Consider the following 56,300-nt stretch of genomic DNA (forward strand, 5'->3'; position numbering starts at 1 on the left):
GGGCGTACTTTGATCACCGATGTTGCACTTGTAGTCTGGACTGCATAGAAAGCACGGTGGGCGTACTTTGACCACCGATGTTGTACTTATAGTCTGGACTGCTACCATCCGCCTGCAGTGGAGAGCAACAACAATTTGCCCAATTAGGAAGATGTTAAGTTCATTCTATATAGATCTTAAAATTTAATAATCCTACAAACCGATCTTGTCTTTCACATCTCTTAAAATGGGATCTGTAATGGCTCGTGCTTTTTGGGCTCCTTCTTCCAAAATCTTCTCAATCGTCTTCGGTGACGCCATGAATTGTTGGTATTTTTCCCTTGGTTCGGTCAACGCTGTATTCATTACGGTGAACAATTCATTCTTCACTTGTCCCCAAGAAATGCCTCGGATAAACTGCTCTCGCAACTCGTTAATTTGCTCAGGGGTTCCAAATTCTTTATAGAGAGTAAAAAGCACGGAAGCGTTTGGATCCTTAGGTGCATCTGGTGGGGATGAGTCGGTTTTGATCTTGTTAATGAGCGTTTGCAGTACTTTAGGTTCTGCAAACAGCGGAATCGTATTATGATAACTCTTGCTCATTTTCCGTCCATCTAATCCTGCAAGGTCGCTGTATCTTCATCAATTTTATAGTTTGGAAGCTTGAACGTATCCCCATAGGTTGAATTAAAGCTTTGGGCAATGTCACGAGCAATTTCAATGTGCTGAATTTGGTCTTTGCCTACAGGCACAATATCTGATTGGAAGGATAGTACATCTGCCGCCATGAGTATTGGATAATTGAATAGACCATGTTTACATTCAAGTCTTGCTCACTTCCATTCAAGCGGTTTTTGTCGGTAATCGCTTTGTAAGCATGAGCGCGATTCATGAACTTTGTGGGTCACGCAGCTTAAAATCCAACTGAGTTCATAAATTTCCGGGACATCTGATTGCTTATAGAAGATGACTTTCTCGGGCTCTAAGCCAAGAGCTAACCAAGTAGCCGCCACCCCATACGATAACGTTTTAGAATCAGCGTGTGTGCGTGGGGTAGTGAGAGCATGATAATCCGCAATAAAGTAGACAGGTTGATAGGCTTGTTCTTGAGCTAGAAGCAATGAGGGTTTAATTGATCCAATGTAATTGCCTACATGTACGTCTCCAGTCGGTTTAATGCCTGTAAGCACCGTTTTCTTCATAGTAGCCTCCCTTTCTTATTTGAAATATAAAAAAGTTCCCCGTCCAAAAAAGGACGAGGAACTCCCGTGGTACCACCTTCATTCGTTTATTTTACAATAAACGCACTTATCCATACAAAGACCGCAGGTGGTCTCGATATTTTGTCTCATGTAACGGTAAGACATACCGCTAAGCCTACTCCGCAGTTCAGCTTAGGAGCTCAGAAGCCCATTCAACATTCACCCTGTACTGATTCGCACCAACCATCAGCTCTCTGCAACATTCGGAATGTTTACTCTTCTTCATCTTTGCTCGTATGATATTATCGCTCATTATAGAAGACGGGTGACAATTAATCAAGGCGGATTGTTGTGTCAGCAGTTAACCAGCACCCTCATTGGGCGCTTTATACGATTACACTTCGAGGGTCATAGCGAAATAACTTCCCCCCCCCACCCATGACACTTGTCATACACGTGCTGTGACAGATGTGTCTTACGCTGCCTTCATTGATTGGATACACTAACGGTAACGTATCCGTTTGGGGTGAATTGATATGAGTAGGGAAAAACAACGGGCTTTGAAGAAAAGTGTTGCACCTTATGCAACGTCTAATACGAAAGCTGGAATTGTGCAGTTGATCAATACGATCGTTCCATTTTTAGTTACATGGTTTTTGGCGTATCAAAGTTTACAAATTTCTATTTTGCTGAGTTTGTTATTTTCAATTGTTGCGGCAGGATTTGTCGTTCGAATCTTTATTATTTTTCATGATTGTACGCATGCGAGTTTCTTTACGAGTCGGAAGTGGAATCGGATTATCGGGAATGTGTGCGGAGTGCTGACGCATTTTCCATTTGAAAAATGGAAGCATAGCCATGCCATTCATCATGCGACGAGCGGGAATCTTGATAAACGAGGCACCGGTGACATTTGGGTCATGACAGTGGAAGAATACGAATCGGCGTCGAAGTTTGAGCGGCTAAAGTACCGGCTGTATCGAAACCCGATCGTTTTGTTTGGACTTGGACCTCTCTATTTGTTTCTCGTAGAAAATCGCTTCAATAAAAAAGGAGTTAAACAGAAAGAGCGACTGAATACAGTGCTTACGAATGTGTGCCTCGTCGCTATTTATGTAGGAATGATGGCGCTCATCGGCTGGGAAGCGTTTTTAATCGTTCACCTTCCAATTATGTACGTATCAGGGGCTGCAGGAATTTGGCTTTTTTATGTACAACATCAATTTGAGGATTCTTACTTTGAGAACGATGATGAGTGGGATTTTGTAAAAGCCGCCGTGGATGGTAGCTCTTATTATAAATTGCCGAAAGTCATTCAATGGATGACTGGCAATATTGGGTATCATCATGTGCACCATTTGAGCCCTAAGGTCCCGAATTATCATCTAGAGAAAACCCATAACAATACCCCGCCGTTGCAAACGGCAACGACCATCACATTGAAAAAGAGTCTTGAATCCATTCGGTTTCGACTATATGATGAAAACAATCAAACTTTTGTGAGTTTCAAAGCGTTAAAGCGGGCTCGGCGTCAACGTACCTTGCCACGTGTGCAAACGAACAGTAAGCAAGCAGAACACAGATCGTAAAAAGAAAAGCTCTCCTATTGAGAGCTTTTTCTGTGTTGCCTACGGTGAAGGGGGTTATTTTCGGTGTATCATTGGTTTCATATTTTCCCAAAGAATACAGGTCTGAGCTTGTTTGCGTGGATTGCCTTTTGTCTGCTGCCTTTTTACTTTATTATTCGTTCAGCGACCGTTTATGAAATTATTCTTGGTGTTGCCATGATCGTTTTTTTCTTTACCATTTATCGCTTGTCCTTTGTGAAAAAAGGGTGGACGGTTTATGTCGCGTTAAGCATTGAAATGCTTATTAGTATTGGCATGACGATCTACTTCGGTTACGTGTATTTCGCCTTGTTTATTGCCTTTTTTATTGGTAACTTAAAAAGTAAAGCAGGTTTTATTAGCCTATACGTCGTTCATCTATCAACAACGGTTATTGCGTTTCTTATCGGATTTCTGCTTGAGTATGAGGAGTTTATGGCCCAATTGCCGTTCAACGTTTTAAGTATTTTAGGGGTAATTTTGTTGCCGTTTACGATCTATCACCGGAACCGTCGAGAGGAATTGGAAAGTCAACTTAAAGATGCCAATGATCGGATTTCCCAGCTTATGATTATTGAGGAAAGGCAACGGATTGCCAGGGATCTTCACGATACACTCGGACAGAAACTATCATTAATCGGGTTGAAAAGTGACCTCGCTATGAAACTATTACCGACTAAACCAGACTTGGTCCATCAAGAAATTGAAGATATTCATCAGACGTCAAGAACGGCATTGAGTGAAGTGAGAGAAATTGTCTCCGACATGAGAACGGCCCGTCTTGAAGATGAGATCGTTCGCGTCCAACAACTGTTGCACTCCAGTCATATCACGTGTGAAATTCATGGAGAGCAATCGTTTAAACATTTACCACTGCTCATTGAAGATGTGTTTTGCATGTGTTTAAAAGAATCGGTAACGAATGTTGTTAAACATAGCCAGTCAAAAACATGTGAAATTCGCTTAGAGTTACTCGCAAACGAATGGCGAATGGAAGTGCAAGATCACGGTGTAGGGATACAATCTGACGAGTCGTCAGAGCAAGGAAGTGGAATGATCGGCATGAAAGAACGTTTGGATTTTGTGAATGGTGAGTTGGACGTTCACTCAACTAAAGCGGGAACGAGGTTAGTCATTCGAATTCCTCGAATTATTCATCAGGAGGCGGGAGGTTTATTATGATGCGGATTGTGATCGCAGAAGATCAGGGAATGCTGCTCGGGGCACTCGCATCACTACTCGAGTTAGAAGGTGACATGACCGTTGTAGGTAAGGCAAAGACAGGGGTTGAAGCGGTTGACCTCGTCAAGGAATTGAAGCCAGACGTTTGCATAATGGATATCGAGATGCCAATGATGACTGGAATAGAAGCGGCCGAGGCGCTCAAAGATGAACAATGCAAGATTATTATCTTGACGACCTTTGCGAGAACTGGGTACTTCAACTATGCCCGAGCGGCAGGTGTGAGTGGGTATTTGTTAAAAGATAGCCCTAGTGACGAACTGGCGAGAGCAATCAGAACGATTATGAGTGGTCGGAAAGTGTATGCACCAGAACTTATGGATATGATCAATCAAAATGATAACCCGCTTACGGACCGAGAAGGGCAAGTCATTCAACTGATTGCTGAAGGTAAAAGTACGAAAGAAGTCGCCGATCACCTGAAAATCAAAACCGGCACCGTCCGAAATTACGTTTCTGTCATTTACGAAAAGCTAAATGTAAGCAATCGTATAGAAGCCATTTCTCTGTTTAAAGATAGAGGTTGGTTTAAATAAAAGCTTAATAGAAGTGGGGATTTCACAGTCCTTCTCATTTTCATTTACAAAATTAAAGGAAGTGTGACGTTTGCAAGCAGAATTAACACGTGACTGTTTTCAATGCTTTGGCCTATGCTGTGTAGCATTACCTTACCGTAAATCTGCAGATTTTCCCGACGATAAAGAAAGTGGCGAGCCTTGTCGGCATTTGCGAAAGGATTTCTTGTGCAAAGTTCACGATCAATTACGAGAAAGAGGGTTTCACGGGTGCGTTTCTTATGAATGTTTCGGTGCTGGCCAAAAGGTTTCACAACTCATTTATGCAGGCAACGATTGGCGCACTCATCCGAGTACATCTGAAGAAATGTTCCGTGTCTTTCCAGTCGTCCAACAATTGCAAGAGATGATGGTCTATGTAAATCAATGTATGCAACTTGAGGAGACGGCACCGTTTCACAAACAGCTAGGAGAGCTTTACGACACAATACGCACGCAAACGCTTCAATCCCCAGAGGAAATTATGAGCACGGATATCGCACACTATCGTACAGAAGTGAGTGGATGGCTAAATCGTTCAAGTGACGCGTATCGTACACAAAAAAAGAAAAGAAACGTACTTCTTCATAAAAAAGGAACCGATTGTATTGAAGTTAACTTCTCCAATCAGGATCTTTCTCATGAAAGTTTTCGTGGAAGACTGATGATTGCGGCAAATTTCACGTACAGTGATTTACGCCGGTGCGACTTTCTCGGTGCGGATGTGCGAGGGGCAAAATTTCATGGAGCGAACTTGAGTGGCGCGCTTTTTCTGACGCTAGCACAGTTGAATTCAGCAAAAGGCGATGCGAACACAATAATTCCAGAACACTTGCAAGTGCCAGACCATTGGTTGACGCACAAAGAGCGGTGGTGATTGAAGTGAACATTCATTATGAAACATATCGAAGTGGAAACCGTCTCCCTCTACTCGTCTTTCTTCATGGCGGGGGAGTGAGTGGTTGGATGTGGCAAGAGCAAGTCGAGTATTTCAGAGATTATGAATGCATCGTCCCAGACCTTCTCGGCCATGGACGGAGCAGTAAGAGCCACTTTTCAATACACGATTGTGCAGATGAGCTTTTGGCATTGATTGAACAATATAAAGACGAACGCCAAGTCACCGTTATCGGTTTTTCATTAGGGGCGCAAGTGCTCGTATCAATGCTAAGTAAGCACCCGTCACTCATCGATCGTGCCCTCATCATAAGCGCGTCCACGAGACCAATAAAGTTTCATAGAGTGATCGCAACGATGGCAACTTGGAGCTTGCCACTCGCGAGAAACAAGGCCTTTGCGCGCTTGCAGGCAAAACAATTGTACATAAGTGACCAGTATTTCCAAGACTATTATAAAGAAACGGTTGCTATGCCAAAAACAATCTTCCATCAAGTGATGACCGAAAATTTATCATTTTCAATACCCGAAGGCTTTGAAGACACAAACTGTAAAATGCTCGTCATTATCGGTGAAAAAGAAAAATCAATGATGAAAAAATCGATGACCGAGCTAATAGACTGTAATGACCAGTGCAAAGGGTATGTCATGCCGGGTGTAGGTCACGGTGTTCCATTGCATAGCCCAACGATATTTCATCAGTTAGTGGAGGAGTGGATGGAAGAAGAGTAAGTGATATACACTTGAAAACACACGTTGCAGAGGCAACGTGTGTTTTCGTGATAAGTATTCAATTTAGCCGTCTTATGATATGCTAAAAACATACTCGTTAGTATGTTTTTAGCACACTGAGGAAGGAAGCCTTATGAAAACAAACGATAAAGTGGAAACAGCAATTGTGGCGTTACTGCATCATTCCTCAGTTGATCAATTAACGTTTGCAAAAGTTGCTCGTGAAGCCGGGGTACACTGGACGACTGTCAAACGTTACTTTGGGTCAAAAGAAGCGATGCACGAGCGAGTTCGTGCAGCTGAAGGTAGTCAACATCTTGGGACAAAGGGAAGGTTACTCGCAGCGGCAAAGCAAGTATTTAAGCAGCGTGGGTATGATAAAGCCACATTGGATGACATCAGTTCCGAAGCGAAGCTAACAAAGGGGGCGATCTATTGGTATTTTGATAGTAAAGATGATGTGTTCCTAGCGTTAATGGATCTCGTCTTAACTGATTTACTTCGTGGAATTCCAGAATGGTTGAACAAGTTTTTGAGCAGCCAGATCCTGAAAAAGCGCTTAAAGCGATGGTGAAGCATGAGTTTCAACGGTGTGTAGACGATCCTCCAACATTATTGTATGAATTCGTATCTAGACGGCGTGACGGGCGTGTCAAGCAACAACTAGATGGTTCATTCGCAATGCTCTTTACAGGGACCGAAGAAGTTATGCGAGCGTTGCAAAAAAGGGGAAAGGTTTCTGAGCAAGTAGATGCGAGGCAAGCGGCCATTACTTTACATGCCTTGATGAACGGCACGATACTCATGTGGGCCGTTGCGCCTGAATCCGTTTCTTTGTTTGATCTAGCGGATACGGTAGCAACAACGATGGTTAACACGATGATCAAACAATAAGGGGGATAAGATGACTGGAATCATCATCGTACTACTAATTTTTGTCAGTGTTCTAGCACTTGTTCTATTGAATCAATACCAATTCAAAAAAAGTGAAAAACGAAATCCCCCAAAAGGAAGGTTTGTAGAAGTTGATGGGGTGAAGTTACACTATTTACGTCAAGGAAAGGGGCAACCCGTTGTGTTGTTGCACGGCGGTGTCACTTCTTGTGAAGACTTTACTGAAGTGCTTTACTATCTTTCTAATAAAGAATATGATTGTATATCATTTGACCGACCTGGCTATGGGCATAGTGACCGACCTAAAAAAGCAATGTCAGCAGACAAGCAAGCGGAACTGATCCATAAAGCATTGTATGAAATTGGAATCGTTGAACCTGTAATTATCGTTGGCCATTCTTGGAGCGGCACTTTAACGCTCTCTTATGCTCGTCAGTTCCCTATGGATGTGGAGAGCATCGTCACGTTAGGGGCTGCCATGTACAAAGAAGGTTATCCTGCAGAACGGGGCGACTTGTTATCAAAGCTCATTATGACCCCACTTTTAGGCACGCTCTTAATGAATACGCTGTTAGCCACACCAGTGGCCAAAAGAATGGGGAAACAAACCGTTAGGGAGACGTTCAAACCAGAAGTTGCGCCGAGTGGGTATGAACAACTGCTCTTGGACTTATGGGGGCGTCCCAAACAGTTTCGGGCGAATCGCGAGGATGTGCTTCTTTTTCCTGAATGTGCATACGCCAATAGCCATCATTATTGCAAAATTACGATTCCAATCACGATAATTGTTGGTGATAGTGACCCTTTTAACACTGTACAAATGGCTAACCGTCTCTTTAAAGAAACAGAGTATTCTAATCTGTTCATACTCGAAAATGTAGGTCATATGATTCCACAAAAACATCCTCAACAGGTAGCGGATCTGATTGATCGAACGTATTGGCGAAGAGAGGTGAAAGACAAAAGCCTGTCATCCTCCCCTGAAAAAGTCTTCATTACACACCAAAATGATGTATATTAAAGGTGCAGCGTATACGTATAGAAGTCAGTTTCGCGTATGTAGTTTAATTTTTCGTACAAATGTTGGGCGCGGGTATTGTTAATGGCAGTGCTCAATTCAATGGCGTTAGCACCAGTCTCTTTACCTAATTGTTGTGCTCGTTTCATGAGAGCTTCTCCTACGCCATGTTTACGAGCTCCTTCTAATACGTAAAGGTCATTAAGTATCCAGCTGTTTTGCATGGCAATGGAAGAATATGTTGGGTACAGTTGAACGAAGCCAACGTCTTCACCGTCGATTTCAGCGAGGAAAATGGTTGAATCGCCATTCTCTAGACGAGCTTGTATGTAATCCGTTGCGCCTGGAAGGTCGCTCGTTTGATGATAAAAACCTCTGTACAAATTAAATAATGGAACTACTCGGTTCAGGTCTTCGATCGTTGCTTGTGTAATATGCATCGTGTTGTTTTCCCCCTTTTGGTTCATTATAATTTGTCATGGTAGTATGTCAATCCTAATTGAAACGAACAAGAATAAAAGGTTGCCCAGACACTTTTCCAAGCTTGTGTTTGGCATTTGAATTGTGGGGAATGTTCAGTGGAAGAATTAGAAGAGCATATTAAACAGTTAGAAAAAAGCCACTTATCCTATGAGATCCGCTCTTCTCCTGAACAACTTAGCGGATTGTTATCGAAGGATTTTTTTGAATTTGGAAGTTCCGGAAAGGTTTTCTATACAGAAGATTTCATTCAACCAGGTGTTTTTGAGGAGGTTGATTTGACGATGCATGACTTTTCCATACACCGATTGTCAACGCAATCCGTACTCACAACATATCGAGTGTTTAACAGCCAGACAAAAAGAGAGTCATTAAGAAGCTCGGTGTGGACATTCGAAGAGGGCCGCTGGCAATTGTACTTCCACCAAGGACGAACATTCCTAAAGCATAGGAATAAGCATATTGACAATGAACACTCTCCAGCGGGCAGAGTGTTTTTATATTCATCATGTGACACGTGTCACATGGAAGTGATGACAGTCGTGAATAGGTTTCATCATGAGTCTTCGCTACAATAAAATTAGCCGAATCAGAGGAGATCGTGGGGATGGATGTTTCTTTTTATCCGAATTATGCGAAGCGTTTTTTACTATTTGAGCTCGTGAGTATTGTGTTTTTCTTTTTTAACGTTTTGACGTATGACAATGATTTCTCTTTTGTGTGGAGAATCTTGATTGTTCTCGTTATTTTAGCTCTATATTTAGGTACGCTCTGGTACTTTGATATGCGTTATGTGTTGTTTAGTGCGCTTGCGTTTCTATTGTTTATTCTTCTAGCATTCGTGCTTCATTATTATTTACTCATCTTTATGATCTTTTTTACAGATTTTTATCGAAAAGTCCCTATTGTTCCTATGCTACTATGCCAACAAGCGCTGCTCGTTGTGACACACTGGGTTGTTTATGTAGGGGCTGTGCCACCGGCTGATGGTGCGTATGTTTCAACCGTCCTTTTTCCAATCTTAATTATTCAGCTTCTTATTCCATACGTTTCTCGGTCCGTCATTCGAGCAAAAGAGTTACAAAGAGAGCTAGAAGATACCCAGTCGCAATTGGATGTGTACATTCAAGAAGAAGAACGCAATCGGATTGCCCGTGAATTGCACGACACCCTTGGTCACACGCTAACGATGATGAAAGTGAAAAGTGAACTGGCTCTCAGATTTATCGATCATGATCCTGAACGTGCGAAAGCAGAAATGAATGACGTTCTACAAACAACGCGATTTGCTTCAAAACAAGTGCGTGAAGTTGTGACGACGCTTCGCTATACATCCATTAAAGAAGAAGTTATGCACGCTGAGCAGTTGTTTCAGACGAATAAGACGACGTTCAAAAGCGATGGTATCGCAAATGTCCCTGAATTGAGCGATGTGATCGAAACGATGATTGCTCAATCCCTTCGAGAAGCTCTACTGAATGTATATAAACATAGTGAGGCCAGTGAAGTGAGTGTATCTTTTTATACCGAGCAGCAATCGTTTACCTCACGTGTGGTTGATAACGGCAACGGTTTTGAGCAACAGCTCATTCAGGCTGGAAACGGAATGAATTCGATTCGTGAGCGAATGAAATTAGCAAAAGGGAACGCGGTGATCGATTCAACACCCAAAGGCACGGTCGTCACGTTAGTGATCCCAATAGGAAATGAGGAAAACAAATGATTCGACTTCTCTTAGCAGAAGATCAAGTGTTACTTCGTGATGCGATTCAGTCGTTATTGCAACTGTCCAATCATATTGACATCGTGGCATCGACGGGCAATGGCAGCGAAGCGTTACATCTACGACTACGGAGCACGTTGACGTCGCACTACTGGATATCGAGATGCCGGGCCTCACGGGCATTCAAGTGGCAGAACAGCTGAAGAAAGGTGAGGAGTATGACGGCAAAGTCGCATTATTAACGACATTCTCACGTCCTGGATACATTGAGAAAGCGATGATTGCCAAAGTCGACGGTTATTTGTTAAAAGATGAACCAATCGAAACGTTAATTGAGTCGATTGTACGCATACATGAAGGAGAACGAGTCATATCGACTGATTTGCAACCGCTGCTATTTTCATTGGAAACGAATCCGTTGAATGAACGAGAAGTGATGTTGCTACACGCTGTGAAAGAAGGGCTTTCAACCGAACAAATCGCAAAAGCGAAGCATTTATCAGAAGGAACGGTACGCAATTACTTATCGTCGGCTCTTCAGAAACTGCACGTCACTCATCGCCACGAAGCCGTCCGTATTGCCAAAGAGAAAGGTGGATGTGACGTGAAGCGACGACAACAATTACTGTGGGTCGGTGTGGTGGCGTGGGTGGCTTCATTACTTCCGATTCTCTACGAACCATTTGCTATCGCCGCCTCACCTGTGCCTTACGATTTTAGGATGCAACCAATGAGTGATCTTGGGGTGACGGTATGCGAAGAAAATGCTTACCCTATGGCAAGCTATATGATCTGTTCTCCTCATTACTTAATCGTAAATACGCTATTTGTTATTTCTGGAATGGCTTATTTCGTCGGGGGATTTATTATTCACCAGTTCTCACGTGTGCCGGCGGCATTTCGGTTATGGGTCGTATTTTCAGTTGGGGCGGTCCTCTCTGGACTCATTCCTGCGGATATTCATTTTACTGCGCACACACTTCCGGCGTTGGCGATGTTTCTAGTGCCGATCATACTAGCGATGTATGCGAGACGTGAACGCGCGGGCAAGACGCTAAATTGGGTTTTCTTTAGTTTGCTCATTCTCTGTTTTATTGGTATGGCATTAACCGTGTTCTTTCCGTTAATCGGTGGGTTGCTCCAACGAAGTTTTTACGTGTTCGTTTCCATTTGGGGAGCACTGTTTACCTTACAACTCGTTAGAAACGAGAAGCAACAGCTGTGAGTTCTATACTCGTCAGTTATCAGTGGGAATGGTTTATTATTGCCGAAATCTCGAGTTGGTTATCGCTTCTTTTGTTTGGGGCGCTTCGTTATTTGTGGCAAAGAAAAAATGCGAGCATACTCTTCCTTATCACATTTATCGGAATGACATTGTTTCAAGCGGTGCTCGCACTTGTCGTTTACCGTGAGACAGGAGAAGTGTCTCCATTCACAATCATCATCACCATCTTCGTGCTGTATGCGTGTACGTTTGGCATTAGTGACTTCCGTCGCCTCGATCGTTGGATGCGTAAGAAGATTGGCCAGCTTCGTGGCCAAGACTTATTAACACCACGAGACCGGGAACATATGAGGAAACAGCGAGATCCTCGTCAGATCAGACGAAAAGATTTTCTCGTTACGTCAGTGCACGTCCTTATTTTTCTTAGTGTGCAAGTATTCTTTTGGTCGCAAGGTCCTGTGCCGGTCTCAAGTTGGGGTGAATCGCTCAGAGACATCGGTGAATGGTTTTCGGCAGGGGACTATGAACAGTCTCCGTATGCGTCAGAAACTGCCTACGCCATCTCCGCCACTTGGCTAATCATCGTCGTCATTGACGTAATCTACTCAGCTAGCCATCTCTTCTCGCTCGGGTCTAAACACTGATGTGCGTCTCTTCGTGGCGTTGTCACCGATAGGGCAACCTCACGAGTGACCGCCTGCCCAAGCTTTGTGAATCTTGCTCACTCCGGTAATGATGTCATCATGGTGAAGTCCTCCGAACCCGAACTGTAACGTAGACACGGGTGCTGCCCGAATGTAAGCATTGGACGTCGGGTAGACGAGAACGCCAACGTGTTTGGCTTCTTCGATTAGTTGCTTTTCTTCTTTTTGTAGATGAACATCAAGCAAGATGCGCGGGCTGCGTGATCTCCATGGATTGTGATTTGTGAACCAAATAAACGATCAAGTTCTGACGTCATCGTTATCCGCTTCTTTGTGTAAACGTTTCGCATTCGATTTAAGTGTTTCGCCCATTCGCCCGTTGATATGAAGTCGGCGAGGGCAAGTTGTTGGCTCAATGCGACCGTCTGTTTATAGGAGGATTTCAACCGTTGGAAGCGCTCAATCCAACGTTCTGGCAAGACCATGTAGCTAATGTGAAGTGACGGCAAAAACGTTCGTGACAATGTACCAAAATAAATAACATTGTCATGATGATCCAACGCGTGTAACGCAGGAACAGGTTGACTATTTGAACGGAATTCACCGTCAAAATCATCTTCTATAATAAGGGCATCGTGCCGTTGCGCATATTGAAGCACTTGCATCCGCCGATTGATGGGCATCATGTGTCCAAGAGGATATTGATGAGATGCAGTCACGTAAACAATTTCGGGTGTGTGTGTATACAAATCTCTTACCTCCAACCCTTCGCTCGTTACATGAAGAGGAATCACCCGTTTCCCTAACAAATCGAATATTTCTCTTGCTCTTGGGTAGCCTGGGTCTTCAAATCCTACCGTCGTTTGTTCACGTAACATATGGCACACTAACGTAAGTAAATAAGAAGTGGTCGCTCCGACGACAATCTTGTTCGCGGATGTTTTTATTCCTCTGGACTGAAAGAGATAGTCGACGATCTGTTCACGTAGTTCCACGGCACCGAAAAAATCATCGACATCACATAATCGTTGTAGATGAAGGTCGAAAGTTTTGGTTACACTTTTCTTCCATGCGTTCAGTGGAAAAGAGTGGGCGTCGGTATGGCCATAATGAAAATCAATCATCGAAGGCGAGGCGACAGTGGAGGGTGTCGGTTCGGCGCACTTGAAAGAACTTCCTTGATACTGCAAGGAAATGGTTGCGTCATACTCGATAAATACCCCACTACGTGCTCGACTGATGATATATCCTTCCGCATGCAACTGGTCATAACACCGTTCAACCGTTGTTTGACTCACCCCAAGTTTAATCGTTAGCTGTCGCTTTGACGGAAGTTTTTCACCTTTTTTCAATTGTCCAGAATGCATAAGCTCCTTAAAATGACCAATTAATTGTTGATATAAAGCGTCTTCGCTGATCGATCTAAAAACGGTGTAACGTCCATAACCATTCCCTCCTTCAACTGACCTCTAAAAAAACTTCTAAATTGGCATTTTTAGTATTGTCAGTATCAGTATACACTGGATGAATACATCTGGAGCACATTGCTTGAGGAGTGGATGCCAATTGCAATCATCAAGTAAAGGTTGGGTTTACGGATTTTTAGGCATTTTAATTTTTAGCGGCTCACTTCCAGCTACACGGGTCGCTGTGTTCGAATTGGACCCTTTCTTTTTGACTGCTTTTCGAGCAGTGATTGCCAGTATACTTGCGTTGAGTGCGTTATTAATCTTTCGATCCAGTTGGCCGAAGAAAAATGATATTGGGTCATTACTTGTTGTTGCATTGGGTGTTGTCGTTGGGTTTCCATTGCTAACCGCACTTGCACTTGAACATAATACATCGGCGCAATCGATTGTGTTTCTTGGATTGTTGCCACTATGTACAGCGATTTTTGGTGTAATTCGGGGAGGTGAGCGGCCAGGGAAATTATTTTGGACATTTTCTATCATTGGAAGTGCAATTGTGTCTGGTTATGCGCTCATCTCAAGTGGAACGTCGTCAACGATTGGGAACTTCTATATGGTATTATCCATCATTGTTTGTGGGTTAGGTTATGCAGAGGGGGCGGTACTGGCAAGGAGACTTGGAAATTGGCAAGTGATCTCTTGGGCGCTTCTCCTCAGTTTTCCGGTCATGTTGGTGTTGACGATGGTTACGTTTCCGACTGCAATTACAGGGTATGAAGTAGGCACATATGTGAGTGTAGCGTATGTATCGTTTTTTAGTATGTATATCGGGTTTGTGTTTTGGTACAGGGGACTTTCTATAGGTGGAATTGCCACTGTTGGTCAAATTCAACTGTTGCAACCTTTCTTTGGGCTTGTCATTGCCGCGCTATTGTTGCAAGAACATGTGGGATGGCTGTTGGTCGTTGTAAACATCGGTGTTGTCTTATGTGTGTTACTTGCAAAGCGTTACGCGAAATGAAGAGTGAAAGGGGGATGCCCCCTTTCACAAATTAATCGTATCCGCCAACAGCGTCAGGCAGTTCTTGATATTCTTCCCGCGGCTCAACGACCTCCAAGTGAATCGTATGGACGACCATGCCCAATCGCTCATTCGTTACACCTCTTACCAAGCTCTCTCGGAGTGTTTCAATGATCTTGCCTTGCCCCTCCCTAATACTGATACGTCTCCAACCGTTCGATTTGCTCCCCTTTATCATCAAAGTTAGCGGGGGAGAGCCAACGGTGGAAGGCTTGTTTTCGGTCTGGCCATTCTTCCAATAGCATAGAGAACCAGCTTGTGTCTCTTGAGCGGTTTTTGTAGATGACGGCGTTTCTAAATGTTCCTTCGTATGTAAACCCCAGGCGTTTTGCGCTATGGATCGACGGCGCATTCAAGGAGTCGCACTTCCATTCGTAGCGGCGGTATCCGAGCTCTTCAAATATGTATTCGGCGAGTAGCGCGTGGGCTTCGGTCGCCATCGTTGTCTTCTTGAGGGAGTCTGAAAAATGGATGTTACCGACTTCGATAACGCCGTTACGCGGATCGATTCTAAGCAAGCTAAAAATACCGACAGGTTTCTCGGTTAATTTGTTGATGACCACATAATAAATGTGGGTGTTGCTTGCGATTTTCTTTTCCATCAAACGTTCAAAATCACTAAAATGATTCGGACGCTCCTCGGAAAGGTACGTCCAATGGCTCGGATGAGACTGGGAAAAAGCGTCGTATAGTTCGTTTGTGTAGGCAGGGCTCAATCTCGTAACGATCGTGTAGCGACCGATGTACTTCATTTCAGTAGGGGAAGCGCTCTCTTTCCAATTCGGGAGGGGTTTTCCTACGGGTTGATTAAATTCATTCATATTTTCGTCCATCGAATCACCCTTTTTCTTATGAGTATATCGGAATTAATGACGTAAAAAAACACAATCCAACGATTGTTGGATTGTGTGAGTGTTTTAGATGGATACGTTCATGGATAAGAACTCCGCCATTTTTTGTTGGTGCTTGTCGAGCATCATTTGTTCAGCTTGAATGCCTTCGTTACGAAGCACGTCGATGTTGTGAACGAGAAATTCATCGCTACCAACGATGTAGAAAAGACCGTTTTTGTCTGCGGCGAGTTTGCGGACTTCTTCATAATAGTCCCCTCGGTTATCGACAAACTGGACGGTGAACTTTTTCTCAGGTGCGGATGCAAACATCGTTGTGAATAGGTACTCTTTTGACGAGTCAATGTTTAAAGAATGAATTTGGTTTACATTGTCTGCACGCTCTAAATAATCAAGGACGAGCGGTCGGAAAGTGGCTAGACCGACACCAGAGGATAGCAAGTAAATATTCTTATCTTCTCTTTTCAATGGGACGTTGGAATGGGTCTTGAATAAGGCCACTTCATCGCCAATGTCTAGGTTTCGTAAAATGGTTTTAAATTCAGAGCATTGTTCCTTTATGCGTGTCGTAATGCCGATGGAGTTCTCATGTGGCAATGTGCTAATCGACATGTGGCGGATGAGGCTGCGGTTTGGTTTCTCCCCAGCGTTGAACCCTTCAAATGCCAGGTGAGTGTGCGCGCCTTCTTCCCATGTGAATCCTTCTGGGCAGTCGAGCATGTACGTTTTCACCTCAGGTGACTCGTCAATAATTTTATTAATCTTCGTCCAATAGATTTGCATATCGGTTCCTCCCAATCAAGCAAAAGTGTAAGTACCTTCACTATATACTAATTGAGAATAATTCTCAAGGGAGAGAGTCGAATCTACATGACGGCGCCCGTATCTTCTAGAGACACATCGACGTTTACATGAATGTCGGCTTCTTGGAAATGGTCGGTTTCCCACTGTTGAATATCGAGCCCACGAATATGATAACTCGCAATTTCTCCAATGCCGATTGCATCAATATTTTCATCTTGAAGAAAGCTGACGATGCTGTTCATCTCCGTTTCTGCCAATTCTTCGGTCAGGCGTTCGATCTGTTGGACGTTTTCGTATTCATTGGCATCCACGTTTGTTGTTTCACGTAAGGACGCATAAATCACAACATTAATGGTGACGTGGAAATCGTGGTCTCCGACCGGCTCAATTTTCCAATCAGGCTTCGTTTCAAGATCAATCAGTGTCACTTTACGATCATTGTCGAACTGAACACTTAGGTTGCCGCCTGCTGTTTTTTCGAACAGTTGCCGAAAATATTTCGTTTGATCCATCGAAAGCGTTAGCTTATGTTCATCTTCTTTAAACAGTGCAAGACCTACGACTTCTACACGGTCATCTTGCTTTTCAATGAACGGCAAAAACGGCTCAGCCCCATCTGCATAGTAACGGTATAAGAATTCATGCAAGTTGCTCTTTGGAAGTTGAATCTCTTCATTTCGTTCGATAAGGTCTACGAGGTATTTTTCAGGTGTCGTATGAAAAGGGTAATTAAACTCAAGAATGTCACGTGTTGAGCCTTCCGTTACAGCGAGGTGCATATCTTGCTCAATCATTGGATTTCTCTGTGTGTTATCTACAATTTGAAAAACGCCTGCCTGCGCAACTTCATCGTTAAACAATTGCAAACTCGTCCGGCTCGTGTCCACAATTCGGGAAGACTCCGATTGAAACCCAGAATAGAGGTTTTCAAGATGCTCGTACTCGGTAACAAGGCTCTCGCTTTCGGGTATGACTTCATCCATCGGCATGATAACCGTCGTAATTCCTGTCGTTTCGAGTTTACCGTCATACAAGTCATGACCTAACGCTTGTAAGTATTGAATGTCTTCAATTTTTGTTTGGTCAGGACTACAACTGATGAGTAAGACGGTGGCGAGCAGTAGTAACCATTTTTTCATCCAACCGATCCCCACTTTCGCTTTGCGGTTGTCCAAATGAACAGCAAAGGAATATACAAATAGAGCGTATATAAACCAACGGTGCTTAACACGCGACTGAGCTGTAGAATGTCGACTTCCCTCTGAAAAAAAGAGGCAGTCACAATGCAAATGACTGTAAGAATACGCAAGGCCGGCCGTTGACGAATGGAGAATGATCGCTTGGTGATATAGCTACTGGACCATAAATATAGGCTCATCGTCGGTAACAATATGATCAACCAAAGGGAAATGCCTAAGTATTCCATTCGCCATACAGAAAGGGTAGGCCACACAATTTCAACCAAATGGTGTTCATGAAATATGAGGTAAGTGATCGTATAGATGAACACGTAAAGCACAATGTTAAATGCGAGACCCCACTGGGCAAAGCGATGGGAAGCTTGTCCATCTTTTAAAAATGGATAGCGACGAGAAGCACTTCAATGCCTAACAGTTGAAACGTCATTTTTTTGCGCCTTGCATGATTTCGAGAACGGAATGGTTGAATACTGGGAAAAGGCTCCCCGTTTGCAGCATCCCAGAAGGGTAATGTGAAAACAACAACAAAGGAACAATCAAGAAAAAGGCGATCACGCAAACGCCAACAATCGTTCTCAGCCCGGAATTGGTAAATAAATATACGAGGCCAATGATGATGATAATGAGTACCCAGTGATCAAGGCCTGGGAATAACCAGACGCGCACGATCTCTACATACGTTGTCGTGAGGGCGATGACGAGCGCCGTGAAATAGAGAATAAAAAACAAATCAACAACTTTCCCGAATTTGTGAAAGGCTTGTTCATGGATGGATGTGAGTGTATTCTCATGGCGAAGCATTCGGTACATCAACCATAAAATAAGGTGGGTGGCTATGCCTGCGAGTAGGATGGAAATCCAGCCATCATTTCCTGAAATCGCAGCAATCTCTCTTGCATACGTAAATATGCCGACTCCGATCTGGACGACAGCGATGATAAAAAATGCAAAAAATGGGGAGAGTTGTTTGGAAATCATCATGTCACCTTATTCTTCAATGTCCTCGGATTGATGGTTTAACGGCCTGGGTGAAAATCGCTTTGTTTTTTGCGGTCTTAAAAAACTCGGCCGCATGTTTTGCATACGGACTGGTAAGACCGCTAAGCTGTTACGTAAATCACGCCACCTGAACGGATAGATTGGGGCCATATATGGATTTCCTAATGATTTGAGATTCAAGAGATGCACGAGGAACAATAATGAACAAATTGAAATTCCTAGAAACCCTAACCATTGTGAGAAAAGAATAAAGGAAATCGAATAAGACGGATCGTATTTCCCATCTGATATGTAGGCGTTGTAAACGATGCGAGTGCGGTTAACGATACGATAATGAGGAGAACACTGCTCGCAAGAGAAGCTTCAACAACAGCTGTTCCGATGACAATCCCCCCGACAATACCGATCGTTTGCCCAATCCGATTCGGTAACCGTGCACCGCCTTCGCGAAGCAATTCAATCGTAATCTCCAGAAATAACACTTCCACTATAGGTGGGTAGGGGACTTCGATTCTTGATGAAATCATCGTCGTTAACAAATCATTAGGAATGAGTTCATGATGATAAGTCGTTATGGCAATGTATAAAGAAGTCGAAATTACAGAGAACAAGACACCGAAGATTCTCATCATCCGAATAAAAGAACCTACAGGCCATAACACGTAATTATCGTCAGGTGAAGAAAAGAACTCATACAAGTTTGTCGGACCAATAAGTGCCATTGGAGAGCCATCAAGCATAGTGACGACTTTTCCTTCATTCAGTGCAGCTAAAACGCGATCAGGTCGCTCTGTTCCGAGTAGCTGAGCAAAAGGGGAGTTCGGATTGTCAGAGAGAGGTGCCCGAGTTGTGAAACATCAATCGGCTCATCAAAGCTCAAATCTTCGAGGCGTTGAATCATCGTGTTTACGTTCTGTTTAGAAGCAATCGTTTCGACGTATATGATGGCGGCCGTATTTTTTCCTTCACTTCCAACCGTCTGTTCGCGAATGATGAGATGGGTGTTATGAAACTGCTTGCGGATGAGGTTGATGTTCACATCCAACGCTTCAATAAAAGCTTCCTTCGGCCCCAATACCGTAAATTCGTTTTCCGTAATCTCCACGGAACGCTGTTCAGTTTTTCTTAGTGGAATGGATAAGATCGTTTGTGGATCGTTCTTTTCCACAACAATAAGGTTGCCGCGTAACAATTCATCTTGAACAGAATCTTGGAACCTGAGCTTTTTAATCCCCTCCACGGGCAACAATTCCTGCGCTTCGTCCAGTGTGCGCATGTCTTGGTTCTTAAGGTAGCGTAAAACGATATTATGTATGGATATTTGATTGACGAGTGTTTTGTAATAATGCATGCGAAACGGGTTGGTCGCCGTCAATTCATCTGTCACAAAGTCAGCAGAACGATGGAGCTGTTCGATGGTTGTCTTCGGTGATTGGGAAGTAGAGCGGCTGTTCGTCTGATATTTTCTCTTTAGCAACATATGTGACACCGACTTTACGAATGGGAATAGGAAAAGCTTGGTTGTGTGTGTAGTTTATGTAAGCATGCGAAGTCTATTCAAAAAAATCCGGCCAGAGCATGATGATGCTCTTTGGGCCGGACGGAAGTTATTTGCACTCGTCTTCTTTTTCTTTACATGAACAGAAATCGAAACAACCACAAGGAATTTGAATGGACTGATTAATGATTTGATCGCCTGTTACAACAGGACCAGGTGGCACTGGAGGTTAATTTGCTGGAATACAGCAGTCAGCACGAGATTTCCAGTTGTTCCTTCAGGAATAACAGTAATGAAGTTGCCAAACTCATCTTGCCAACCGATAAAAGTGAGCCCTGGTATTGGGTCAGGATCGTTTAACACAATCGGCAAATCTAAGACGGTATACGTCGACGGATTATTGCTTTGGCCGCCTTGTAAGTTCAAATACGTAATCGTATACACGACAGGTGCAATTTCAACCGCAGTCCGGTCTGCATTTAGTCGAACTTCCCAACCGTCAAAACCGACGACTGGCTTTAAGAAAGCATCTGCGTCACTTTGGCTGAGCAATGGGTATCCCGGTGTTGCGACAGCGACCGTGACCGGTATACCTTGTGGATTTGTCACGACGTACGGTGTGTTATCTAATTGAATCACTGAGCCGGCGAGCGGTCCTTGAATTTGTGCAACATTATCAGCAGTTGGAATGTAAAGTCCGTTTGTGATGCTTTGCACGCCACTTACATTAAACGTTCCACCATTAAATATTCCAGGACCAATCGGCGCAACATTCGGAACCGGAACACCGATGACCGTAGCGTTTGACAATGTTAGAATTCCACCTGTACTCGTATAGATGGCACCCCCGGAGAGACCAGCTTCATTTCCGGAAATCGTACCGCCAGTTCCGGTAGCACTAGCCCCGTTCCCAATGAATATACCGCCGCCTAATCTACCTGCTAAATTGTTGCGAATCTGCGTAGAATCCTCAATAATAGCCGTACCTGCGACTACAGCGATGCCACCACCATTATTCGCAGCCAGTTGGAGGTTATTGTTCGCCGCATTCTCTTCAATGACAACTGGACCTGTGACGAGCAGCGTACCTGTTGTGGCGTTGAAATAAACGCCCCCGCCATTTCCGTTAATGGTCGTATTGCCAGCAACGGTCGTGCTACCGTTCAACGTCACATTTGCATTTGGATCACTCGCCCAGATGCCTCCGCCATTTCCGTTCGTAGAAATGTTGTCGGAAACGTTCGTGTTGGAAATGCTTGCATTCAACACGCCCCCGCCTGCAGAAAAGTGAATCCCTCCACCATCAATTGTCGCTGTGTTGTTCGTAATCGTAGAAGATTCAATGGCAAACGTATCATTGCCGTTTGCACCTTGACCGAAGAACAAACCGCCGCCATCCACGCCGGCCGAATTGTTTGTAAACTGCGTTCCAATAATTTCAGTCGTTGAGCCACCCAAGCTACTCGTGATCGTTAATCCGCCTCCGCTACCTGCTGCTCCCGCAATATTATCAGTGAACAGACTGTTTAGAACCGTAACGTTTAGCGGGCCGGGACCGCCGTTAATAATCGCTCCACCACCGTTAGTGCCCGCCGAATTATCTTGGAATGTAACCGCATTAATCGCGATGTTAGAAGGATTGGTTGAACTATCTGAATACAGGAATCCCCCGCTTGTGATGCGCCTGCGGTGTTTCCTGAGAAAATGACATTGGACAGGTCACACGTTCCTCCTCCAGCTGAAGAGACTTGAAAACCACCAGCGGCGAAATTCGCTGTGTTATCGGTGACTGTCCCACCTGTAATTGTTACATTTGCTTGACTTGGCGCTAAGAAATTCAAAAACCCAGCCGCCCCATTATTGCCAGCTGTGTTGTTTGCGATAGCTGGTGTACCCGTTTGAATATACGCATCATTACTATTCGTAGCAAAAAGGTAAAGACCGGCCCCGTTGTTCGCTGTATTTTGATTTATCAACGCATTTCCCGTGATGGTCAATGAAATAGGGACGGTGTTGCCAGTGATGAAGTTGGATACATAAATCCCCCCACCGTTTGCAACGGCGGAGTTCGCTGCTATCTGAACGTTATCACCGATCGTTAAATTTCCACCGACACTTTGTACGTAAGAACGAAAATAAACGCCACCACCAAATTGGGCTTGGTTTGAATCGATGAGAGCATTTTCAGCAATCGTGACAGAATCGCCATTATTTCGAAGCGCGGCCATAATGCCGCCGCCCGTTACACGAGTATAGCAGCCCGTAATGCGAGCATCTCCTCTCATGACGAGCGTGTTAACAAAAGCAGGATTTCCCCTTAAATAAACGCCCCCACCTTCTAAAAAGGCATTGTTGTTCGTTAAGATCGACCCTGATTCTAAGAATAAAGATCCGCCAGTAACTGCAATTAAGCTCCGGTTTGTTGTGTCTGTAATCGGATGATTCGCTGCATCCCCATCTAAAATTAGATCAATCACTTGCATTGATCCGTTTAATACAATATTGAACATATAATCGGAAAATGTAAGTGCACGAGTTAATGTATAAGGCCCGCCCGCTCCACTTACAAAGGTGACACCATAAGTGATGGTAATCGTTTGACTAATGGTAAAGCTGTTTTCAATGATAATCGGATTCGTTTGCACACTCAGCTCTTGCAAAAGTTCCGTTTGATTTGAAGCCATCCCCTCACCCCATTATTTGTGTTGTAACAGTTTATGCCTGGACAAGCGCTGATGAGTGGTTAAATGGCGGGGGACAAATATGGAAATGTCGTCAGCAATAGTTAGGAATGATTTCTAATGTTAATTGTAAATCCGTGCCGAAACTGATATAACTAAAGAAATAATCCGACTAACTCAATAATATTTTATATATTGAAAATATTATGTATTTATAAGATGGAAAATACATAAAAGGAGCAGAGAGCCGTCATGATGCACTTCTTTCCCGTAGTTAGCAAAAAGATATGTTTGAGCGAAAAGATCGGTCGGCTTTTCTGTCCCAAGCTTTAGAAAGCATAGGCGCTAATCATCACACTAAAGGCTGCAAGCCTCCGCCTGCAGCCGCAATTGTCTAACGGTCAACGCTTACTTTTTATTGATTCGATTCATACCGTTCCACCAGTTGCTTTCTTTGTTTGTACACAGGGTAATCAACCATCTGACCGTTTACAGAAATTGAGGCGATGCCTTGTGATTGGGCATCTTCAAAGGCTTTGCAAATGGTGAGTGCCTGTTCGTATTCTTTGTCGGTCACAGCATAAATGCTCTGTAAATCTTCGATTTGTTTCGGGTGTATGAGTAGTTTCCCTTGGAATCCCAACTGTCGATGACGCACACTTTCTGATTTGAACCCTTCTGAATCGTGTAAGTTCACAAATACGGAATCGATTGGAGGAGCAAGGCCGGCGACTTTAGAAGCGAGCACAATTTGAGAGCGGGCGTGGAGAAGGGCTTCGTCGTTTGCTGATTTCTCGATATTAAGATCCAACCGATAATCTTCGGCTCCGAATGCGAATTGCTTCACTTTAGACGAGGCCTTGGCGATCTCCATGACATTCCACATGCCTTCGGCACTTTCAATGATTGGCAGAATTTCAGCACAGTTCGTTGCCTTTGTTCCACTATGTTAATGTCTTTGGCACAAGTGACTTTAGGGATCACGAGCCGGTACTCTGGCAACTGATCGATCGCTTCGACGTCGGCTTCCCAAAACTCGCTCGCTAAATCATTGATGCGAACAAAGAAGTGCTCCGCTCTATGGCTTCCTAACTTGTTCACGAGCCGGTCTCTCGCTCTTTGTTTCTCTTCATGAGCGACCGCATCCTCCAGATCGAAAATGATGGCATCGGCTTTTGAATGTATTCCTTTTTCGATCATCTTCTCACTGTTTGCTGGAACGAAAAGATAAGCGAGACGTCTCATTAATCATTTCCCCGTAAAACTTGCTCTAATAGCGTTTGTTTTGCTTTTGGCGCATCGGCTTGTTTGTACACCATAATGGTCCGAAGGAAGTGGATGACGATTTTAGCGTCTTGATTGTATCCGTATGTTTTAATTTTTACGATCCCAACGTTATCACGTGATTTCGATTCTCTTTTTTCTAATACTTCACTATATGAATATAGCGTATCCCCTTCAAATACAGGGTTGGGTAGTTTCACTTCATCCCAGCCGAGGTTCGCCATCACGTTTTGGGAGACGTCGGACACGGATTGTCCAGTGATGAGCGCAATCGTATACGCGGAGTTTACGAGAATTTGCTTGAAGTTCGTTTGTTCTGCGTACACTTGATCAAAGTGGATCGGATTCGTATTTTGTGTGAGTAGCGTAAACGAATGATTGTCTGCTTCGGTAATTGTTTTTCCGAGCGGGTGAGGGTATACATCGCCCACTTCAAAGTCTTCAAAAAAGCGACCGTTCCATCCTTGTTTTACGTTGTTCATTGACATATGATCACCCTTACTATTTATTATTGTTCGCTTTTGGATTACTATTAAGACACGTTAGTTCAACACGTTGGAGTGATACCGATGGATATGGCACAGTTGAAGAATTTCATCGTGACTGCAGAACAAGGCAGTATGACAAAAGCCGCCGAATTGTTGTTGCTTTCCCAATCGGCACTGAGTCGTTCAATTACGACGCTTGAAACAGAGCTAGGCGTTCCACTCTTTGATCGAAAAAATCGAAAGATTGTTCTTAACCGTTACGGGAAGACATTTCTATCAGAAGCGAAACAAATTCTTAATCGCTGGGAGCATACCCAAACGTCGATTACGAATATGGTGCATCCTGAGTCTGGGAACATTTCCATAGGTTTTGTACATAGCTTAGGGATTGCTTATGCACCCCAATTGGTACGAGCGGTCGAACACCAGCAACCCAAATTTTCATTAACGTTACAAGAAGCAAAAGCGAATTACATTGTGAATCGCGTACTCGCAAATGACATCGATTTTGGGTTTGCCACACAATTTCAGACGTTTGCTGAACTGGAATATGAGCAGCTATTTAAAGATAATCTCGTACTCGTCGTCTCAAGCGACCATCCATTTGCCTCTCGTAATGAGCCCATTCTAATTGATGAAATTGCTAAAGAGCCTTTTATTCAGTACAACCCGAAAACTGAGCTTAAGCAGCTTCTCGATGCAGCGTTCGCTGAGCAAAACACTTCCATGAATATCATGTATGAGGGGCTAGAAATTAGCAGCATTATTGGAATGGTTAAAGCGAATCTAGGTGTTGCATTTATGGCAGAATCCATTGTCGACACGATCTCCGAAGCCGGTCTCGTGAAGGTTCCGGTGACAGAATTTAAAGTTGAACGACCCATCTACTTGATTCATAAAAAGCAAGGTTTCTTATCCATTGCTGCGAGGCAGTTTAAGCAAATGGTCATGAATCATCACAACATATCTCAAGATTAATAAGAGCGGGGCATGTTTAATACATGTTGGCCGATATACGAGAGAATCATGTTGTTATTCACGGGGGCAACTTGATACATTCTTGTTTCTCGGAACTTGCGCTCCACGTCGTATTCATCGACAAAGCCATTGCCACCAAAGGTGTTGATACATGCATTGGCAGCTTCCCAGCTCGCTTCACTCGCCAAATACTTGGCCATGTTTGCTTCTTCCCCGCACTTTTGATTGTCATCAAACTTCAAAGCGGCTTGGTCTCGGATTGCTTCAGCCGCTTTAACATTGGCATAAGACTTTGAGATCGGAAATTGGATTCCTTGATTTGTTCCAATTTTTCGATTAAATACTTCGCGTTCATTTGCATAGTTCGTCGCTTGGTCAATAAAGAAATACCCATCACCAATCGCTTCTGAAGCAAGTAGAATGCGTTCGGCATTCATGCCATCCAACACATATTTAAATCCTTTTCCTTCTTCTCCAATTAACGATTTTTTAGGAATGATCATATCTTTATACCAGACTTTGTTGGTCGCATAATTAAACATCGTTTTGACCGGCTCAATGACGAGTGCTTCAGGTTGATTTGCTCGAATGTCACGCAGGTCAATAAGAAACAAGCTAATGCCGTCGGTTTTTTTCTCGACTTCTGCCAAAGGAGTTGTTCTCGCTAAAAGCATGAGAAGGTCGGATTGCTCAATTCGACTCGTCCAATTTTTATGCCCGTTCACCACATATCCGTCGCTTGTTTTTAAAGCTTCGGTTTCAATGGCAGAAGTATTGGATCCTGCTTGTGGCTCAGTAATCGAAAAGGACTGAAAGCGAATATCCCTCGGGCAATGCCAGGGAGGTATTCTTGTTTTTGCTCCTCACTTCCGTGTTTTAACAAGGCGCCCATCGTGTACATTTGCGCGTGGCATCCTGCGGCATGGCCTCCGCTACGATGAATTTCTTCAAGAACGACATTCGCCTGGGTGATCCCGTAGCCTTTCCCACCATATTTTTCAGGGATAAGCCGGAAAGGTAGCCTTTTTTCGTTAACGTGTCGACAAATTCATAGGGATATTCCCGGATCGCATCAAGATCTCGCCAATATTTATTTGGGAATGATTCCAATAATTCTCTTATCTCACTACGCAATGTTTCAGTATGCAGATGATCGGATGTTGCGGTCATCGTAGACGCCCCCTTTAGTTATCTTCATTGTATAAAAAATATCCCACATGAAACAATCGGATCTGTGCATCGTTATGATGCAAGATTGCGATTGTTCTTCGTCCTGTGTGAAAGATAGACTTTACTTATGACGACGTTTTCATAGAGTAGGGGGAATCAGTGATGTTACCGCTAGAAGGTATTACCGTTGTATCAATTGAACAGGCAGTGGCTGCGCCATTTGCAAGCAGGCAATTGGCGGATTTAGGTGCGCGTGTTATAAAGGTTGAACGTCCGGAAGTTGGAGATTTTGCCCGAAATTATGATGATACGGTTCAAGGGATGTCGAGTTTTTTTACGTGGTTAAACCGTTCCAAAGAGTCTGCAGCTCTCGATTTGAAGGATGATGAAAGCCGTGAATTTCTTACGTCGATGTTAAGTAAAGCAGATGTATTTTTGCACAATTTAGCACCAGGAGCGATTGACCGGTTGGGATTTCAATCAGATGAGCTCAGGGAGAAGTTCCCACAATTGATTACGTGCAGCATATCCGGGTACGGGGAAAGCGGATCGTACATGAATAAAAAGGCGTATGACTTACTCATTCAATGTGAAGCAGGGGCGGTTTCTGTTACAGGAACTAAAGAAACTCCGTCCAAAACCGGCATTTCAATTGCCGACATCAGCGCTGGAATGTACGCATTTAGCGGCGTATTGTCTGCCATTATTGCAAGAGGTCAGACCGGAAAAGGAACGCATCTAGAAATTTCAATGCTCGAAACGCTAGGGGAATGGATGGGCTATCCGATGTACTATGAAGGGATCGGTGGGAAAAAGTTAAACCGAACGGGTGCATCTCACGCATCAATTTTTCCTTACGGACCGTTTCCGACCGAAGACCGGACCATTTTTATAGGCATCCAAAACAATCGGGAGTGGCAAGTGTTCTGTGAACAAATCTTGGAAGACGATACATTGTATAGTGATTCTCGTTTTCTAGATAATGCACAGCGCGTGGAGAATCAAGAAATTCTTCGTTCAATCATTGAACAGAAACTTCAAACCGTGCCTGCAGCAGAAGTCATCGAAAAACTTGATCGTGCGAAAATTGCCAATGCGAATTTAAATGACATGAAAGCTTTCAAAGATCACCCACAATTAAAAGATCGTAATCGCTGGACGCAAGTAGACAGTCCTGTTGGACTCGTCGATGCCCTGCTTCCGCCAATCAATAGCAAAGACTTTGATGTTGTTATGAAACCTATACCTAAAGTTGGCGAACATACCGGAAAACTAAGAGAAGAATTTACAATTACAAAGTAGATCGAGTGAAGAAGGAGATTCATCATGGAAGGTCACACCTGCATTGAAGAGTTTACGAGCCATATTCTTAATCATACATTTCCTTTACATGTATATATCCCACCGAATTATAGTGAGCAGTATCCATGCCAAGTAGCGATTACTGGAGACGGACAAGATTTTTTTAAGCTAGGAAAGATTGCTGAAAAAATGGAAGACCTTATTTTGGAAGAAGGGGCAGAAGAGACGATCGTTGTTGGTGTTCCTTATCCAAGAATTTCCTATCGGCGATTGTGGTACGTACCAGGAGGAGAGCAAATTAATGAGTATCACCAGTTTCTAGCTGAAGAACTGTTACCTTTTCTCCAGGATAAATACTCTATCGAACAAGGCCCAAAATCATGCACATTACTCGGAGACTCGCTTGCAGGATCGATGGGGTTGCTCGCTTGTCTCAAGTATCCCCACCTCTTTCAGCGTGTCGTCATGATGTCGCCCTATGTGAATGATGACCTCATTGAAAAAGTTTCGAACTCTCACCAATTATCGTTCATTGATATGTATCAATCGGTCGGCTTAGATGAAGTTGAGGCGACAGCTACAGACGGTCGCACATTAGACTTCGTGGAGATGGGGGACCGCTTGCACGATGTAATGAAACAGCATGCCCCTGCTCAGTATACGTACAAAAAAATTCCAGGAGGACAGCACATATGGCGAACGTGGAGAAAGACTTGGATGATGCATTAGCGTTTATGTATGGGTAGGGGAGTCTTTATTGGTGGTAAACGGTGGTAGCGGTGCGTGTGACCGCTACCACTGTTTTGTTAAGAAAAGCATATTTCTTTAGATTGCTAGCTTTGTACGTTTTGGTTGTTTAGTATAATCAACGTTAGAGACTTAGAAGATCCATGCCCCAAATTAGAGGAACTAACAAAGTGACAACGCTTACAATTAAGATCGCAGATATAATATTAAGTACGCCACCAACCCTTATCATATCCAAACTTGTAATTTTTCCAGTACCAAACATAATCGCATTTGGTGGGGTTGCCACAGGCAACATAAATGATGCATTCGTAGCGAAGGCACAAGCAACCATTAATACAACAGGGTTAACACCGAGTGCTAAGCCAAGTGAACCGACGATCGGCATGAGTAACGTAGCTGTAGCTGTCGTTGAAGTGATTTCAGTGAGTAGCAGTACTGACAACGTAAGTACAATAATAATAACTAGAAAATGCGTGCCCTCTAGTAATGTAAATTGTATACCGATCCATTCGGCCAATCCAGTGTTCTGAAAAGCAGCTGCAATAGCCAATCCTCCTCCAAAAAGAACTAATATCCCCCAAGGAATCTTAGCTGTGTCTTTCCATTCGAGGATTCTTTCCTGTAAGGAAGAAGCAGGAATAGCGAAGAGTAAGAGTACAGCAACCATAGCAATCATCCCATCGGTAATCTGTATGAACACACTTTCCCAGACGAACGTTCGCGTAATCCATAAAAAGGCAACCGTAAGGAAGACAAAAAGTACGATCTTCTCTTCGAAATTCATGCGCCCTAGTTTCTTCTTTTCTGATTTAATAATGTCTGAACCGCCTGGTAAGTAGTGAAGCGATGTACGGTATTTTATTTTTGTAATGTACCCCCAAGCGAGGACGATAAAGACTGTAACAAAAGGGATACCAATTGCCATTATTTGACCGAAAGTAATGTCAATTCCGAACATTTGACTTGCTTGACCAGCCATGATTGGATTTGCCGTCCCGCTAATTAATGTTCCAGATCCGGCAATAGTTGCAGCATAACCAATACCGAAAACAATCGACTTCTCAAACTTTTTTAAGTCGTCCAGAGGTTGGTTATGATGTTTGAAAGACTCTGTTGCTTGAGTAATGATCGCAAGACCAATTGGAATCATAAGCATAGCAGCGGCAGTGTTTGAAATCCATAGAGATAAAAAGCCAGTAGCGATCATAAATCCTAAAACGAGTCGGTTAGGACTCGCACCCACGAAATTAATGATGGTGAGGGCAATTCGTAAGTGCAAATTCCATTTCTCCATTGCCGCTGCAATGAGAAACCCTCCTAAAAAAAGAAAGATGATATCATTTCCATAAGAGGAAACAACGCCATCTGCTTCTAGCGCTCCGAAAAGCGGAAACAAGATCACTGGAAGTAAAGCACTAGCAGGAATGGGGATCGCTTCTGTAATCCACCACGTCGCAACCCACAGTGTGATGGCTAATGTAGCTCTACCTTCAAAGCTTAATTCAGCAGGATGGAACAGAAATAGTGTCACAAGAAAGAGTGCAGGACCTAGAAGTAACCCGATAAATTTTGTTTTTGAATACGTACGCCCTGGTCTGGGTTCTTTGTCAGTATTTAAAGATGTAGATTTTTCATGATTGTGTTCATCTTTTTCTAATCGAAGATGTTGAGAAAAGTGGAGCATTCTTCTCATAATCAAATGTTGGTCCCAAAGTGCATTCCATACTCGGTGGATAACATTGTAGCTAGACATCAACCTTCTCCTTTCGCTTTGTTGAAAAAGAATCTCCTAACGCAGTTAGGAGATTGGCATGTTTAAGAACTGGCTGTATGCTCATCAATCGCTTCTTTCGCTACCCGAAAACTATCAATGGCCGCAGGTACACCACAGTATATGGCGGTTTGTAGCAAAACTTCTTTAATCTCATCTTCGGTAAGCCCGTTTCTTAGCGCCCCACGAACATGAAGTTTCAGTTCATGAGGTCGATTTAAAGCTGTAATCATCGCTAAATTGATGATGCTTCTTGTCTTTCTTGGTAGACCTTCTCTCCCCCAAACTTCTCCCCAACAATATGAGGTCACGAGTTCTTGTAGATCTTTATTAAAGCTAGTAGCGTTGTTTATGGAATTCTCGACATATTCACTTCCAAGCACTTCTTTACGGATTTTAAGCCCTTTTTCAAATTGTTCATTCATCACTTTTCTCTCCTTCAAATAAGTTTTGTTTTGCTAATTGCTCAAGAAACTTAATGATCTCGGTGTGGTCTTGATCCTCTCCGCCCATTAGATGGGCAGCTTCATAGATCTCAACTAGTGAAGAACCGAGCAGCATTGGCATGTGAACATCATTTGCTAAAGATTTGGCCATTTTTATATCTTTGAGTAAAAGCTTTAAAGAAAAATTTGAATTAAAGGTTCTAGGCAAGATGAAAGTTGGGTACTTGTACGACGTTGAATGGCTTTGCCCTGTACTTTCGTTAATGATTTCTAATGCGGTATTGAGCTCAATATCCATTTTTTTAAGTAAAACCATCGCTTCTGCTGTTGCATACATCGATGAGGCCGATAAATAGTTATTAATTGATTTCAGAGCATGTCCAGAACCTGATTGGCCAACCCAGCGAATATTGGTGCCTAAATACTTGAGAATAGGCTCAATCTCATCATAGTCTGCTTCTTCTGCGCCAACCATGACGGTAAGTTCACCGCTAATTGCTTTTCTTACACCACCTGAGACCGGTGCGTCTACAAAACGAAGCGTCTCCTTTCGTAAAATTGTCGCGATCTTCTGAGTTTCAACGGGATACGAACTGCCCATATCAATAATGATCGATTCTTTACTAAGCGATGTGATGAGTCCGCCGTTTCCGAGAATCACGTCTTTTACAATTTGAGAGTCTGGAAGCATGAGAATGACGATGTTACAGTTCTCACCTAATTCTGTTACAGAACGTGCAACGCCTATTGGTTGATTTAAAAATGGTTCGAGTGCCTCTGGGTTTGAATCGAAAACGGTTACATTTAATTGGTGATCTAACAGGCGTTTGACCATCCAGTGACCCATAGCACCAACGCCAATAAAACCAATTCTATTCAACAAAATCACCTCCTTGTATCATAATATGATACAGTGTATCGTTAATTAGGAACAGTTTATACTAGCAAAAGATAGCTGTCAATTACTTGTTTAAGATTTCGGAATTATTGTACTGGGTAATCATTTGAGGTTAAGGGGGATTGTGTTCACATTGCAACTGCAATCATTAAGTTGAAGAGTTTGCAAAGCGGGTGAAATGCCCGCTTTACAAACTTGAACCGAGGATGGAAGAGATCTCTTTGGCAGCATCGCGTATATCTACAGAAGCATTTTTAACAACATCAGGTGTAACTCTAGGGGTTGGAGCTGTTAGCAGAAGGCTACCGACGGGGTGGTTTTCATGATTAAAGATAGGAGAAGCAATTCCTGTTGACCCTTCCAAACGTTCACTAACCGTGCTTGTGACTTTTTCGTTTCGAATGTGCTGAAGTTGCGTTAATATGCTTTCTTTCTCTGTTGATGCAAACTTTTCATCATTTAATATCTCTTCAATAAGATCGTTTTCTAAAAACGCCAAAATCGTTTTTCCACTACCCCATAAGGGATTGGCTGCATTTCTCCGATAGGATGATATATTGCAACGGTTTCGGGCCATTCACTTTATCAGCCCAAAAGATTTGTTTTTTATCTTTTCGAAGCATAAGTAAACAAATGGTTTCTTCATACTTTTCAGCTAACGTTTTTAGGAAGGGCTTTGTGATACTTTGCAGAGGGGTTGTATTGGCTACTTTAGCACCTATACGTATCAATTCAGTGCTATATAGTATTTATTCTTATCCGTTTGGTATTCGACAATCCCGTGATCTTTAAGCTGCAGCAAGATTCGATGAGTAGTAGGCACGGTATAATTCATTGCAGCAGCAAGTTCTCTAACCCCCCAACCTTCGTTAACATCAACAAATGCTTGGATGATTTTTAGAGATTTATCTAATAAGTTGTCTTTTGTTCTGTTTGTCATAGTCCAACCTCCATAAGTAGAGAGTGTTATTCGCTAAATAAGGTCGAGCTCCTTTACAAATCGCACGCGATCTTGTCCGGGTCCGTCATAATTTTTGTGTATATGAATCCCATTTTCCTCTTTACCACGCTCAATCGAAAATCCCATTTTAACATGATAGGCAATCGACGTTTCGTTAACAGGAGAAGTAACAGCGCGAACGATGTGACGCTTTTCTTGTTGCACGGTAGAGAAAAAGTGCTCGTATAAGTTTTTGCCGATACTTTTCTGACGGTGGTTCGGGTCGACGCCAACGAAATGTATATAAGCTTCATTCGTCCGGGCAGGGGACAAGAAGCCAATAAGAAATCCAAGAATTTCACCGTCCTCATCTGCAATAAAGCTTGTCGGCTGAAAATGGTCAAAGAACAAGCGGGGCACCATATCAGCCATTTGTCTTCCCGCCCACCAGTCATTGATTAGGGGACGATACGATCATAATCGCTTTCTCTAATGTGACGAATTTTCATAAGTTATTCCTCCTGAGTGGATCTGCACGTATGTCTATTCTAGCATGCTTGGACGATTGACCCGGTTATAGATCTATGAAATAATGAACCTACCTACCGGTAGGGAGGGGAGACAATGACAGCAACAGCCATTCGTAACGTCGCGCTTAAGTACCTGGCGGCGTATGATTATGATGCATTTTCAATGAACCAAATTGCTAATGAGGTCGGAATTAAAAAAGCATCGATCTATGCCCATTACCGTAGTAAGGAAGAGATCTTTTATGCGGTCTTAACCGAGGCGTTACACGATGGAAAACAAAAGATTGTGCGTTTTTTTCTTGAACAACGGGATCAACCGTTAGATGAAACGTTGCATGCATTTTTTAGATGGTTTGTAAAAGAAAGCGAGGACCACCTACAGTTGAAGTTTTTACTGCGGATGCTGTATTTTCCACCGAGTCACTTAAAGTCTTACGAGTCCTCTCAATATACAGGCGCTTGCTCGTCTCATTTGAAAAATTACTGGCGCGATATATTCGCGAGAAGAAGCGAACCGATCACTTCCGGCTTTTGCAAAGTGAAGCAGACGTTTCAATTGCCTTTTTGACGGTTGTTGAAGGTTGTTTTATTGAATTGTTTTTTGGCGATGTTCGCAGATTTGAACGGAGAGTTCAAGCAATTTTGCCATTGTTCTTAAATGGCATGAGAAAGTGAGGAGATGAAAACATGAGCGGGAGGAAAAATTGCACATAAAGGTGTCGTAGCCGTTATTCTTTCTGCGGCATTTTTATTTACGTTCAGTCAATTTTTATTGATCACAGCATACCCGACAATTATGGAAGAGTATGGGGTTAATGCTACTCAAGTACAATGGCTCACAACGGCGTTTTTGCTTACGACCATCGTGCTCATTCCGATGTCGGGGTATTTATCGAATCGTTTTTCAACGAAAGCACTTGTCGTATTCGCGCTTGGGTGTCTCGCTGCTGGAACTGTCTTGGGAGGGGCATCGGCACAATTTGGTACACTTGTTCTTTCCCGAGTCATTCAAGCTGTCGGTGCGGGCATTATTTTGCCGCTCGTCCAAACGATTTTACTCACGGTATTTCCTTATGAGCGGCGAGGGTTTGCGATGGGTCTACTCGGTGCGGTTATTAATGTTGCGCCGGCCAGTGCACCATCAATTTCAGGCATGATTATTGATGTGTTTGATTGGCGATCCCTTCATTGGGTGATCTTGCCACTCATTATCATCACGCTCGTGGCCGCCGTCTTTACGATGAAAGATGTGATAAAAAAACAAGCGGCGCGATTGGACGTATTGTCCATTATCGTTTCGGCACTCGGGTTCTCATTGCTTATTTTAGGAATGAGTAACATCAGTGTGTATGGATTTACGCATTTGCTCGTCGCCGGTCCAATTGTCGCAGGTGCGCTAGCATTAGTCGTGTTCGTAAGAAGACAAATAAACCTTGATATGCCGGTGCTTAATTTGATGTTACTTAAAAATAGCACCTTTCGTTTAGCGATGATTCTTGTCTTCTTAAATATGATGTTGTTATTATCCGCAGAAACGATTCTACCGATGTTTGCTCAAGATGTACTCGGGACAACGGCGTTTCTTTCTGGTTTCATTCTTGTACCAGGAACGATCTTGTTAAGTGTGATAACGATCATATCTGGGAATTTATACGACCGGTATGGTGGAAAGAAGATTTCATTGATTGGTTTTTCATTTACGTTATTGTCTCTCGTTTTGTTGAACACCGTCGGTATGGATAGTTCACCGTATTGGGTAATGTTCCACTTTTGTTTCTTTATGATCGGTTTTGGATTGACGCTTATGCCGCTCGTGACAGTAAGCATGAATGCACTGGATGATGAAGATATCCCACATGGTCGGCACTCGTCAATACGGTTCGGCAATTTGGGATGACGTTTGGCATTATTGTACTATCAACGATCATTAGTGTTACGGCAACAACGATGGACGCCCCGTACGAAGTAGGTACGTATTGGGGAACTTCACTCGCCTTTTTCGTGATGGCACTTATTGCCCTTCTAGCACTTGTACTCACCCGTTTTATTAACGAGAAGAGAGCGTAAACACATGGACTTTCCATTTTTGGGAAGTCCATGTGTTATGATGTGTAGTAAGAGAGATTACTATTATGAATTACTTTATGCAAATATACTTCTCAGACGATCGTGAAAGGAAGTGCCCGTGCCATGAAAAAGAAAATACTTCGTTTATCTCTATGGGTTATGGGTACTCGACTGCTGTTTTTTATTGATTAGTCAAAAATTGGAGAAGTGTGTCTAATTCGTAAGAAATACGCAGAAAACATATAGTGAGAGAGGTTATATTCATGGAGAGAATTGTTCGAACGAACCCCCGTCTAATGCATGCACCGGTTGGAAACTACAGTCACGTGACAAGAGTGCCAAAAGGTGCGGGTTTAATTGTAACCGCGGGTCAAATTGGGACAGACATGAACGGGAACGTCCCAAATCAACTAAATGAGCAAATCAAGAATACATTTGCGAATATGAAACAAGTGCTCAAATCAGAGGGACTGTTGCCAGACAGCGTGATTAAAGTTAACGTGTGGGCAACTGAAGAGATCGATTGGGATTATTTAGATCAGTTGTGGAATGAATGGTTCACCGATGAATACCCGTCAATGACGATTGCATATATTGCAGCACTCGGGCTACCTGAATTAAAAATCGAAATCGAATTATGGTGTGCGGAACTTTAAGTTTTAGAGAAAGAACAGTGAAAAGCTGTTCTTTTTTCATCCATTCATTTACACCGTTACTAGACAATCGTAGGATGAATGTATAAACTTCTGTTAATACCCCTACGGTATGTGTTTTTAAACTGTCGACATAGAATTGACCGGGTCGATCTGAAGTTGCCATATTTAACAGCGTGCCTACGATTACTCTTTGCACAAGCGAGCTATGTACTAAAAGTCACTTTTGTGGTGGAATTTAAAAAGTCAATGTTTATATCCAAGATGATCATTCGTTCAAGTTTGATTTTGTTCAAAACAGCGACAATTTCAAGCGGTGTTACTTGAACATTCATATGTCATCTCTAGAAATTCAAAGCGACAACCGTTTGTATCTTGCATAAATGTCTCTTCGGGCTTAAATCCTGCTTTCTGATAGACTTTTATGGCTCTTTCGTTAAAAGTAGCAACGGTCAGTTTTATTTCTTTAGGTTTGTATTGAGATATAGCATAATTTATTCCAGCCCTTAGAAATTCTAACCCCATTCCTAAGCCAGTGAGTTCAGGTTCATTCCTAAACCAATTACCACAGAATCGTCTTTTGTCTCAAACGAGAAGTAACCTACTACTTCATTGCCTTTTTTACCTACAATATACTTATCTCCACGCTTTTGAGGACTCATTAGTTCGGCAAGGTCTTCCTCATCAGCATCGGCATTATAAAAAGAATACATACCATCGTAGTGCCAATTTGAAGCAATATTTTCAGCTTGTTGCTGTGTCATTATTTGAAATTCATAATCCATTTTTATCGCCCCCTTTTGTTCCTTGTTACTTTGCTAACCGGGTTCCATATAGAATGTCTTTTATGAATAATTCTGGAGTGTTCTCACCACTACGAATCCGTTCATTGTAAAAATTCGATATATTCTTTCTTCAACTCGTGCTTTGGTGTCTCCAGTATCATATGTAACACCCCAATGCATAAGAATTCTCTTAGTTCAGTAGGTTTCATTTTAGCATACATGTACATGTTAAGAGTCGGTCATGAGTTAGACTTTAAACAGTTCAAAGTATCACAGAAAGGTTCAACTACAAAAGCGTACGACTAAAGTTGCGTAATGAACCCTCCTTTAGATTGAGCAAATTACAATGAAGTAAAATTACAATTTTCATATACAATTAATCTTAGGGGAGGTGAATTCTTATGAAAATGAATGTTAACGGGATATCAGAATTGGTAGTAGAAGTGGAGTCAATGGACGGGGCTATTGAATTCTGGCATCAAAAGTTAGGTTTTCCGATTGTTGACCAATGGGGATATACGAATGGTGAATTTTCAACTGTCGAAAAGAGTGATGTTTGGGCAACGTGGTTGTATGTTTGAGGTAATACACGCTTAGGGTTATGGCTACCAAGGAAATTCAATGAACAAGAACAGGTAGAAAAGCAGAAAGCAATCTCATCCTGGTCAAATTTATTTGATGAGGGAGCGTTCATGTTCACTTCGCACTACATGTTGCCATTGAAAATGTGGAAGAAGTATTGCATGTTCTTCAGACAGAAGATATTGATTATAAAGTAATCGTAGAAGAGATGGACAGTCAGAGAGAATATAGAATTTACTTTAAGGACACAGAAAAGAACATTATTGAATTGTACACAAGAAACATGGTTGAAACGTATAAAGGTGTTGCCATAAAATAATGGGCTTCAGTATATATTCATTTCACTTGATACGTCGGGTAATTGTTTGCATTACGTCAAGCTAAACACTGCACAAACAAATAGGCTACTAGTAATGAGGCTGTATACTAAATGTTAAGGTGTAACAGCAACTACTATCCTCGTGTTATCTATTCGAGTGAAGTTGCTGTTATTCAACAAGAAAGATGGAGGAACTAAAATGGAGGTTTCACGATCGGACTTAGCTGAAGCAAAACGTCAAATTGACTCGACATTAAACAAGTTAAGAGAAACAGTAAAAACCTTTGAATCTAAAGAGAATCCTGATAAGTATAAATCTCAAGTCACTCTAGCCAAGCGGCGAATACAAGCCTTTGAAATTTCTGTGTTTCTTATTGAAAGAGAGATGAATGGCTTGAGTGATAAAAGTTAATTGAACAAAATAAACTGTCAAAGAGGGGCTATGAAGCAGTGAGGAAAGAAGAGCATCAGTATCTTCATCGGTTCCTGAGACGATTGTATAGTATGGTCACAAACTTAGCCTTTTAGCTAAAATGCTGACCTTCTTTATATATAGTTAGTGTCATTCATATATGTACAAATGAGTGTAAGGAGAATAATTAACTACATTCTTTACAAGCCCACGCATCAATTTCAACTTTAAATTTTGGAGCAGCTAGTGCTACGACATAAATCATAGTAGTGCAAGGTAAGTGCCATCTAAAAAGTCGGCTATCAGTTCTCTTCTTTTCTCGGCATTAAATTCCCCAACTAAGTAAAAAACCATTTTAGTTAAATTATTGACCTGCATATCAGCTGCTTCTAAATTACGTTTAATGTTCTCTAAAGCTAACTCAAATTGTTCTAATGGTTGCTCTGGAACTTCTCCATTTACCTCCATGCCTAGTTGTCCAGATAAAGTAAGCCAGCGGTTTGACCTGTTACTTCAACTTGGTGAACGTATGGGGCTACTGGTTTGTGAACCGTATCGGGGTTTCGTGATGTTTTCATTCTATACTCATCCTTTGCGAAGTCCATGAATTATAATTCGAGTATACCACATGAATGAGTGACTTTTCGTAATTATACGTTTTCACCTGTTTCTTTTTACATTTTAAATCGCTGCTTACTTATCAGTATATTTATCTGAGTATTAAGCTAAGGAGTACTCAACTAGAAAAGAGCGATTGAGCATAACCAAACCCTTGATCTCCCATATTGAAAAGACTAAGGGCTATTGAAATTATTGCACGTATGGGAGACGATTTGCTCCCGTCTACTTAATTGGTGGATTCTTCTTTTTTCATTTTAGCTACGAAACAATCAAACATGATGCGTGCTGCCATAGAGGTTGTAATATCTTGATGATCATAGAGTGGGTTTACTTCTGCAATATCAAAGGCATCTGTGATTGGATACAAGGCTTCAAGCATTTGAAAGCATTGAACAGGGGTTAACCCACCGGGTTCGTTTGCTCCGACACCGGGGGCGTAGGCCGGTTCCAGTACGTCCATATCAAATGTGACGTAAATGAGGTCAACTTCTTCCATTGCGGACAAAGCAAATTGAATGGTGTCTTCGATTGGCTGGTTGTGTACTTCAGCAGCCGTCACTTGTTTGATTCCAGAGTTTGCAAGGTAAGAACCATACCATGGATAGTTGTAACTGCGAACGCCGATTTGCACAATATGCTCAGGGTGAATGTGTTCCAGTTCTAATGCTCGTCTCATTTGACTGCTTTGCGAATATTTTCCTTGGATTGGAGAGGAGTCAACAAGATCAAGATGGGCATCAAATTGAACAATCCCTATCTTCTTTCCAGGATGTTGATCATGTAATGCTTTAATGACAGGATAAGAAATTGAGTGGTCTCCACCAAGAATAAAGGGGAAGGATTCAGTTTGTAATATTTCCGTTACTTTTTGCTCTGCATTTTTGAACGTATCTTCTGTGCTGTAGGCAACAATATCTATGTTGCCGAAGTCTTGAATGGGATCTTCTGAGAACGTATAGACGGTTCGTTTTTCAACATTGTACACTTTATTTTCCTCAATACGATTGGCAAACCATTGAAAAGCTTCGCGAATTTTCTCAGGAGCAAAGCGGGATCCTGGTCGCCCAAGCGATGCCCCTCCATCCCAAGGAAACCCTAAAATTCCAAATGATTGATAACTTTTCATTATGATGCACTCCTTTTTTTAAGTGAATGTAATTGTGTGACGTTATTTCGCGTATAAAAAATATAAAATAAAGCACCAATGATTAGCCAGACCGCAAATAAGATGTACTCAACGGAACCCATCGAGATCGGTGTACCTGGGATGAGCATAGCGAACAGCAGAACACCGGAAAATAGAGAAGCGATGTACGCCATCGTGATGCCGCCAGGCATCTTGTATGGTTTGGCTAGTGAAGGTAGAATCTGTCGCACCCTAACGGCACTAAGTGCCATACAAAACCAAGCGATGAGAAAAGAAATACCACCCATAATGACGAGAGGTAATAAAGCACCGCTCCCAAACAATACGCCTACAAAAGCGATGGCTGCCATCGTCCATAACGTATAGGATGGCGTTTTGTAGCGGCGATGTTGCTTCGCAAAAAACTTAGGTAAATACCCTTCTGCTGCGAAAGAACGAACTAACCGACTGCCTGCCAAAAGAAAGCCATTAAAGGTCGTAATTACACCTAATAAGACTCCGAAGACAACGATTAGCGGAAGCAGCTTTGAACCCGTTTGATATTCTAAAGCATGAATAAGGGGTAATGACCCCATTGAGCCCATTTGTTCAGCGGGCATTAAAAAAGAGGATGCAGCGACGATGATGATGTATAGCCCGCCACCTACGATAATCGTGCCAAGTGTGACTTTTCCTAAATTTTTATAATTAATGCCTTGATCTGCTTCATCAATCGTTTTGGAAATGGTATCAAAACCATTCATGAAAAACAGGATCGAAGCGACTGCAAGGACAATGCCCGTTATCCAAGAGCCTTCACTGTTTGTTTGCATGAGTGGGGTCGCATTCTGGACATCTCCGAAGAAAAACCCACCGACTAAAAAGGCAATAAAGGTAAACAACATGACGAACGTAGCCGTGTTTTGAAAGCGAGCAGAAAGTTTAGCGCCTTTGTAATTGATGTACGTCATTCCTACAATCATGGCAAGGCTAAGAAGAATGTGCGGCAAGTATACCGTTTCTCCAATGATCGTATACAAAGGAATCTGATTTAAAAATGGAAAAACATAAGCAAATAGAATTGGAACAGATATCGCAACCCAAGGTAAGATGATTAGATATCCTAATATAAGGAACCAACCGCATAAAAAGCCTGCAGTCTTTCCTAATGATTGTGCCGTATAAGTAAACTCACCACCAGCAAGTTTTAAACTAGACGTTAATTCAGCGTACACATAGCCAATGGGGATGACGATCGCCATCGTAACGAGTAGTGCAATGATTGCACCAAGCTACCCGCTGAACTTATCCATTGTGGAACGGAAATAACCCAACCGATTCCAATCATACTCCCAAAAGCAAGACCAAAGAAATCTACATTCGTCATACCCTTTTTCCCCATAGTATTCTTCTCCCTATCCTTCATGTATAAAAATGCACTTTGATTAATTATAATACTTGTAAAATATATTATTATCAATAGGCAATTTTAGAATTGTAGGAAGTAGCAACCCTATTTTATAAACGCAGACAGCGTTAATGGAGGAGAGTTACTACATCTGAATGATATCCATGTTAAGGTTTAGGTTTATGACTTATAGATCAACTTCTCTCTACTGTTATAATCAAATATTCATTTTGTAGGGGGAGGTTCTTCGATCTACTATTCGCAGTTGAGAACACAATCGTGCCTAATAAAGGCGTCTACGATTTAGGAGCTTCAGCCGAGAGTTTCAATAGCGGGAATTCCGTTTGTTAAGATAAACGGAATGAAAGGAGAGGAGAATTGATGATGGAGACCACTTTTATGCAATGCAGAGGATAAGCTCTAGGATTCTTTAGACAAGGGATAGGGTGCTAAAGAAGTAGAGAACTGAATTCGACAATCCGTGTAAGCTCTATTATACTAATGTCAAATTTATAGAATTATCATTGAAAGAAAGCATGAAACCTGGTAATGAAATTGGAGGGATGTTTTCTAATGAACCTGAATGTGTATATTATCGAGGATGATTCGCTTCTCTTGAAAGCTTTAAAGGAAGGGTTGAACCAATGGTCATATGAGGTGAGTCACCCGAGTGATTTTTCTCATGTTATGGAAGACTTCGTCGCCCACAACCCTCAACTCGTCATCATTGATATACAATTGCCAAAGTACGACGGTTTTCACTGGTGCAGGGAGATACGAGCTGTCTCCAAAGTGCCCATTATCTTCCTTTCTTCAAGAGATCACCCGACGGATATGGTGATGGCGATGAATTTAGGAGCGGACGATTATGTTCAAAAACCTTTTCATATGGAAGTACTGCTTGCAAAAATCCAAGCGATTTGTCGACGTACGTATACGTATGAAGAGGCATCCTCTGATGTCGTTAAATGGAATGACGCGATTCTCGACTTTAAGAGTGGTGGAATATATAAAGAAGGTAAGAAGGTTGACCTTACCAAAAATGAATTCTTTATTCTTTCGGTTTTAGTAAAAGCGAATAATCAGGTGGTTACTCGTCATGAATTGATGAAGATGCTATGGGATGATGATCAATATATTAATGACAATACACTAACAGCCAACATCACTAGAGTACGCCAAAAGCTCTTAGCTCTTAATTTAGCTGATGGAATCGTCACAAAGAAAGGACTCGGATATATGGCTGTGACACTTTAGGGGGTCTACCATTGTTTATTCATTATCTTCTGTATAAAAAAAGCTGGATTGGATTACTCGGGTTCCTTCTTATCCTTACGAACACGCTCATCTTGCTTGATATGGGGATTCGAGTAGAACCCAATTCTCTCCTATATTTAAATGTATTGTTTCTGACTGTTTGTTTCGTATTTATATTCTGGAGGTACAAAAAAGAAACCGCATACTATAAACTATTATCTTCTCTTACAACAGATTTGGGTGAGAATTGGTTTGAGCGTATTCCATATCCAGACAGCCGTTTTCCTGACGGTATCGTGAACAAGCTAATTGAAAAGATCCATGAGCAAAATCAAACATTACGTCATCGAGAAAAATCCAATAATCTTTTGGAATATAATGATCTTGCCTCCTGGATCCATGAAATGAAAACGCCTCTTACTGCGATGAAAATTACGATTGATGCCCATCGTTCGAATGAGCTAGCTCAGCGGCTAAGCTCAAGTTGGTTGAAAATGCACTTACTTCTCGATCAGCAACTCTACATATCACGTTTAGCTACGTTAGAGTCAGATTTGCTTCCAGAAGAGCTGGACGTAAATCTTGTAATAAAAGAAGAAATTCGTGAGTTATCGACTTGGTGTATGGAAAAGAATTTGGCGATTGACGTAAGCAGAAGTGATGCAGCTACGAGTTACACCGACAGAAAGTGGTGTGCATTTGTCATGCGCCAACTGTTAACTAATGCAATTAAATATAGCCCAGACAATGGAACCATAGTTATTACTACCGAAGTAGATCAAAAAAATGCTGTAACTGTTACTTTTAAAGATGAAGGGCCAGGCATACAAGGGCATGACCTCCCACGAATTTTTGATCGAGGTTTCACAGGAGATAATGGGCGTGTGCAACATGCCTCAACCGGTATGGGGCTTTACCTCGCAAACGAAATTAGCAACAAACTACACATCCAACTAAACGTTCGTTCAATCGTTGGCCAAGGTTCATCATTCTCCATGATCTTTAAGCCAGGCAATTCATTTGAACAGACGAGACGAACACTTTTGCAACCGAAATAGCTTAGCAGTCAGGACATGTTGAAAACCTGACTGTTTTTTTAAAGTGACAAAAATATCACATTCACCGTTTATTTATCATGTAAAACCTACGACCTTGTTTCTTAAAAGAATTACACTTTGTATAGAACAACTTGATTGGAGTGTAAGACATGACAAACGAAAGCACACCTAGATCTGTTCTTATTGCTGAGGGAATTCGTAAAACCTATAGTTCGCATCAAAATGCCCAGAACGTGTTAAACGGAATAGATCTTCGCGTGACAGAAGGTGAGTTTATTGGAATTATGGGACCGTCAGGCTCCGGAAAAACAACACTACTTAACACACTTGCCACGATTGATCGAGCAACAGATGGAAAGGTCTTTATTAATGACTACGAAATAACAGCCATGAAGGATCGCAAGCTTTCAAACATCCGACGTGAACATTTAGGATTTATTTTTCAAGACTTTAATTTACTGGACACGTTAACGGTAAAGGAAAACATTTTGTTGCCTATCTCCTTAACACCAATAACGAACAGTCAAGCTGAGCGCGCATTTCATGACATTGCCACAATGTTGGAGATCGAAGAATTAGCGAATAAGTATCCGTCCGAAATCTCAGGAGGGCAAAAGCAACGAACTTCAGCCGCACGGGCATTAATTTACTCCCCTTCGATCGTTTTTGCGGACGAACCTACTGGCGCATTAGATTCAAAAGCAGCCTCGAATTTATTAGATAATCTATACGAAATTAATCAGTTAAGAAAAGTAACGATCGTGATGGTATCCCACGACCCGTTGGCCTCTAGCTATTGTAGCCGTGTAGTGTTCTTGCACGATGGGCATGTGTACTCTGAATTGTATCGGGGAGATAAAACGAGGGATGCGTTCTTTAAAGACATCCTTGATATGCAGGCAGTGCTCGGAGGAGGTCATGTAAGATGAGCATTCAAAAGCTCGTCATTCGGAGCGTTCGAAAAAATATAAAAATGTATTACCTATACTTTTTTGCCATGATCTCTTGCATCAGTTTTTACTTTTATCTTCTAGACGCTTCAGCATGATGAAACGGTTGTGATGATGGCTAACGCAAGTGTGAACTTTTCTGCAGCCTTTCAAGTAGCGGGTCTACTACTTATTTTCATCTCGGTCGTATTTAGTTCCTATGCCACGAGTATCTTCATTCGAAGGCGCAGCCAGGAGATTGGGTTATATCAGCTGATCGGTTTATCGAAGGGTGGTTTCGCGCTTATTAATATTTGAACACATCATCCTGGGTATTGGAGCTCGTAATTGGTCTTATTGTTGGAATGTTATTTTCCAGAGTCTTTCTGTTGCTGTTCATGAACCTTATCGGTGTTGACGGAATGTTTGGCTTACCTTTTTCTAGCCAAGCGGTAATTCAGACAATGGTTGTATTTATAGGCCTTATTCTCATTACATCTGTACAAATTATCTTGATCGTATACCGAAGTACGTTGTTGCAATTATTTCATGCCACAAAACGGGCAGATCGTATAAATAAGCGACCGAATATGTTGTCTGCAATCTTAGCGTTAACAGGAATCGGTCTCATCGTTTTTGGATACTTTATCTCAACCTTAATGATTGAACATGCTGATTCACTCCTATTTCTAATGCTACTCGTTCTCTCAAGCACCATTTTTGGGACATATCTTATTTTTCACACAACGATTAGCTGGATGTTGTATTTGTTTCGAAGAAAGCAAAGAGGAAACCTTGGTTTATATCATAGTTTATCTGTTGCGTCATTAATGCACAGGCTAAAAGGCCACGCGAATTCGTTAACCTTAATTACCGTTCTGTCGGCGATGACAATTACGATGATTTCCCTCTCCTATTCGTTATATTACTCAACCGAAAATGATGTCAGATTGGCGATGCCTTTGATTTTGCCGTGGAAGATATGCCACAAGAGGCTGGTACGATTTCAAATCGTCTAGAAGAGGAGCAAATCGACTTTCATTATGCAGAGCTTCATGCAATTCGATTTGATGGTACGTGGACTTCGAAGGAGAATAATGCAGACGCACGTCAAAGAACATTTCTGCTTTTTTCATCGGAACAACTCGCTCAGGCTGGGGTGGATGTGAAACATCCAGATGAGGATGAAGCGATCTATCATAATACTCGAGCGATTATCGAAGGATGGAGCTTCATTTCCGAAAGAAGTACAATTCAAAGCAACAAACGACGAAGAAATGCAACTAACTGTCTCTAGTTTCAAACTTGAAAACGTGATGAACTACAGATTTTTTGGCGATCAACTCATTGTTTCTGAGCCAACCTTCCAAAGTATAAGGGAAAATATTCAAGTCGGGGAATCCGCAGAGGAGTTGACTTATGAGACGTTTCAGTTGTTAGATGCTGACCAGTCAGATGTCGCTTCTGATATCTTTCTGGGAAATATAGACAATGATTTGTTTATTACTGACTTCCATACTTCCTATGAACAATCTATTCAAACCTTCGGTCTACTCATTTTTATCGCTGGCTTTTTAGGGATTGTGTTTCTCCTCTCTACAGGTAGCATTTTGTACTTTAAACAAATGACAGAAGCTGAACAAGAAAAAGGGCATTATCGGACACTGCGTCAACTCGGATTTCAAGTGAACGATATTATGAAAGGAATTATCCGTAAGCAGCTTTTTGTTTACATCATTCCTCTAGCAATTGGGTTATTACACGCTGCTTTTGCTTTAAACGTAGGTTCTGTTCTAATTGTCGCAAGCATGCTTACCCCAATTATTATGAGTATGGCAGCTTATATTACGATCTATTTGATGTTTACCATTCTGACCATTCGTTATTACAGAAGCATCGTTCGAAAAGCTTTATAGAAAGGAAAAATAGTTATGAAAAAAAGATGTTCATCTTTAGTCTTATTTCTCTTGTTTTTATCGCTAGTGCCTACCTATTCTTTCGTGAAACAGTGGATCGTTATAATCCTCTAATAGAAGCAGAATACGTCTACGTCGAGATCCAAGGCGAGCCCGAAGAAGATAATGGAAGATATAAATACTCAATGCAAGGGGTTACTGAGGGCAACGAGACAAAAACAGTTGTATTTACGACGAGCACTCCACTTGATCACGGCACGTATGTAAGAGTACTTGCTAAAGGTACGTTTGCAGAAGAATATGAGTTTATTGAAGAAGAACATATGCCGGTACATTGAGGGGAATCTAACAGTGGTACAAGTGGTTTAGGGAACAATAAAAACCCTTGATTTTCAGTGCCGAGAACATCATGGGTTTTTGAAACCGTCGTATAGGAAAACGCGTAAACGCAACAAGCGCGTCTTTTTCAAAGGTAGCTACTCATAAAAACTAATTGCATTATTATTAATATCAACGACTGTAAAATCTGTTTCTCCCCAAGGCTGCGTTATTAAATGACCGTTAGGATGGATAATGTTCTTTTCTTTATAGTCGTCATAAAACTTAGCAACGTCTTTAACCCGAATACGACAACTTTGTGCAATCAATTGTGATACGCTATCTGTTGTAAACCACTTAAAAATGTGTAGCTCTACTTTGTCATAGGTTAAAATCGCATACTCCTCATCACTGTATATGAGTGTAAACCCCAACTGATACTCATAGAAAGTAATACTTGATGTGATGTTATGAACTGGTAGTTTTGGAATTGCATGTATCATTTTCAAATAGATCATCCATTCTTTGAAGGAGCTTTCTAAAATTTAAGAAAGCCCCTCCCTTAATGTATTACCGACTCAAGGTCAGATATGATTGGTGGGATATTCGAATTCAAACCATCATAACTTCGCACAACTTGGCCTTCGTCGTTAATTAAGAAGAAGTCGGTCGTATGAATAATATCGGGATCTGCTGGATCGTTTAATACAGTAGAGTGAAAAGATTCTTCAACAAACTGTTCAATCTCATTAGGGTCGTACCCAGTTAAGAAGTCCCAGTTTGAGAAATCTACATTGTACTGCTCCCCGTATGTTTGCAAGACGTCAGGGGTATCGGTGGCTGGGTCGACAGTAAAAGAGACAAAGGATAATTCGAGTCCTTGTTCCTCAGATGCTTCTTGGATTTCAGCCATATTTGGCGTCATCATGTTGCAGATCGTCGGACAGTCGGTGAATGTCATCGTCGCTAACCAGTATGAGCGTGAAAATCTTCGTCAGTAACAGCCTCTTCGTCTTGGTTCACAAAAGAAAACGATGAAACGTACAAGGATTGTTCACTGAGGTCGCGAGCAACCTCAGCCGTTGTTTCATTGGAAGGCGTGAAAAATGACGCACACCCCCCAAGTATGAGACCTACAAGTAGAGGGAGAACATAGGTGAAAGACTTTTTCATGTATTTTCACTCCCTTTCTCGTTGTCCTCGTCTACATATTCTGGGAGTTCGATTTGAACGACGGTCCCGACGCCTAAGCGTGAAGATACGGTAAATGTCCCTCCGTGTTTCTTAACAATCTCATCTACAATTGCGAGTCCAACCCCACTACCCCCATCAGATCTTGAACGGGCACTGTTGACGCGGTAAAATCGTTCTTTAATATGCTGAACTTTCTCCTCTGGAATACCGACACCTTCATCTAGAATGGTGAAGAGATAGCGATTATCAAATGTTTTTAAAGTAACCTGTATGGAGGATGATTCGTCAGAATAGTTTATGGCGTTATCCAATAGGTTGCGAACGACTTGTGCTAACCTCTGCGTGTCACCATGTATGATGCAACTGTCATCAATGTCCCGGTGAATAACAATGTTCTTCTCATCGGCAACTTGTTCAGCTCGATTCAAAAGATCATGAACAATCTGGGCAAAAGCTACCGGTTCAAAGTGGAGCTCATACGTATCACTTTGTAGTTTGGTAAGATCTAATAGGTCATTGGCTAAATGAAGCATCGATTCCGCTTCCTGCCGAATAATGGGAATCCCGTCTTCACTTTTTATTATCCCTTTTTCAATTCCTTCTGCGTACCCTTTAATGTAACCAAGAGGTGAACGTAATTCATGAGATACGTTACCGATGAATTCTGTACGGTTCTTTTCTTCCGACTGAAGTGTGCCTGCGAGATGGTTTAACGATTCACCAAGCTGGTTGATTTCATTGGTTTTGGACGTGGCAGTTATGCGAGCATCATACTCACCATTTGCCATCCGTAGAGCGGCTCTTTCCATTTTCTGAATCGGTGTAATCATTTCTTTTGATATTAATTTCCCGGTTATAAAAAATAAAGTGACGAACATGAAAAGCAAACCTAAGCCTACAGTACGAAGTCTGATAGAGGTTCGTAAATGCTCGTGAGGGGTTGGGACAGTAAGATCATCCCTGTGAATTGTTCATTTTCTATGAGAGGAACAACGACACCGAGCACTTCTTGGTCGTAGCTTGGGTGCGTACGAATAATTTCGATGTTTTTTCCAGATAGCAATTCGTTCTGCTCGTCCGAGGTAAAGAATTCAATCATAAGGTTGTCTCTGCTATCGGGTTCGAGTAGAGGGTGCTCTTGATCAAAGTAGAACACATCGGCACCGGAGCTTTGGTCGGTCCATTGCACACGCCACAAAAAGGAACTCTCTGAGTCGTATCCATAATAGATGGATGCAAGTTCTTCTCCCGACTCAGTCAGTGATTGAATTTGTTCGTCGACATATAGCCGTTCATATAAGTACGAGGCGACGTATACGCTGAGTAGCGCTAACATAAGGAATACAGCAATGAGCGTTATCCAGATGCGTGTTCGCAATGAGTGGTGGCGTTTATTCATGTTTCCTTTTGAAATTTGTAACCCACTCCCCAAACGGTCTGTATTAAATGTTTCGCGGATTGTAGTTTTATTCGTAATGTTTTTATGTGTGTATCTACTGTTCGCAAATTCCCCTCTGTCATATCCTTATCCCAAAGCAATTCGTGAAGGTGGTCTCGAGAAAATACTTGCGCAGGTGTTCGGCAAGAAATACTAACAGATCAAATTCTTTCTTTGACAAGGAAATATGCGCTTTGTCATTCGTAACGGTTCGTGACTCGACATCAATAACAAGGTTGTCCACTTTAATGAGCGTCCGCTCGTTTTGATGACCTAAACGTCGAAGAACTGCGTGAATTCTAGCTACGAGTTCGTCTAGGCCAAACGGTTTGACAATATAGTCATCCGCACCTAATTGAAGCCCCCGTACTCGTTCTTCTTGCTCCCCACGAGCGGTAAGCATAATGATCGGAATGTCTGATCGGTGTCTAACTTCTTGGCACAGTTCAAAGCCGTCCATACCCGGCATCATTACATCCATAATGACAAGATGGATCGACGACGTGCGAAGTTTTTTAAGGGCAGCCAAACCATTCGTTGCACGTTCGACGTTGTATCCGTTTGATATTAATACTGAAGTTACGAGTTTTAATAATGGCTCCTCATCGTCTACGACGAGAATCGTCTTTCGTTCACTCATGGTAGCCTCCTTCTCTTTTCAACTGCATTATAGCTAATTTTTCACTAGATTGTACAACGTGATGAGTTAGTAAATGTTTCTACTTGTAGTGTACGCACGATTTGTGAAGAAATTGTGTGGCATAAAAGCCAGAATTGAAGATTTCACATAGACTTCACAACGCTTATTTAGGATGGATATACATGCGGTAGGGGTCTCTATGGAAGGCAAACGCTATCAAAACCGTTAGGCCACTACATCGCAGAACAACGAATAATCTTTACAAAAGAGGTAGATGAGGGGAGCGTACCGATGGCAAAAAAATCAAAACAGATGAATGTGCAAGTAATATGGCGCTGGCATTTATATGCAGGTCTACTATTGGTTCCTTTTTTACTCGTACTAGCGATTACAGGGGGAATTTATCTTTTTAAATGGGATATTGAAGCTGCAATCTATGCTGATTATTACGAAGTAGAAGCGTCTGGAGAGACGCTACCACCTGAGGAGCAAGTAGAAATTGCAGCGGATGAACACGGCGGAGAAGTGGTTAGATATCGGCCTGGGGAAGATGCCAATCGCTCTGCTGAAGTAGGAATTGTTGATGAAGCGGGTGAGTCGTTAACGGTGTTTGTCAATCCTTATACGGGGTCGATTCTCGGTACGTTGCAAGATCGCGATCGTGTGATGGATCGGTTGGCTGACTTACATAGTGAACTTATGGCAGGTACAACCGGGGATCGAATTGTCGAACTCGTCGCTTGTTGGACAATTATTATGATTGTGAGTGGCCTGTACTTATGGTTTCCTCGTAAAAAAAATAAAGTTCAAGGAGTGATCGTTCCCCGCTTTAGAAAAGGTAAACGCACACTCATTCGTGATTTTCACGCGGTGCCAGCATTTTGGCTTTCCGGAGATGATTTTCTTACTCGTCACTGGCTTATTGTGGACCGGCTTTTGGGGGAATGGGGTTCAACAACTAGTGACGAGCACAGGTGCAGGGTATCCACCTTCAATATGGGTTGGTTCTGCTCCTGAATCTGAAGTCATATCTGAAGATGTAGCTGATGTGAGTTGGGCTGCAGAAAACCTGCCTGTACCAGAATCACAATATATTGCAGGATTTGAACAAGTATCCATTACCGAAGTGACGAGGGTGGCAAAACAGCTCGATATTCATCCGACATATGATGTCTTCTATCCAAGTGGACAAGAAGGGGTTTTCACACTTTCTGTCTTCCCGCACCGAGCTCAAGATGAAGCAACCGTTCATATCGATCAATATAACGGCGCGGTTTTGGCCGATTACCGATACGATGATTATGGAACGATAGGTAAAGCGATGGCGCTTGGCATTACGATTCATAAAGGATTACAATTTGGGTTTTGGAATCAGATAGCCGGACTGCTCGTTTGCGTAGGATGGTAGTCATGATTATAAGTGGGTTTTGGTTATGGAAACGCAGGAAGCCAACGACCCATTCTGGTGCACCGAGATCAATCCGAATTACCGAAGCGAGAGGAATATTAACGATTCTCCTCATCTTTGCCGTCATCTTCCCACTTGTTGGTTTGTCTCTTGTCGTCGTTTATCTCATTGATCGCTACATCATTCGAAAGAGCAAAACGTTGCGAACATGGCTCAATGTTCAAGAGGAGGAACACCATGCGTAGAGGAATGATCGTGGGCTTCCTACTAGTAATGTTGTCGGGTTGTTCAATGGTGGAACGGTTCGTGGACGCCAACAATCATGATGACTACAATGACAGGGCAAGACTCGTTGTAGATATGATGACAAATGAGATTGTCACCGCAAACGAACAGCAACGGCTCTCTGTTCAAGTGACAGCAGACTACATTCCTGTTGTTGATGCAGAACATGTCGGTATCCGCATTTGGCCGGTATTAGCAGGGGAAGAAGAAGCAGATGAGTACGAGCTTTTCCACCATACGATGGGCGTGTATGAAACAGAAGTAGAAGTCTCTCGGGAAGGCCTCTATTACGCGGAGGCCGTCGTAGAAATCAATGACCAAAAGCTACGACCGAAAAAATATTTTGCCGTCGGTCGTCTCTATCAAGAGGAAGTACTTTTGTTAATGGAAAATGGATCAGAGGAATCGGGAAATGAAGATCATAGCGCTCATCACTAGATAAAAAATTTAAAAGGCAGTTGACAAAAGAAATTTTTTCTATATAATAAAAGAAAATTCATAACTAAATATTTCTTATCCAGAGAGGTGGAGGGACTGGCCCTTTGAAACCTCGGCAACAGGCTTACTCTTAAGCACTGTGCCAATTCCTGTAGCATGTATGCTGCGAAGATAAGAAGAGCCTAAACGGGATAAAGACCAACCATCCTCTCTTCTTATTTTAAGAAGGGAGGATTTTTCGTTTCCAAAAGGATACGGTTGAAGAGATTTTTATCGTTAAAACTAAGTAAATTTATATGTTAAATAAGAATTTGTCGTTAGAGGGGAATGTAGATGATTACATTTGAAGACGTATCGAAAATATACGAAACAAAAACAGGTGCAATTCATGCGTTGAAAAACGTGAATGTCACGATTGATAAAGGAGAAATACATGGTGTTATCGGCTTGAGTGGGGCAGGGAAAAGCACGCTCATTCGTTGTGTGAACCTTATTGAGCGTCCAACATCGGGGCGCGTGCTCGTAGATGATATTGACTTGAGTCAGAAATCGGGGAAAGAACTTCAAAACCAAAAACAAAACATTGGCATGATCTTTCAACATTTTAATTTGTTGCAATCCCGGACGGTGTTTCAGAACATTGCGATGCCGCTAACCTTACAGAAGAAGTCGAACAAGGAAATAACAGAGCGTGTAGAAGAGTTGCTCCAGTTTGTTGGTTTGGAGCATCATAAACATCATTTTCCAGAACAGTTATCAGGTGGACAAAAGCAACGAGTGGGTATTGCTCGTGCGCTTGCTTCAAACCCATCGATCCTGTTGTGTGATGAAGCAACATCCGCACTCGACCCGGAGACGACAAATTCGATTTTGCAGCTCATTAAAGAAATTAATAAACAATATCAAATTACTGTGCTACTCATCACGCATGAAATGTCGGTCATTCAACAAATTTGTGATCGGGTTTCGGTCATGGACGATGGCGAGATTGTTGAGAGTGGTTCTGTTATCGATGTTTTCTCTAAACCGCAAGAAGAAACGACGAAGAAGTTTGTAAAGTCAGTATTTCAAGCCGACATCCCGAGTCGCGTTATGGAAACTGTGAAGACGCAAGATGAGCATTCCAAAGTGATTCAGATTGAGTTTATTGGTTCGTCATCGAGTGAACCGATTTTATCGCAGATGGTAAAGAAGTTCGGAGTTGATGTGAATGTACTGTACGGCAATATTACCGAAATACAACAAGTGCCTTTTGGACATCTCGTCATTCAAATCCAAGGAGAAGAACAAGCGATCGAGCAGGCCATTGACTTTGTATACGAAAACGACCTTTCCCTAAAGGAGGTGGCATAAATGTTAGAAATGCTACCGTCTGCAATTCAGCCGAATATTACGACCGCTCAACTACTGGATGCTTTATATGAAACATTGTATATGGTAAGCATCTCTCTCGTATTTTCGGTTCTAATTGGCGCGGTGTTAGGCGTGATTCTCGTTGTCACAAGAGATGGGCATATCCTTTCATCACCATTCATTTTTAACCTTTTAAATCCAGTCATTAATGTGTTGCGTTCGATTCCATTTATTATTTTACTCGTTGCAATTATTCCGATAACTCGTGCCATTGTTGGTACGTCGGTCGGAACGACGGCAGCCATTGTGCCCCTTGTTGCCTATGCGGCACCGTATGTTGCCAGACTCGTCGAGAACTCATTGCTTGAAGTTGAACCTGGAATATTGGAGGCGGCAGATGCGATGGGGGCTTCAAAAGTACAGGTGATTACAAAGTTTATCTTACCTGAAGCGATGGGCTCGCTCATCCTTACGATTACGACGGTAACCATTGGTCTCGTTGGGGCGACTGCGATGCTGGTGCGATCGGAGCTGGAGGAATTGGCGACGTTGCGCTCACATACGGTATCAGCGGTTTGATAATATGACGATGCTCATCACTGTCGTTCTGCTCGTCCTAATTGTTCAAGCGGTACAAACATCAGGTAATTATTTTTCGAGAAAAGCAAGAAGAAGATAAAACAGATAGAGGAGAATGTCATAATGAGAAAACAATTGAAATTCGTAGGGGTAACACTTACTGCAGCGGCACTCGTTGCGTGTGGCGATGATGAACAATCACAAACAGAGGCAGGAGCGTTTAGCCTGATGACCCGTTAACAGTAAAGATTGGCGTGAGCGGGACCGACACGCCGCAGTGGGACTATATTGCTGAACTTGCTGAAGAGGAAGGCATTGAGATTGATTTAATTCGTTTTAGTGATTATGTGCAACCGAATATCGCACTTGCTGAAGAGGAGATTGACGCCAATGCTTTTCAAACCGTTTCTTACTTTGACAACTTTAAAGAAGAGCATGGGTTTGATCATTTAGAAGCCATTGCAGCGACTGTGCTCGCTCCTTTAGGCTTGTACAGCGACGAGTATGAGCGCGTGGAAGACATCCCAGAAGGGGCTGAAATTGCCATAGCCAATGAAGTGACCAATCAAGCGAGAAATCTTATGCTTCTCGAAGAAGCCGGGCTATTAGAGCTAGAAGACGATTTCGGGGTAACGAGTGGGCTTGATGACATTAAAGAGAATCCTTTAAACCTAACACTCACACCTGTTCAACCGGCGAATGCGCCTCGCATCATGGCAGACATTGATGCCGCAATTATTAACAACGGAATCGCTGTAGATGCAGGTTTAAGCCTCCTGATGATGCCATTGCCATTGAAGATGAGACGGCTACGCCTTATATCAATATTATCGCTGCACGTGAGGACAATGCTGATGATCCAGCGTTGCAAAAGATTATCGACATTTACCAAAGCGAAGAAGTTGAACAATTTATTTTAGACGAGTATGAAGGTGCAAGTATTCCGACATTTATTTCAGTCGAAGAATTGCTCAATTACCCAAAATAGGAGGTCATTACGATGACGAGAGAAGCGTTAAAACAAACCATTACCGATTACGCAAAAGCGCACCAACAAACCTTTATTACCATTAGTCAGCAAATTCATGCACGTCCGGAATTAGGAAATGAAGAAGTGTATGCATCTGCACGATTATCTGAGCAATTAGAACGTGAAGGGTTCTCCGTCCAACGAAACATTGCGGGACACTCGACTGGATTTATTGCAAAAAAGTCATCTGAAAAACCAGGTCCAACCGTATACTTTCTTGCCGAGTACGATGCGTTGCCAGAAATCGGGCATGCTTGTGGCCATAATATCATCGGGACGACGAGCGTATTGGCAGCCATTCTTCTAGGGCAAATTATTGAAGAAATTGGAGGTACGGTGGCTGTTGCTGGAACGCCTGCAGAAGAAGGTGGAGATAACGGCAGTGCAAAAGCAAGTTTTGTTAATCGAGGGTACTTTGATGATGGCGATGCCGCAATTATGATTCATCCGGGCAAAGAGACGCGCGTGTCTGGTCATTCTCTAGCGGTTGATCCTGTTGATTATCATTTCCACGGACGAACGGCTCATGCATCTGCAACACCTGAAAAGGGAATTAATGCCCTCGATAGTGTGATTCAATTATTTAATGGTATAAACGCATTGCGCGAGCATTTAGCAGACGATATTCGAATTCACGGTGTTATTCCTGATGGAGGAAAAGCGCCAAATGTTGTCCCCGACTACGCTCGAGCTCGGTTTTTCCTGCGGGCGGCTTCAAGGCATGATCTAAATGAAGTAAGGAAGAAAGTTGATCGCATCGCTGAAGGTGCCGGATTCATGAGTGGGGCCGACCTTGAAATTACTGAATTCCAAAACGCTATCGATGAACTGCTACCTAACGATCCATTTAACGAATTATTTTATGACATTTTCACAGAACTTGGTCACGATGTAGAAAAGACACCGTCTCAAGCAGCTGGATCAACGGACACAGGCAATGTGAGTCAAGTTCTTCCTACAATCCATCCTCATATTAAGATCGGCGATAACCTTGTCGGTCATACAAGGGAATTCGCCGAAGCGGCTAGTTCGCCGAAAGGAGACCAAGCGGTCATCGATGGCGGTGTAGGGCTCGCGCTTATTGGATTAGAGTTGTTCCTAGATTCAGAGCGATTAGTAAATATCAAACGAGCTTTCGAAGCGTCTCGAAGCAAGCAAAGTGAGCCATTAAGCATATAAAACCCCTACAATTCTTTGCATAAATGTTT

General features: G+C 42.5%; 63 protein-coding genes, 11 pseudogenes, 1 riboswitch and 1 other annotated feature. Of the genes and pseudogenes, 38 read left to right on the forward strand and 36 right to left on the reverse strand.

Annotation, left to right across the window (positions count from 1 at the left end; translation table 11 throughout):
• Positions 1-192: 192 nt before the first annotated feature.
• Both JCM19037_RS28515 and trpS read right to left on the reverse strand, forming a co-directional pair.
• Entirely contained in the window at positions 193-582 is a 390-nt protein-coding gene (locus tag JCM19037_RS28515) for a hypothetical protein (protein ID WP_255357905.1), read from the reverse strand.
• An 11-nt stretch (positions 583-593) separates the two neighbouring features.
• Positions 594-1,181 (reverse strand): annotated as a pseudogene (gene trpS / locus JCM19037_RS28520) (tryptophan--tRNA ligase).
• 46 nt (positions 1,182-1,227) lie between these two features.
• Positions 1,228-1,479: a binding site (T-box leader), on the reverse strand.
• Between the two features lie 238 nt (positions 1,480-1,717).
• Here trpS and JCM19037_RS11815 point away from each other — a divergent pair.
• From JCM19037_RS11815 to JCM19037_RS22830, 8 genes are all read left to right on the forward strand, one after another.
• Positions 1,718-2,770 carry a fatty acid desaturase gene (locus tag JCM19037_RS11815; protein ID WP_042401325.1) on the forward strand — a complete coding sequence of 351 codons (1,053 nt, stop codon included), beginning with the start codon at positions 1,718-1,720 and terminating at the stop codon, positions 2,768-2,770.
• A gap of 63 nt (positions 2,771-2,833) precedes the next feature.
• Positions 2,834-3,970, forward strand: a complete 1,137-nt coding sequence (locus tag JCM19037_RS11820; RefSeq protein WP_042401328.1) for a sensor histidine kinase — start codon at positions 2,834-2,836, stop codon at positions 3,968-3,970.
• Positions 3,967-4,566: a response regulator transcription factor gene (locus JCM19037_RS11825; protein ID WP_042401331.1), complete on the forward strand. Its 600-nt coding sequence runs from the start codon at positions 3,967-3,969 to the stop codon at positions 4,564-4,566. Before JCM19037_RS11820 ends, JCM19037_RS11825 begins: the two co-directional genes overlap by 4 nt.
• 70 nt (positions 4,567-4,636) lie before the next feature.
• Complete coding sequence (locus tag JCM19037_RS11830) at positions 4,637-5,461, forward strand: pentapeptide repeat-containing protein (protein WP_042401333.1); 825 nt, start codon at positions 4,637-4,639, stop codon at positions 5,459-5,461.
• Positions 5,434-6,213 (forward strand): alpha/beta fold hydrolase, encoded by a 780-nt coding sequence (locus JCM19037_RS11835; RefSeq protein ID WP_238544688.1) that lies wholly within the window; start codon positions 5,434-5,436, stop codon positions 6,211-6,213. Before JCM19037_RS11830 ends, JCM19037_RS11835 begins: the two co-directional genes overlap by 28 nt.
• 133 nt (positions 6,214-6,346) lie before the next feature.
• Positions 6,347-6,787 carry a TetR family transcriptional regulator gene (locus JCM19037_RS11840; RefSeq protein ID WP_042401337.1) on the forward strand — a complete coding sequence of 147 codons (441 nt, stop codon included), beginning with the start codon at positions 6,347-6,349 and terminating at the stop codon, positions 6,785-6,787.
• Positions 6,730-7,107 carry a TetR family transcriptional regulator C-terminal domain-containing protein gene (locus JCM19037_RS11845; protein WP_081829280.1) on the forward strand — a complete coding sequence of 126 codons (378 nt, stop codon included), beginning with the start codon at positions 6,730-6,732 and terminating at the stop codon, positions 7,105-7,107. Before JCM19037_RS11840 ends, JCM19037_RS11845 begins: the two co-directional genes overlap by 58 nt.
• A gap of 10 nt (positions 7,108-7,117) precedes the next feature.
• The gene (locus JCM19037_RS22830) at positions 7,118-8,128 is read left to right on the forward strand and encodes an alpha/beta fold hydrolase (RefSeq protein WP_081829281.1); all 1,011 of its coding nucleotides are present in this window, start codon (positions 7,118-7,120) and stop codon (positions 8,126-8,128) included.
• Here the strand turns inward: JCM19037_RS22830 and JCM19037_RS11855 are convergent.
• Complete coding sequence (locus tag JCM19037_RS11855) at positions 8,125-8,565, reverse strand: GNAT family N-acetyltransferase (protein ID WP_042401342.1); 441 nt, start codon at positions 8,563-8,565, stop codon at positions 8,125-8,127. The genes JCM19037_RS22830 and JCM19037_RS11855 overlap by 4 nt on opposite strands.
• A gap of 138 nt (positions 8,566-8,703) precedes the next feature.
• Between JCM19037_RS11855 and JCM19037_RS11860 the strand changes: the two genes are divergently transcribed.
• The 5 genes and pseudogenes from JCM19037_RS11860 to JCM19037_RS11875 all read left to right on the forward strand — a co-directional run bounded on the left by JCM19037_RS11860 (position 8,704) and on the right by JCM19037_RS11875 (position 12,197).
• Complete coding sequence (locus tag JCM19037_RS11860) at positions 8,704-9,183, forward strand: DUF4440 domain-containing protein (RefSeq protein ID WP_081829282.1); 480 nt, start codon at positions 8,704-8,706, stop codon at positions 9,181-9,183.
• Positions 9,184-9,212: 29 nt separating this feature from the next.
• Entirely contained in the window at positions 9,213-10,328 is a 1,116-nt protein-coding gene (locus JCM19037_RS11865; RefSeq protein WP_052363834.1) for a sensor histidine kinase, read from the forward strand.
• A pseudogene (locus JCM19037_RS27265) lies at positions 10,325-10,923 on the forward strand (DNA-binding response regulator); the annotation flags it as partial. The gene JCM19037_RS11865 and the pseudogene JCM19037_RS27265, both read left to right, overlap by 4 nt.
• A gap of 99 nt (positions 10,924-11,022) precedes the next feature.
• Positions 11,023-11,553 (forward strand): annotated as a pseudogene (locus JCM19037_RS30110) (DUF998 domain-containing protein); the annotation flags it as partial.
• A complete protein-coding gene (locus tag JCM19037_RS11875; RefSeq protein ID WP_042401343.1) occupies positions 11,550-12,197 on the forward strand; it encodes a hypothetical protein in 648 nt (215 codons plus the stop codon). The pseudogene JCM19037_RS30110 and the gene JCM19037_RS11875, both read left to right, overlap by 4 nt.
• Before the next feature lie 39 nt (positions 12,198-12,236).
• On the opposite strand, the gene JCM19037_RS22835 is transcribed toward JCM19037_RS11875, so the two are convergent.
• Together JCM19037_RS22835 and JCM19037_RS11880 are read right to left on the reverse strand one after the other, a co-directional pair.
• Positions 12,237-12,443 carry a hypothetical protein gene (locus tag JCM19037_RS22835; protein ID WP_052363835.1) on the reverse strand — a complete coding sequence of 69 codons (207 nt, stop codon included), beginning with the start codon at positions 12,441-12,443 and terminating at the stop codon, positions 12,237-12,239.
• A complete protein-coding gene (locus JCM19037_RS11880; RefSeq protein ID WP_255357907.1) occupies positions 12,404-13,615 on the reverse strand; it encodes a PLP-dependent aminotransferase family protein in 1,212 nt (403 codons plus the stop codon). Before JCM19037_RS11880 ends, JCM19037_RS22835 begins: the two co-directional genes overlap by 40 nt.
• Positions 13,616-13,763: 148 nt before the next feature.
• Here JCM19037_RS11880 and JCM19037_RS11885 point away from each other — a divergent pair, with 148 nt between their 5' ends.
• Positions 13,764-14,627: a DMT family transporter gene (locus JCM19037_RS11885; RefSeq protein ID WP_152549051.1), complete on the forward strand. Its 864-nt coding sequence runs from the start codon at positions 13,764-13,766 to the stop codon at positions 14,625-14,627.
• Between the two features lie 191 nt (positions 14,628-14,818).
• Here JCM19037_RS11885 and JCM19037_RS11890 read toward each other — a convergent pair whose 3' ends face one another.
• The 12 genes and pseudogenes from JCM19037_RS11890 to JCM19037_RS11940 all read right to left on the reverse strand — a co-directional run bounded on the left by JCM19037_RS11890 (position 14,819) and on the right by JCM19037_RS11940 (position 24,491).
• Positions 14,819-15,520, reverse strand: a complete 702-nt coding sequence (locus JCM19037_RS11890) for a GNAT family N-acetyltransferase (RefSeq protein ID WP_042401345.1) — start codon at positions 15,518-15,520, stop codon at positions 14,819-14,821.
• An 84-nt stretch (positions 15,521-15,604) separates the two neighbouring features.
• Complete coding sequence (locus JCM19037_RS11895) at positions 15,605-16,321, reverse strand: bifunctional nitric oxide dioxygenase/dihydropteridine reductase 2 (RefSeq protein ID WP_042401347.1); 717 nt, start codon at positions 16,319-16,321, stop codon at positions 15,605-15,607.
• 83 nt (positions 16,322-16,404) lie between these two features.
• The gene (locus tag JCM19037_RS11900; RefSeq protein WP_042401349.1) at positions 16,405-17,481 is read right to left on the reverse strand and encodes a Ger(x)C family spore germination protein; all 1,077 of its coding nucleotides are present in this window, start codon (positions 17,479-17,481) and stop codon (positions 16,405-16,407) included.
• Positions 17,478-17,915: pseudogene (locus JCM19037_RS28525) on the reverse strand (GerAB/ArcD/ProY family transporter); the annotation flags it as partial. The pseudogene JCM19037_RS28525 and the gene JCM19037_RS11900, both read right to left, overlap by 4 nt.
• 49 nt (positions 17,916-17,964) lie before the next feature.
• Positions 17,965-18,522, reverse strand: coding sequence for a GerAB/ArcD/ProY family transporter (locus tag JCM19037_RS28530; RefSeq protein WP_081829283.1), 558 nt, complete (start codon positions 18,520-18,522; stop codon positions 17,965-17,967).
• Positions 18,523-18,528: 6 nt separating this feature from the next.
• Positions 18,529-19,316: pseudogene (locus JCM19037_RS28535) on the reverse strand (spore germination protein); the annotation flags it as partial.
• Positions 19,310-20,020 carry a spore germination protein gene (locus JCM19037_RS28540; RefSeq protein WP_052363838.1) on the reverse strand — a complete coding sequence of 237 codons (711 nt, stop codon included), beginning with the start codon at positions 20,018-20,020 and terminating at the stop codon, positions 19,310-19,312. The gene JCM19037_RS28540 and the pseudogene JCM19037_RS28535, both read right to left, overlap by 7 nt.
• A 219-nt stretch (positions 20,021-20,239) precedes the next feature.
• Entirely contained in the window at positions 20,240-21,496 is a 1,257-nt protein-coding gene (locus JCM19037_RS11920) for a hypothetical protein (protein WP_042401357.1), read from the reverse strand.
• An 83-nt stretch (positions 21,497-21,579) separates the two neighbouring features.
• Complete coding sequence (locus JCM19037_RS11925) at positions 21,580-22,722, reverse strand: hypothetical protein (RefSeq protein WP_042401360.1); 1,143 nt, start codon at positions 22,720-22,722, stop codon at positions 21,580-21,582.
• Positions 22,723-23,134: 412 nt separating this feature from the next.
• The gene (locus JCM19037_RS28545) at positions 23,135-23,593 is read right to left on the reverse strand and encodes a CoA ester lyase (RefSeq protein WP_255357906.1); all 459 of its coding nucleotides are present in this window, start codon (positions 23,591-23,593) and stop codon (positions 23,135-23,137) included.
• Entirely contained in the window at positions 23,563-23,964 is a 402-nt protein-coding gene (locus JCM19037_RS11935; protein ID WP_042401365.1) for an aldolase/citrate lyase family protein, read from the reverse strand. The genes JCM19037_RS28545 and JCM19037_RS11935 overlap by 31 nt, the downstream gene beginning before the upstream one ends.
• Positions 23,964-24,491: a MaoC family dehydratase gene (locus JCM19037_RS11940; protein WP_042401368.1), complete on the reverse strand. Its 528-nt coding sequence runs from the start codon at positions 24,489-24,491 to the stop codon at positions 23,964-23,966. The genes JCM19037_RS11935 and JCM19037_RS11940 overlap by 1 nt, the downstream gene beginning before the upstream one ends.
• 81 nt (positions 24,492-24,572) lie before the next feature.
• On the opposite strand from JCM19037_RS11940, the gene JCM19037_RS11945 reads away from it, so the two are divergent.
• Complete coding sequence (locus tag JCM19037_RS11945; RefSeq protein ID WP_042401371.1) at positions 24,573-25,469, forward strand: LysR family transcriptional regulator; 897 nt, start codon at positions 24,573-24,575, stop codon at positions 25,467-25,469.
• Here the strand turns inward: JCM19037_RS11945 and JCM19037_RS11950 are convergent.
• From JCM19037_RS11950 to JCM19037_RS27290, 3 genes are read right to left on the reverse strand one after another with little or no spacing between them, the layout of a single operon-like run.
• Positions 25,466-26,317, reverse strand: coding sequence for an acyl-CoA dehydrogenase family protein (locus JCM19037_RS11950; RefSeq protein WP_307189796.1), 852 nt, complete (start codon positions 26,315-26,317; stop codon positions 25,466-25,468). The genes JCM19037_RS11945 and JCM19037_RS11950 overlap by 4 nt on opposite strands.
• Entirely contained in the window at positions 26,215-26,442 is a 228-nt protein-coding gene (locus JCM19037_RS27285) for an acyl-CoA dehydrogenase family protein (protein WP_238544700.1), read from the reverse strand. The genes JCM19037_RS11950 and JCM19037_RS27285 overlap by 103 nt, the downstream gene beginning before the upstream one ends.
• Positions 26,346-26,639: a hypothetical protein gene (locus JCM19037_RS27290; RefSeq protein WP_238544690.1), complete on the reverse strand. Its 294-nt coding sequence runs from the start codon at positions 26,637-26,639 to the stop codon at positions 26,346-26,348. The genes JCM19037_RS27285 and JCM19037_RS27290 overlap by 97 nt, the downstream gene beginning before the upstream one ends.
• A gap of 162 nt (positions 26,640-26,801) precedes the next feature.
• Here JCM19037_RS27290 and JCM19037_RS11955 point away from each other — a divergent pair, with 162 nt between their 5' ends.
• Together JCM19037_RS11955 and JCM19037_RS11960 are read left to right on the forward strand one after the other, a co-directional pair.
• The gene (locus JCM19037_RS11955; protein ID WP_042401374.1) at positions 26,802-27,941 is read left to right on the forward strand and encodes a CaiB/BaiF CoA-transferase family protein; all 1,140 of its coding nucleotides are present in this window, start codon (positions 26,802-26,804) and stop codon (positions 27,939-27,941) included.
• A 24-nt stretch (positions 27,942-27,965) separates the two neighbouring features.
• Positions 27,966-28,670 carry an esterase family protein gene (locus JCM19037_RS11960; protein WP_042401376.1) on the forward strand — a complete coding sequence of 235 codons (705 nt, stop codon included), beginning with the start codon at positions 27,966-27,968 and terminating at the stop codon, positions 28,668-28,670.
• Between the two features lie 142 nt (positions 28,671-28,812).
• Here the strand turns inward: JCM19037_RS11960 and JCM19037_RS11965 are convergent, their stop codons facing one another.
• The 6 genes from JCM19037_RS11965 to JCM19037_RS11995 all read right to left on the reverse strand — a co-directional run bounded on the left by JCM19037_RS11965 (position 28,813) and on the right by JCM19037_RS11995 (position 33,178).
• Positions 28,813-30,444 (reverse strand): DASS family sodium-coupled anion symporter, encoded by a 1,632-nt coding sequence (locus JCM19037_RS11965; RefSeq protein ID WP_042401379.1) that lies wholly within the window; start codon positions 30,442-30,444, stop codon positions 28,813-28,815.
• Between the two features lie 62 nt (positions 30,445-30,506).
• The gene (locus tag JCM19037_RS11970; RefSeq protein WP_238544691.1) at positions 30,507-30,887 is read right to left on the reverse strand and encodes a carboxymuconolactone decarboxylase family protein; all 381 of its coding nucleotides are present in this window, start codon (positions 30,885-30,887) and stop codon (positions 30,507-30,509) included.
• Positions 30,880-31,788 (reverse strand): NAD(P)-dependent oxidoreductase, encoded by a 909-nt coding sequence (locus tag JCM19037_RS11975; protein ID WP_052363839.1) that lies wholly within the window; start codon positions 31,786-31,788, stop codon positions 30,880-30,882. Before JCM19037_RS11975 ends, JCM19037_RS11970 begins: the two co-directional genes overlap by 8 nt.
• 205 nt (positions 31,789-31,993) lie before the next feature.
• Positions 31,994-32,383, reverse strand: coding sequence for an IclR family transcriptional regulator C-terminal domain-containing protein (locus tag JCM19037_RS11980; RefSeq protein ID WP_081829285.1), 390 nt, complete (start codon positions 32,381-32,383; stop codon positions 31,994-31,996).
• Between the two features lie 150 nt (positions 32,384-32,533).
• Positions 32,534-32,746 carry a helix-turn-helix domain-containing protein gene (locus JCM19037_RS11990; protein ID WP_042401390.1) on the reverse strand — a complete coding sequence of 71 codons (213 nt, stop codon included), beginning with the start codon at positions 32,744-32,746 and terminating at the stop codon, positions 32,534-32,536.
• Positions 32,747-32,779: 33 nt separating this feature from the next.
• Entirely contained in the window at positions 32,780-33,178 is a 399-nt protein-coding gene (locus tag JCM19037_RS11995) for a GNAT family N-acetyltransferase (protein WP_307189795.1), read from the reverse strand.
• Between the two features lie 192 nt (positions 33,179-33,370).
• On the opposite strand from JCM19037_RS11995, the gene JCM19037_RS22850 reads away from it, so the two are divergent.
• The 4 genes from JCM19037_RS22850 to JCM19037_RS12010 all read left to right on the forward strand — a co-directional run bounded on the left by JCM19037_RS22850 (position 33,371) and on the right by JCM19037_RS12010 (position 35,999).
• Complete coding sequence (locus JCM19037_RS22850) at positions 33,371-33,844, forward strand: TetR/AcrR family transcriptional regulator (protein WP_052363840.1); 474 nt, start codon at positions 33,371-33,373, stop codon at positions 33,842-33,844.
• 204 nt (positions 33,845-34,048) lie between these two features.
• The gene (locus JCM19037_RS12005; RefSeq protein ID WP_238544692.1) at positions 34,049-35,173 is read left to right on the forward strand and encodes an MFS transporter; all 1,125 of its coding nucleotides are present in this window, start codon (positions 34,049-34,051) and stop codon (positions 35,171-35,173) included.
• Entirely contained in the window at positions 35,170-35,343 is a 174-nt protein-coding gene (locus JCM19037_RS27295; RefSeq protein WP_238544693.1) for a hypothetical protein, read from the forward strand. Before JCM19037_RS12005 ends, JCM19037_RS27295 begins: the two co-directional genes overlap by 4 nt.
• A 263-nt stretch (positions 35,344-35,606) precedes the next feature.
• Positions 35,607-35,999: a RidA family protein gene (locus tag JCM19037_RS12010; protein WP_042401393.1), complete on the forward strand. Its 393-nt coding sequence runs from the start codon at positions 35,607-35,609 to the stop codon at positions 35,997-35,999.
• 306 nt (positions 36,000-36,305) lie between these two features.
• Here the strand turns inward: JCM19037_RS12010 and JCM19037_RS12015 are convergent.
• A pseudogene (locus JCM19037_RS12015) lies at positions 36,306-36,781 on the reverse strand (GNAT family N-acetyltransferase).
• A 401-nt stretch (positions 36,782-37,182) separates the two neighbouring features.
• Between JCM19037_RS12015 and JCM19037_RS22855 the strand changes: the two are divergent.
• From JCM19037_RS22855 to JCM19037_RS12025, 3 genes are all read left to right on the forward strand, one after another.
• Positions 37,183-37,362: a VOC family protein gene (locus JCM19037_RS22855; protein ID WP_052363841.1), complete on the forward strand. Its 180-nt coding sequence runs from the start codon at positions 37,183-37,185 to the stop codon at positions 37,360-37,362.
• A gap of 158 nt (positions 37,363-37,520) precedes the next feature.
• Positions 37,521-37,682, forward strand: a complete 162-nt coding sequence (locus JCM19037_RS25800) for a hypothetical protein (RefSeq protein ID WP_193744750.1) — start codon at positions 37,521-37,523, stop codon at positions 37,680-37,682.
• Positions 37,683-37,881: 199 nt separating this feature from the next.
• Positions 37,882-38,094: a hypothetical protein gene (locus JCM19037_RS12025; protein ID WP_042401394.1), complete on the forward strand. Its 213-nt coding sequence runs from the start codon at positions 37,882-37,884 to the stop codon at positions 38,092-38,094.
• Positions 38,095-38,281: 187 nt separating this feature from the next.
• Here the strand turns inward: JCM19037_RS12025 and JCM19037_RS12030 are convergent.
• From JCM19037_RS12030 to JCM19037_RS12040, 3 genes and pseudogenes are all read right to left on the reverse strand, one after another.
• A pseudogene (locus JCM19037_RS12030) lies at positions 38,282-38,672 on the reverse strand (RidA family protein).
• A gap of 269 nt (positions 38,673-38,941) precedes the next feature.
• Positions 38,942-39,841, reverse strand: a complete 900-nt coding sequence (locus JCM19037_RS12035; protein WP_042401397.1) for an agmatinase family protein — start codon at positions 39,839-39,841, stop codon at positions 38,942-38,944.
• On the reverse strand, positions 39,841-41,124 hold the full coding sequence (locus JCM19037_RS12040) for an APC family permease (protein ID WP_307189797.1): 1,284 nt from the start codon (positions 41,122-41,124) through the stop codon (positions 39,841-39,843). The genes JCM19037_RS12035 and JCM19037_RS12040 overlap by 1 nt, the downstream gene beginning before the upstream one ends.
• Positions 41,125-41,822: 698 nt before the next feature.
• On the opposite strand from JCM19037_RS12040, the gene JCM19037_RS12045 reads away from it, so the two are divergent.
• From JCM19037_RS12045 to JCM19037_RS12075, 7 genes are all read left to right on the forward strand, one after another.
• Positions 41,823-42,506: a response regulator transcription factor gene (locus JCM19037_RS12045; protein ID WP_081829286.1), complete on the forward strand. Its 684-nt coding sequence runs from the start codon at positions 41,823-41,825 to the stop codon at positions 42,504-42,506.
• Between the two features lie 11 nt (positions 42,507-42,517).
• Positions 42,518-43,564, forward strand: a complete 1,047-nt coding sequence (locus tag JCM19037_RS12050; RefSeq protein ID WP_042401402.1) for a HAMP domain-containing sensor histidine kinase — start codon at positions 42,518-42,520, stop codon at positions 43,562-43,564.
• 149 nt (positions 43,565-43,713) lie between these two features.
• Positions 43,714-44,493 (forward strand): ABC transporter ATP-binding protein, encoded by a 780-nt coding sequence (locus JCM19037_RS12055; RefSeq protein ID WP_042401404.1) that lies wholly within the window; start codon positions 43,714-43,716, stop codon positions 44,491-44,493.
• Positions 44,494-44,622: 129 nt separating this feature from the next.
• On the forward strand, positions 44,623-44,811 hold the full coding sequence (locus JCM19037_RS27300; protein WP_238544694.1) for an FtsX-like permease family protein: 189 nt from the start codon (positions 44,623-44,625) through the stop codon (positions 44,809-44,811).
• Positions 44,808-45,512, forward strand: coding sequence for a hypothetical protein (locus JCM19037_RS27305; protein ID WP_238544695.1), 705 nt, complete (start codon positions 44,808-44,810; stop codon positions 45,510-45,512). Before JCM19037_RS27300 ends, JCM19037_RS27305 begins: the two co-directional genes overlap by 4 nt.
• A gap of 165 nt (positions 45,513-45,677) precedes the next feature.
• Entirely contained in the window at positions 45,678-46,409 is a 732-nt protein-coding gene (locus JCM19037_RS27310; RefSeq protein WP_238544696.1) for an ABC transporter permease, read from the forward strand.
• 26 nt (positions 46,410-46,435) lie between these two features.
• The gene (locus tag JCM19037_RS12075; RefSeq protein WP_042401413.1) at positions 46,436-46,747 is read left to right on the forward strand and encodes a YxeA family protein; all 312 of its coding nucleotides are present in this window, start codon (positions 46,436-46,438) and stop codon (positions 46,745-46,747) included.
• Positions 46,748-46,885: 138 nt separating this feature from the next.
• On the opposite strand, the gene JCM19037_RS12080 is transcribed toward JCM19037_RS12075, so the two are convergent.
• From JCM19037_RS12080 to JCM19037_RS12095, 6 genes and pseudogenes are all read right to left on the reverse strand, one after another.
• Positions 46,886-47,236 carry a bleomycin resistance family protein gene (locus JCM19037_RS12080; RefSeq protein ID WP_042401414.1) on the reverse strand — a complete coding sequence of 117 codons (351 nt, stop codon included), beginning with the start codon at positions 47,234-47,236 and terminating at the stop codon, positions 46,886-46,888.
• A gap of 53 nt (positions 47,237-47,289) precedes the next feature.
• Positions 47,290-47,688, reverse strand: a complete 399-nt coding sequence (locus JCM19037_RS22865; RefSeq protein WP_081829287.1) for an SCO family protein — start codon at positions 47,686-47,688, stop codon at positions 47,290-47,292.
• 5 nt (positions 47,689-47,693) lie between these two features.
• Positions 47,694-47,900 carry a hypothetical protein gene (locus JCM19037_RS22870; RefSeq protein ID WP_052363843.1) on the reverse strand — a complete coding sequence of 69 codons (207 nt, stop codon included), beginning with the start codon at positions 47,898-47,900 and terminating at the stop codon, positions 47,694-47,696.
• A complete protein-coding gene (locus tag JCM19037_RS22875) occupies positions 47,897-48,799 on the reverse strand; it encodes a HAMP domain-containing sensor histidine kinase (protein WP_052363844.1) in 903 nt (300 codons plus the stop codon). Before JCM19037_RS22875 ends, JCM19037_RS22870 begins: the two co-directional genes overlap by 4 nt.
• A gap of 17 nt (positions 48,800-48,816) precedes the next feature.
• Entirely contained in the window at positions 48,817-49,320 is a 504-nt protein-coding gene (locus JCM19037_RS22880) for a hypothetical protein (protein WP_052363845.1), read from the reverse strand.
• Positions 49,317-49,999, reverse strand: a pseudogene (locus tag JCM19037_RS12095) (response regulator transcription factor). Before JCM19037_RS12095 ends, JCM19037_RS22880 begins: the two are co-directional and overlap by 4 nt.
• Before the next feature lie 312 nt (positions 50,000-50,311).
• Here JCM19037_RS12095 and JCM19037_RS12100 point away from each other — a divergent pair.
• From JCM19037_RS12100 to JCM19037_RS12125, 7 genes and pseudogenes are all read left to right on the forward strand, one after another.
• A pseudogene (locus JCM19037_RS12100) lies at positions 50,312-51,407 on the forward strand (PepSY-associated TM helix domain-containing protein).
• Between the two features lie 2 nt (positions 51,408-51,409).
• Positions 51,410-51,652, forward strand: coding sequence for a hypothetical protein (locus JCM19037_RS27315; RefSeq protein WP_238544697.1), 243 nt, complete (start codon positions 51,410-51,412; stop codon positions 51,650-51,652).
• Positions 51,645-52,130, forward strand: coding sequence for a FixH family protein (locus JCM19037_RS12105; RefSeq protein ID WP_042401417.1), 486 nt, complete (start codon positions 51,645-51,647; stop codon positions 52,128-52,130). Before JCM19037_RS27315 ends, JCM19037_RS12105 begins: the two co-directional genes overlap by 8 nt.
• A 72-nt stretch (positions 52,131-52,202) precedes the next feature.
• Positions 52,203-52,308: riboswitch (SAM riboswitch) on the forward strand.
• A gap of 155 nt (positions 52,309-52,463) precedes the next feature.
• Entirely contained in the window at positions 52,464-53,483 is a 1,020-nt protein-coding gene (locus JCM19037_RS12110; RefSeq protein WP_042401418.1) for a methionine ABC transporter ATP-binding protein, read from the forward strand.
• Positions 53,484-54,162 (forward strand): annotated as a pseudogene (locus JCM19037_RS12115) (methionine ABC transporter permease).
• Positions 54,163-54,316: 154 nt separating this feature from the next.
• Positions 54,317-55,050 (forward strand): annotated as a pseudogene (locus JCM19037_RS12120) (MetQ/NlpA family ABC transporter substrate-binding protein).
• Positions 55,051-55,062: 12 nt separating this feature from the next.
• A complete protein-coding gene (locus tag JCM19037_RS12125) occupies positions 55,063-56,271 on the forward strand; it encodes a M20 family metallopeptidase (RefSeq protein ID WP_042401420.1) in 1,209 nt (402 codons plus the stop codon).
• Positions 56,272-56,300: the final 29 nt, after the last annotated feature.

The sequence above is a fragment of the Geomicrobium sp. JCM 19037 genome (assembly GCF_000698105.1).
Taxonomy (GTDB): domain Bacteria; phylum Bacillota; class Bacilli; order Bacillales; family Marinococcaceae; genus Geomicrobium_A.

Coding starts and splice junctions, on each gene's coding strand:
- JCM19037_RS12075 (WP_042401413.1), top strand. CDS start 46,436: ATGTTCATCTTTAGTCTTATTTCTCTTGTTTTTATCGCTAGTGCCTAC.
- JCM19037_RS11980 (WP_081829285.1), bottom strand. CDS start 32,383: ATGGCCCGAAACCGTTGCAATATATCATCCTATCGGAGAAATGCAGCC.
- JCM19037_RS12035 (WP_042401397.1), bottom strand. CDS start 39,841: ATGAAAAGTTATCAATCATTTGGAATTTTAGGGTTTCCTTGGGATGGA.
- JCM19037_RS27310 (WP_238544696.1), top strand. CDS start 45,678: ATGAAGCGATCTATCATAATACTCGAGCGATTATCGAAGGATGGAGCT.
- JCM19037_RS12055 (WP_042401404.1), top strand. CDS start 43,714: ATGACAAACGAAAGCACACCTAGATCTGTTCTTATTGCTGAGGGAATT.
- JCM19037_RS11995 (WP_307189795.1), bottom strand. CDS start 33,178: ATGGCTGATATGGTGCCCCGCTTGTTCTTTGACCATTTTCAGCCGACA.
- JCM19037_RS11970 (WP_238544691.1), bottom strand. CDS start 30,887: ATGAATGAACAATTTGAAAAAGGGCTTAAAATCCGTAAAGAAGTGCTT.
- JCM19037_RS11840 (WP_042401337.1), top strand. CDS start 6,347: ATGAAAACAAACGATAAAGTGGAAACAGCAATTGTGGCGTTACTGCAT.
- JCM19037_RS12105 (WP_042401417.1), top strand. CDS start 51,645: ATGCGTAGAGGAATGATCGTGGGCTTCCTACTAGTAATGTTGTCGGGT.
- JCM19037_RS11925 (WP_042401360.1), bottom strand. CDS start 22,722: ATGGCTTCAAATCAAACGGAACTTTTGCAAGAGCTGAGTGTGCAAACG.
- JCM19037_RS22850 (WP_052363840.1), top strand. CDS start 33,371: ATGACAGCAACAGCCATTCGTAACGTCGCGCTTAAGTACCTGGCGGCG.
- JCM19037_RS27315 (WP_238544697.1), top strand. CDS start 51,410: ATGATTATAAGTGGGTTTTGGTTATGGAAACGCAGGAAGCCAACGACC.
- JCM19037_RS11890 (WP_042401345.1), bottom strand. CDS start 15,520: ATGGACGAAAATATGAATGAATTTAATCAACCCGTAGGAAAACCCCTC.
- JCM19037_RS11895 (WP_042401347.1), bottom strand. CDS start 16,321: ATGCAAATCTATTGGACGAAGATTAATAAAATTATTGACGAGTCACCT.
- JCM19037_RS22830 (WP_081829281.1), top strand. CDS start 7,118: ATGACTGGAATCATCATCGTACTACTAATTTTTGTCAGTGTTCTAGCA.
- JCM19037_RS28515 (WP_255357905.1), bottom strand. CDS start 582: ATGAGCAAGAGTTATCATAATACGATTCCGCTGTTTGCAGAACCTAAA.
- JCM19037_RS28540 (WP_052363838.1), bottom strand. CDS start 20,020: ATGTTGCTAAAGAGAAAATATCAGACGAACAGCCGCTCTACTTCCCAA.
- JCM19037_RS22870 (WP_052363843.1), bottom strand. CDS start 47,900: ATGAAAAAGTCTTTCACCTATGTTCTCCCTCTACTTGTAGGTCTCATA.
- JCM19037_RS28545 (WP_255357906.1), bottom strand. CDS start 23,593: ATGGAGATCGCCAAGGCCTCGTCTAAAGTGAAGCAATTCGCATTCGGA.
- JCM19037_RS11945 (WP_042401371.1), top strand. CDS start 24,573: ATGGATATGGCACAGTTGAAGAATTTCATCGTGACTGCAGAACAAGGC.
- JCM19037_RS11955 (WP_042401374.1), top strand. CDS start 26,802: ATGTTACCGCTAGAAGGTATTACCGTTGTATCAATTGAACAGGCAGTG.
- JCM19037_RS11865 (WP_052363834.1), top strand. CDS start 9,213: ATGGATGTTTCTTTTTATCCGAATTATGCGAAGCGTTTTTTACTATTT.
- JCM19037_RS11900 (WP_042401349.1), bottom strand. CDS start 17,481: ATGAAAAAATGGTTACTACTGCTCGCCACCGTCTTACTCATCAGTTGT.
- JCM19037_RS11940 (WP_042401368.1), bottom strand. CDS start 24,491: ATGTCAATGAACAACGTAAAACAAGGATGGAACGGTCGCTTTTTTGAA.
- JCM19037_RS22855 (WP_052363841.1), top strand. CDS start 37,183: ATGAAAATGAATGTTAACGGGATATCAGAATTGGTAGTAGAAGTGGAG.
- JCM19037_RS12010 (WP_042401393.1), top strand. CDS start 35,607: ATGGAGAGAATTGTTCGAACGAACCCCCGTCTAATGCATGCACCGGTT.
- JCM19037_RS12045 (WP_081829286.1), top strand. CDS start 41,823: ATGAACCTGAATGTGTATATTATCGAGGATGATTCGCTTCTCTTGAAA.
- JCM19037_RS11855 (WP_042401342.1), bottom strand. CDS start 8,565: ATGCATATTACACAAGCAACGATCGAAGACCTGAACCGAGTAGTTCCA.
- JCM19037_RS27290 (WP_238544690.1), bottom strand. CDS start 26,639: ATGACCGCAACATCCGATCATCTGCATACTGAAACATTGCGTAGTGAG.
- JCM19037_RS12025 (WP_042401394.1), top strand. CDS start 37,882: ATGGAGGTTTCACGATCGGACTTAGCTGAAGCAAAACGTCAAATTGAC.
- JCM19037_RS11815 (WP_042401325.1), top strand. CDS start 1,718: ATGAGTAGGGAAAAACAACGGGCTTTGAAGAAAAGTGTTGCACCTTAT.
- JCM19037_RS22875 (WP_052363844.1), bottom strand. CDS start 48,799: ATGTTCGTCACTTTATTTTTTATAACCGGGAAATTAATATCAAAAGAA.
- JCM19037_RS11960 (WP_042401376.1), top strand. CDS start 27,966: ATGGAAGGTCACACCTGCATTGAAGAGTTTACGAGCCATATTCTTAAT.
- JCM19037_RS12110 (WP_042401418.1), top strand. CDS start 52,464: ATGATTACATTTGAAGACGTATCGAAAATATACGAAACAAAAACAGGT.
- JCM19037_RS11965 (WP_042401379.1), bottom strand. CDS start 30,444: ATGTCTAGCTACAATGTTATCCACCGAGTATGGAATGCACTTTGGGAC.
- JCM19037_RS22880 (WP_052363845.1), bottom strand. CDS start 49,320: ATGAATAAACGCCACCACTCATTGCGAACACGCATCTGGATAACGCTC.
- JCM19037_RS27295 (WP_238544693.1), top strand. CDS start 35,170: ATGACGTTTGGCATTATTGTACTATCAACGATCATTAGTGTTACGGCA.
- JCM19037_RS12125 (WP_042401420.1), top strand. CDS start 55,063: ATGACGAGAGAAGCGTTAAAACAAACCATTACCGATTACGCAAAAGCG.
- JCM19037_RS28530 (WP_081829283.1), bottom strand. CDS start 18,522: ATGATGATTTCCAAACAACTCTCCCCATTTTTTGCATTTTTTATCATC.
- JCM19037_RS11990 (WP_042401390.1), bottom strand. CDS start 32,746: ATGACAAACAGAACAAAAGACAACTTATTAGATAAATCTCTAAAAATC.
- JCM19037_RS11845 (WP_081829280.1), top strand. CDS start 6,730: ATGGTTGAACAAGTTTTTGAGCAGCCAGATCCTGAAAAAGCGCTTAAA.
- JCM19037_RS11935 (WP_042401365.1), bottom strand. CDS start 23,964: ATGAGACGTCTCGCTTATCTTTTCGTTCCAGCAAACAGTGAGAAGATG.
- JCM19037_RS11825 (WP_042401331.1), top strand. CDS start 3,967: ATGATGCGGATTGTGATCGCAGAAGATCAGGGAATGCTGCTCGGGGCA.
- JCM19037_RS22865 (WP_081829287.1), bottom strand. CDS start 47,688: ATGACATTCACCGACTGTCCGACGATCTGCAACATGATGACGCCAAAT.